Annotated in this window: 50 protein-coding genes and 1 tRNA gene (2 of these 51 running past the window's edge); 32 read left to right on the top strand and 19 right to left on the bottom strand. The window is 43.9% G+C overall.

The window, feature by feature from the left end; translation table 11 throughout:
* Positions 1 to 152: the 3' portion of a ubiquinone biosynthesis regulatory protein kinase UbiB gene (gene ubiB / locus AB1Y31_10230; protein ID MEW4983550.1), read on the top strand. 1,495 nt of this gene lie to the left of the window's left edge; 152 of the gene's 1,647 nt are visible here — the last part of the coding sequence; the start codon falls outside the window, past its left edge; the stop codon is at positions 150 to 152.
* A gap of 8 nt (positions 153 to 160) precedes the next feature.
* Positions 161 to 712, top strand: a complete 552-nt coding sequence (locus tag AB1Y31_10225) for a thioredoxin family protein (GenBank protein ID MEW4983549.1) — start codon at positions 161 to 163, stop codon at positions 710 to 712.
* 71 nt (positions 713 to 783) lie between these two features.
* Here AB1Y31_10225 and AB1Y31_10220 read toward each other — a convergent pair whose 3' ends face one another.
* The gene (locus AB1Y31_10220) at positions 784 to 990 is read right to left on the bottom strand and encodes a cold-shock protein (protein ID MEW4983548.1); all 207 of its coding nucleotides are present in this window, start codon (positions 988 to 990) and stop codon (positions 784 to 786) included.
* A 93-nt stretch (positions 991 to 1,083) separates the two neighbouring features.
* Complete coding sequence (locus tag AB1Y31_10215) at positions 1,084 to 1,251, bottom strand: hypothetical protein (GenBank protein ID MEW4983547.1); 168 nt, start codon at positions 1,249 to 1,251, stop codon at positions 1,084 to 1,086.
* Between the two features lie 530 nt (positions 1,252 to 1,781).
* Between AB1Y31_10215 and tkt the strand changes: the two genes are divergently transcribed.
* The 16 genes from tkt (at position 1,782) to cobB (ending at position 24,081) form a co-directional block, all read left to right on the top strand.
* Positions 1,782 to 3,785 carry a transketolase gene (gene tkt / locus AB1Y31_10210; protein ID MEW4983546.1) on the top strand — a complete coding sequence of 668 codons (2,004 nt, stop codon included), beginning with the start codon at positions 1,782 to 1,784 and terminating at the stop codon, positions 3,783 to 3,785.
* Between the two features lie 42 nt (positions 3,786 to 3,827).
* A complete protein-coding gene (locus tag AB1Y31_10205) occupies positions 3,828 to 5,003 on the top strand; it encodes a phosphoglycerate kinase (protein ID MEW4983545.1) in 1,176 nt (391 codons plus the stop codon).
* Positions 5,004 to 5,198: 195 nt separating this feature from the next.
* A complete protein-coding gene (locus AB1Y31_10200; GenBank protein MEW4983544.1) occupies positions 5,199 to 6,770 on the top strand; it encodes a vWA domain-containing protein in 1,572 nt (523 codons plus the stop codon).
* An 88-nt stretch (positions 6,771 to 6,858) separates the two neighbouring features.
* The gene (locus AB1Y31_10195) at positions 6,859 to 7,839 is read left to right on the top strand and encodes a hypothetical protein (protein ID MEW4983543.1); all 981 of its coding nucleotides are present in this window, start codon (positions 6,859 to 6,861) and stop codon (positions 7,837 to 7,839) included.
* Between the two features lie 76 nt (positions 7,840 to 7,915).
* On the top strand, positions 7,916 to 8,815 hold the full coding sequence (locus AB1Y31_10190) for a cytochrome c peroxidase (protein ID MEW4983542.1): 900 nt from the start codon (positions 7,916 to 7,918) through the stop codon (positions 8,813 to 8,815).
* A complete protein-coding gene (locus tag AB1Y31_10185; GenBank protein MEW4983541.1) occupies positions 8,812 to 11,841 on the top strand; it encodes an EAL domain-containing protein in 3,030 nt (1,009 codons plus the stop codon). Before AB1Y31_10190 ends, AB1Y31_10185 begins: the two co-directional genes overlap by 4 nt.
* 386 nt (positions 11,842 to 12,227) lie before the next feature.
* On the top strand, positions 12,228 to 14,525 hold the full coding sequence (locus AB1Y31_10180; protein ID MEW4983540.1) for an MMPL family transporter: 2,298 nt from the start codon (positions 12,228 to 12,230) through the stop codon (positions 14,523 to 14,525).
* Positions 14,522 to 15,298 (top strand): outer membrane lipoprotein-sorting protein, encoded by a 777-nt coding sequence (locus AB1Y31_10175; protein ID MEW4983539.1) that lies wholly within the window; start codon positions 14,522 to 14,524, stop codon positions 15,296 to 15,298. Before AB1Y31_10180 ends, AB1Y31_10175 begins: the two co-directional genes overlap by 4 nt.
* 12 nt (positions 15,299 to 15,310) lie before the next feature.
* The gene (locus AB1Y31_10170) at positions 15,311 to 16,510 is read left to right on the top strand and encodes a hypothetical protein (protein MEW4983538.1); all 1,200 of its coding nucleotides are present in this window, start codon (positions 15,311 to 15,313) and stop codon (positions 16,508 to 16,510) included.
* A gap of 126 nt (positions 16,511 to 16,636) precedes the next feature.
* On the top strand, positions 16,637 to 16,975 hold the full coding sequence (locus AB1Y31_10165) for a P-II family nitrogen regulator (GenBank protein ID MEW4983537.1): 339 nt from the start codon (positions 16,637 to 16,639) through the stop codon (positions 16,973 to 16,975).
* The gene (locus AB1Y31_10160; GenBank protein MEW4983536.1) at positions 16,976 to 18,268 is read left to right on the top strand and encodes an ammonium transporter; all 1,293 of its coding nucleotides are present in this window, start codon (positions 16,976 to 16,978) and stop codon (positions 18,266 to 18,268) included. It begins immediately after the preceding gene.
* Positions 18,269 to 18,385: 117 nt separating this feature from the next.
* Positions 18,386 to 19,009 (top strand): glutathione S-transferase family protein, encoded by a 624-nt coding sequence (locus AB1Y31_10155; GenBank protein MEW4983535.1) that lies wholly within the window; start codon positions 18,386 to 18,388, stop codon positions 19,007 to 19,009.
* A 131-nt stretch (positions 19,010 to 19,140) separates the two neighbouring features.
* Complete coding sequence (gene fusA / locus AB1Y31_10150) at positions 19,141 to 21,225, top strand: elongation factor G (GenBank protein MEW4983534.1); 2,085 nt, start codon at positions 19,141 to 19,143, stop codon at positions 21,223 to 21,225.
* A gap of 72 nt (positions 21,226 to 21,297) precedes the next feature.
* Positions 21,298 to 22,536: a glycosyltransferase gene (locus AB1Y31_10145; protein ID MEW4983533.1), complete on the top strand. Its 1,239-nt coding sequence runs from the start codon at positions 21,298 to 21,300 to the stop codon at positions 22,534 to 22,536.
* Between the two features lie 2 nt (positions 22,537 to 22,538).
* Positions 22,539 to 23,378, top strand: coding sequence for a sugar nucleotide-binding protein (locus AB1Y31_10140; GenBank protein MEW4983532.1), 840 nt, complete (start codon positions 22,539 to 22,541; stop codon positions 23,376 to 23,378).
* Entirely contained in the window at positions 23,371 to 24,081 is a 711-nt protein-coding gene (gene cobB / locus AB1Y31_10135; protein ID MEW4983531.1) for a Sir2 family NAD+-dependent deacetylase, read from the top strand. Before AB1Y31_10140 ends, cobB begins: the two co-directional genes overlap by 8 nt.
* A gap of 4 nt (positions 24,082 to 24,085) precedes the next feature.
* Here the strand turns inward: cobB and AB1Y31_10130 are convergent, their stop codons facing one another.
* The 4 genes from AB1Y31_10130 to AB1Y31_10115 all read right to left on the bottom strand — a co-directional run bounded on the left by AB1Y31_10130 (position 24,086) and on the right by AB1Y31_10115 (position 28,640).
* The gene (locus AB1Y31_10130; protein MEW4983530.1) at positions 24,086 to 25,594 is read right to left on the bottom strand and encodes an FMN-binding glutamate synthase family protein; all 1,509 of its coding nucleotides are present in this window, start codon (positions 25,592 to 25,594) and stop codon (positions 24,086 to 24,088) included.
* A 6-nt stretch (positions 25,595 to 25,600) separates the two neighbouring features.
* Positions 25,601 to 26,194 (bottom strand): DoxX family protein, encoded by a 594-nt coding sequence (locus tag AB1Y31_10125; protein MEW4983529.1) that lies wholly within the window; start codon positions 26,192 to 26,194, stop codon positions 25,601 to 25,603.
* A gap of 47 nt (positions 26,195 to 26,241) precedes the next feature.
* On the bottom strand, positions 26,242 to 27,192 hold the full coding sequence (locus AB1Y31_10120; protein ID MEW4983528.1) for a bile acid:sodium symporter family protein: 951 nt from the start codon (positions 27,190 to 27,192) through the stop codon (positions 26,242 to 26,244).
* A 185-nt stretch (positions 27,193 to 27,377) separates the two neighbouring features.
* Positions 27,378 to 28,640 (bottom strand): 6-phosphofructokinase, encoded by a 1,263-nt coding sequence (locus AB1Y31_10115; GenBank protein ID MEW4983527.1) that lies wholly within the window; start codon positions 28,638 to 28,640, stop codon positions 27,378 to 27,380.
* Positions 28,641 to 29,075: 435 nt separating this feature from the next.
* On the opposite strand from AB1Y31_10115, the gene AB1Y31_10110 reads away from it, so the two are divergent.
* Both AB1Y31_10110 and AB1Y31_10105 read left to right on the top strand, forming a co-directional pair.
* On the top strand, positions 29,076 to 30,983 hold the full coding sequence (locus tag AB1Y31_10110; GenBank protein MEW4983526.1) for a LapD/MoxY N-terminal periplasmic domain-containing protein: 1,908 nt from the start codon (positions 29,076 to 29,078) through the stop codon (positions 30,981 to 30,983).
* Positions 30,984 to 31,058: 75 nt separating this feature from the next.
* A complete protein-coding gene (locus AB1Y31_10105) occupies positions 31,059 to 31,706 on the top strand; it encodes a transglutaminase-like cysteine peptidase (protein ID MEW4983525.1) in 648 nt (215 codons plus the stop codon).
* 99 nt (positions 31,707 to 31,805) lie between these two features.
* Here AB1Y31_10105 and AB1Y31_10100 read toward each other — a convergent pair whose 3' ends face one another.
* From AB1Y31_10100 to AB1Y31_10085, 4 genes are all read right to left on the bottom strand, one after another.
* On the bottom strand, positions 31,806 to 33,191 hold the full coding sequence (locus AB1Y31_10100) for a TolC family outer membrane protein (GenBank protein MEW4983524.1): 1,386 nt from the start codon (positions 33,189 to 33,191) through the stop codon (positions 31,806 to 31,808).
* A gap of 87 nt (positions 33,192 to 33,278) precedes the next feature.
* Positions 33,279 to 33,908: a response regulator transcription factor gene (locus AB1Y31_10095; GenBank protein ID MEW4983523.1), complete on the bottom strand. Its 630-nt coding sequence runs from the start codon at positions 33,906 to 33,908 to the stop codon at positions 33,279 to 33,281.
* Positions 33,909 to 34,205: 297 nt separating this feature from the next.
* Positions 34,206 to 35,255: an HlyD family type I secretion periplasmic adaptor subunit gene (locus tag AB1Y31_10090; GenBank protein MEW4983522.1), complete on the bottom strand. Its 1,050-nt coding sequence runs from the start codon at positions 35,253 to 35,255 to the stop codon at positions 34,206 to 34,208.
* A 2-nt stretch (positions 35,256 to 35,257) separates the two neighbouring features.
* Complete coding sequence (locus AB1Y31_10085; protein ID MEW4983521.1) at positions 35,258 to 37,420, bottom strand: type I secretion system permease/ATPase; 2,163 nt, start codon at positions 37,418 to 37,420, stop codon at positions 35,258 to 35,260.
* Positions 37,421 to 37,542: 122 nt separating this feature from the next.
* On the opposite strand from AB1Y31_10085, the gene AB1Y31_10080 reads away from it, so the two are divergent.
* The 4 genes from AB1Y31_10080 to AB1Y31_10065 all read left to right on the top strand — a co-directional run bounded on the left by AB1Y31_10080 (position 37,543) and on the right by AB1Y31_10065 (position 42,822).
* A complete protein-coding gene (locus tag AB1Y31_10080; GenBank protein MEW4983520.1) occupies positions 37,543 to 37,881 on the top strand; it encodes a hypothetical protein in 339 nt (112 codons plus the stop codon).
* A gap of 113 nt (positions 37,882 to 37,994) precedes the next feature.
* The gene (locus AB1Y31_10075) at positions 37,995 to 38,399 is read left to right on the top strand and encodes a DNA-binding response regulator (protein MEW4983519.1); all 405 of its coding nucleotides are present in this window, start codon (positions 37,995 to 37,997) and stop codon (positions 38,397 to 38,399) included.
* A gap of 12 nt (positions 38,400 to 38,411) precedes the next feature.
* A complete protein-coding gene (locus AB1Y31_10070) occupies positions 38,412 to 38,648 on the top strand; it encodes a type I secretion C-terminal target domain-containing protein (protein MEW4983518.1) in 237 nt (78 codons plus the stop codon).
* A 100-nt stretch (positions 38,649 to 38,748) separates the two neighbouring features.
* Positions 38,749 to 42,822, top strand: coding sequence for a retention module-containing protein (locus AB1Y31_10065; GenBank protein MEW4983517.1), 4,074 nt, complete (start codon positions 38,749 to 38,751; stop codon positions 42,820 to 42,822).
* Between the two features lie 327 nt (positions 42,823 to 43,149).
* Here AB1Y31_10065 and AB1Y31_10060 read toward each other — a convergent pair.
* Positions 43,150 to 43,226: transfer RNA gene (locus AB1Y31_10060), tRNA-Arg, on the bottom strand.
* 146 nt (positions 43,227 to 43,372) lie between these two features.
* On the opposite strand from AB1Y31_10060, the gene AB1Y31_10055 reads away from it, so the two are divergent.
* Entirely contained in the window at positions 43,373 to 43,852 is a 480-nt protein-coding gene (locus AB1Y31_10055) for a c-type cytochrome (GenBank protein ID MEW4983516.1), read from the top strand.
* Positions 43,853 to 43,854: 2 nt separating this feature from the next.
* Here AB1Y31_10055 and AB1Y31_10050 read toward each other — a convergent pair whose 3' ends face one another.
* Genes AB1Y31_10050 through AB1Y31_10040 form a run of 3 tightly spaced genes read right to left on the bottom strand, consistent with a single transcriptional unit; the run spans position 43,855 to position 47,719 of the window.
* Complete coding sequence (locus AB1Y31_10050) at positions 43,855 to 45,858, bottom strand: UvrD-helicase domain-containing protein (GenBank protein ID MEW4983515.1); 2,004 nt, start codon at positions 45,856 to 45,858, stop codon at positions 43,855 to 43,857.
* Positions 45,859 to 45,907: 49 nt separating this feature from the next.
* Positions 45,908 to 47,422 (bottom strand): YifB family Mg chelatase-like AAA ATPase, encoded by a 1,515-nt coding sequence (locus tag AB1Y31_10045; GenBank protein MEW4983514.1) that lies wholly within the window; start codon positions 47,420 to 47,422, stop codon positions 45,908 to 45,910.
* Positions 47,423 to 47,464: 42 nt separating this feature from the next.
* Positions 47,465 to 47,719 (bottom strand): accessory factor UbiK family protein, encoded by a 255-nt coding sequence (locus AB1Y31_10040; protein ID MEW4983513.1) that lies wholly within the window; start codon positions 47,717 to 47,719, stop codon positions 47,465 to 47,467.
* Positions 47,720 to 47,933: 214 nt separating this feature from the next.
* Here AB1Y31_10040 and AB1Y31_10035 point away from each other — a divergent pair, with 214 nt between their 5' ends.
* The 3 genes from AB1Y31_10035 (at position 47,934) to AB1Y31_10025 (ending at position 50,503) form a co-directional block, all read left to right on the top strand.
* Positions 47,934 to 48,626, top strand: coding sequence for a TorF family putative porin (locus tag AB1Y31_10035; GenBank protein MEW4983512.1), 693 nt, complete (start codon positions 47,934 to 47,936; stop codon positions 48,624 to 48,626).
* Between the two features lie 238 nt (positions 48,627 to 48,864).
* Positions 48,865 to 49,203, top strand: coding sequence for a P-II family nitrogen regulator (glnK, locus tag AB1Y31_10030; protein ID MEW4983511.1), 339 nt, complete (start codon positions 48,865 to 48,867; stop codon positions 49,201 to 49,203).
* 22 nt (positions 49,204 to 49,225) lie between these two features.
* Positions 49,226 to 50,503 carry an ammonium transporter gene (locus AB1Y31_10025; protein ID MEW4983510.1) on the top strand — a complete coding sequence of 426 codons (1,278 nt, stop codon included), beginning with the start codon at positions 49,226 to 49,228 and terminating at the stop codon, positions 50,501 to 50,503.
* A gap of 67 nt (positions 50,504 to 50,570) precedes the next feature.
* Here AB1Y31_10025 and AB1Y31_10020 read toward each other — a convergent pair whose 3' ends face one another.
* Positions 50,571 to 51,461, bottom strand: a complete 891-nt coding sequence (locus AB1Y31_10020) for a phosphoribosylaminoimidazolesuccinocarboxamide synthase (GenBank protein ID MEW4983509.1) — start codon at positions 51,459 to 51,461, stop codon at positions 50,571 to 50,573.
* A gap of 77 nt (positions 51,462 to 51,538) precedes the next feature.
* Here AB1Y31_10020 and djlA point away from each other — a divergent pair, with 77 nt between their 5' ends.
* The 4 genes from djlA to AB1Y31_10000 all read left to right on the top strand — a co-directional run bounded on the left by djlA (position 51,539) and on the right by AB1Y31_10000 (position 54,781).
* Complete coding sequence (gene djlA, locus AB1Y31_10015) at positions 51,539 to 52,315, top strand: co-chaperone DjlA (protein ID MEW4983508.1); 777 nt, start codon at positions 51,539 to 51,541, stop codon at positions 52,313 to 52,315.
* A 241-nt stretch (positions 52,316 to 52,556) separates the two neighbouring features.
* Positions 52,557 to 53,039 carry a YajQ family cyclic di-GMP-binding protein gene (locus AB1Y31_10010; GenBank protein MEW4983507.1) on the top strand — a complete coding sequence of 161 codons (483 nt, stop codon included), beginning with the start codon at positions 52,557 to 52,559 and terminating at the stop codon, positions 53,037 to 53,039.
* Between the two features lie 277 nt (positions 53,040 to 53,316).
* Positions 53,317 to 54,153, top strand: a complete 837-nt coding sequence (locus tag AB1Y31_10005) for a MotA/TolQ/ExbB proton channel family protein (protein ID MEW4983506.1) — start codon at positions 53,317 to 53,319, stop codon at positions 54,151 to 54,153.
* The gene (locus AB1Y31_10000) at positions 54,143 to 54,781 is read left to right on the top strand and encodes an OmpA family protein (protein MEW4983505.1); all 639 of its coding nucleotides are present in this window, start codon (positions 54,143 to 54,145) and stop codon (positions 54,779 to 54,781) included. The genes AB1Y31_10005 and AB1Y31_10000 overlap by 11 nt, the downstream gene beginning before the upstream one ends.
* Here the strand turns inward: AB1Y31_10000 and AB1Y31_09995 are convergent.
* The 4 genes in view from AB1Y31_09995 to AB1Y31_09980 are tightly spaced (at most 53 nt apart) and all read right to left on the bottom strand, a layout consistent with a single transcriptional unit that may run on beyond the window.
* Positions 54,764 to 55,723, bottom strand: a complete 960-nt coding sequence (locus tag AB1Y31_09995) for a hypothetical protein (GenBank protein MEW4983504.1) — start codon at positions 55,721 to 55,723, stop codon at positions 54,764 to 54,766. The genes AB1Y31_10000 and AB1Y31_09995 overlap by 18 nt on opposite strands.
* Positions 55,724 to 55,756: 33 nt before the next feature.
* Positions 55,757 to 56,467, bottom strand: a complete 711-nt coding sequence (locus tag AB1Y31_09990) for a DUF445 domain-containing protein (GenBank protein ID MEW4983503.1) — start codon at positions 56,465 to 56,467, stop codon at positions 55,757 to 55,759.
* Between the two features lie 53 nt (positions 56,468 to 56,520).
* Entirely contained in the window at positions 56,521 to 56,985 is a 465-nt protein-coding gene (locus tag AB1Y31_09985) for a CopD family protein (protein MEW4983502.1), read from the bottom strand.
* 16 nt (positions 56,986 to 57,001) lie between these two features.
* Positions 57,002 to 57,671 carry the 3' portion of a DUF3530 family protein gene (locus tag AB1Y31_09980; GenBank protein MEW4983501.1) on the bottom strand. It continues 131 nt past the right edge of the window, so the window shows 670 of its 801 coding nt (coding positions 132–801); the start codon falls outside the window, past its right edge; it ends in the stop codon at positions 57,002 to 57,004.

Here is a 57,671-nt window from a genome sequence, read left to right as displayed (position 1 = left end):
TTCTCGCTATTTGTGGTGGCAGCATGCTTATTTCAGCTGCCATTATATTGGGCTTGGACGGTTTTTCACCTCTTATGCTAGGCGATGCGCCTGTTGTTACGTGGGCATTGGGTGGTTTGGGCGGGCTTTTTTTGTTTAATGCGCTGGACTGAATAAAAGCATGACGTTGTTGCATACGCCAGTTTGTGACGTTGGCCTCTTAGCGCCAGACTTTAATTTATTAGGGGTTGATGGGAAGCGCTGGACGCGTGATGAGTGCGCCGGTAAAAAGGGTTTACTGGTTATGTTTATCTGTAACCATTGCCCTTACGTCAAAGCTATTCAACAGCGTTTGCTCGAAGATGTGACCGTGTTGCAAGAACAGGGTATTGGCGTAGTAGCGATTATGTCTAATGACCCAAGCGACTACCCAGCAGACTCGTTTGAGAGCATGCAAATAATTGCTAAAGAAAAAGGTTATAACTTCCCTTATTTAATAGATACAACGCAACAAGTAGCAAAAGACTACGGTGCAATTTGTACGCCCGACTTTTTCGGTTATAACAGTCAATCGCAGTTGCAATACCGCGGGCGACTAGATGAAGCGGGCAAAGACTCTAATGTTGGCGATGTAAAAAGAGATTTGCTTGAAGCCATGTTACTTGTCGCTAAAACAGGTAAAGGCCCAGCCGAACAAATACCGAGTATGGGCTGCTCTATTAAGTGGATATAATTCCGAACTAACCTTTAAATCAGCGGCGCAGTTTTATGCGTCCGCTGATTTTTCTGGTTATGTGCTACAACCTAAAGAGGAATAACTTTATTTGCACACGGCCCTTTTTGACCTTGGCCAACTTCATACTCTACTTCTTGCCCATCATTAAGTGTTGCAAAACCGCCACCACTTTGAATTTCTGAATGATGAACAAAAAGATCTTTGCCGCCATCTTCAGGTGTAATAAAACCAAAGCCTTTATCGGCGTTGAACCACTTAACTGTACCTTTACTCATGTTGTTTCCTTTAGTGTTTTGATGAAAGATTATGTATTCACGACTCCAATTCATCGGTTGGGTGTCGAATTTCGATATTCTCAGGTTTTTGTATTAGCTGTCACTATCAATAGGGGTATCCTGGTCACCCGTTAATGGAGGCTGTTCGGCGTGAGCTTCTTCAGAACCTTGGCCCATTTTTTTTAGACGTTTTTCTTCCTTTTTCTTTTTTTTCGCAAGCTCTTTTTGCCGCTTTTCAAAAGTGTAATTTGGCTTTGCCATTAAAATTCTCTTATTTTAATTTAAATATGCTGGTTTTGGAGTAAAACACATAACTAGATGTTATCGGGAATGGTTTTTTCCTGTAATGCCTATACATAGTAGGACTATATTTCCTTGTAATGCGATAATCAAGCCTAACATGGGCATAAACTATTATATCCATACTTGTGTCTTTATGCTGTTTGTAGCTTTGATTTTTAGCATGGGAAAATTGATGGGCAATATAGTAACTAAAAGTGCTTTTAAGTAAGAGTCAGAGGGAAGGCTCTATTCATGTGAAAGAAAACTCCCAAACTCTATAAGATCGGAGTCCGGAAGACTGACCTAGCGGCGGATGTTGCCCTGTGTCTTGGGCGCCTATTTTAACCTACTAGACCGGTGGAAAGTGCAATAAGCGAAAGAGAAGGCGGGAGCAGAAAGTAACGTGGAGGACTAGCGGTTTCTCTTCTTCGCAGTTCAGTGTAAAATTGCGCGTTCACAAATCATTGCCTACGGCGTTGATTTTAAAACCCACTAAATAAGCAACGACCATGAGCCAATTACCTCCTCGCCAAACTCTGGCAAACGCCATTCGTGTCCTTAGTATGGACGCTGTTCAACAAGCTAACTCAGGCCACCCAGGTGCGCCGATGGGTATGGCGGATATCGCAGAAGTATTATGGAACGACTTCTTATCTCACAACCCGGCTAACCCGCATTGGGTAAACCGAGACCGTTTTGTGTTGTCGAACGGCCACGGCTCGATGTTGCTGTATTCCCTATTGCATCTATCCGGTTACGATTTAGATATTGAGGAATTGCGTAATTTCCGTCAACTCCATTCAAAAACACCCGGTCACCCTGAATACGGTTATGCGCCGGGGGTTGAAACCACCACGGGGCCATTAGGCCAAGGCGTCACCAATGCCGTTGGTATGGCGTTGGCAGAAAAGGTGTTAGCGGCGCAATTTAATCAACCTAACTTTGATGTGATTGATCATTACACCTATACCTTTATGGGTGATGGCTGTTTGATGGAAGGCATTTCACACGAGGCTTGTTCGTACGCGGGCACGTTGGGTTTAGGAAAGCTTGTCGCATTTTGGGATGATAATGGTATCTCTATTGATGGCGATGTAGAAGGTTGGTTTACCGATGATACGCCGGCGCGTTTTGAATCTTATGGTTGGCATGTGGTTCGTGGTGTTGACGGACATAATGCCGATGACATTAGACAAGCTATTAAGCAAGCGAAGGCAGAAACAAATAAGCCAACACTGATTTGTTGTAAAACAGTGATTGGCTCTGGTGCGCCGAATAAAGCGGGCACGCACCATGTGCATGGTGCGCCATTAGGTGCAGAGGAAATTGCTGAAACTAGAAAAGCCTTAGGCTGGACTGAGCCGGCGTTTGAAATCCCTAAGGATATTAAAGACGCGTGGGACGCCAATGATAAAGGCGAGCAAGCAGAATCTAAGTGGGAAGAGTTGCTAGAGGCTTATGTGGGAGCACACCCCGAATTGGCGGATGAATTGTTACGCCGTTTGTCTGGCGAGTTGGCCGACGATTGGGAAGAAAGGTCTAACGCATTTGTTGAAGCCGCGCAGCAAGCGGGCGAAACCATTGCGTCGCGTAAAGCATCGCTGAATACGCTTAATAGTTTTGGTCCTTTGCTGCCTGAATTTTTGGGCGGTTCGGCCGATTTAACAGGTTCGAATTTAACTGAGTGGTCAGGTTGTACCGATGTGGACGCTGGTAATGCTAATGGTAATTACTTGCATTACGGCGTGCGTGAATTTGGTATGAGTGCCATCCAAAACGGCATTGCTTTACACGGCGGCTTTATTCCTTATGGTGCGACTTTTTTAACATTCTCCGACTACGCCCGTAACGCGGTTCGTATGGCGGCGTTGATGAAGCTGAAGAATATTTTTGTCTATACACATGATTCGATTGGTTTGGGTGAAGATGGGCCAACACATCAATCTATTGAACATGTTTCAAGTTTACGGCTTATACCAAACTTAGACGTTTGGCGTCCATGTGATGCGGTTGAATCTGCGGTTGCGTGGAAGTGTGCGGTGGAAAGTGAAAACACCCCGTCAGCGCTTATTTTTACGCGTCAAAATGTGCAGCACCAAGATCGTTCATCACAACAGTTAACGGCTATTTCCAAAGGCGGTTATGTCTTAAAAGACTGTGATGGCGAGCCACAACTGATCTTAATTGCTACGGGTTCCGAAGTTGAGCTAGCCACAGCGGCTGCAGAAACATTAACCTCCGATGGTATTAAGGTTCGGGTTGTTTCTATGCCGTGTACGGATATTTTTGATAAACAAGACGCTGCGTATAAAGAATCCGTATTACCGTCGTCAGTAACTGCAAGAGCGGCGATTGAAGCGGGCTCAACTGGCCTTTGGTATAAATATGTCGGCTTGAATGGCGCGGTGATTGGTATGGATTGCTTTGGCGAGTCAGCACCGGCTAAAGATCTGTTTGAACACTTTGGCATCACAGCGAGCAAATTAGCGGCGGCGGCTAAAGCCCTTTTGTAGGACAGTCGTTCTTATCTAAACCTAATAATACAGAGTTCAGTTATGCCTGTTAGCAATATGAAAGACATTAATTTATCGACTAAACGGGTGCTTATTAGGCAGGACCTGAATGTGCCGATAAAAGATGGCAAAGTCACGAGTGACGCGCGAATTCGTGCCAGCCTACCGACTATTCAACAAGCTCATGCCGCTGGTGCGATGGTGATGTTGATGTCGCATATTGGTCGTCCAACAGAAGGTCAATATGATGAGGCATTTAGCTTAAAGCCGGTTGCTGAACATTTATCGGGCTTATTGAACTTACCTGTTCGGCTAGAGAAAGACTGGATTGACGGTATTGAGGGTGAGCCCGGCGATATTATTTTGTGTGAAAACGTGCGTTTTAATGTGGGCGAAAAAAAGGACGACGAAAGCCTTGCTAAGAAGATGGCTGCCTTATGTGACGTGTTTGTCATGGATGCCTTCGGTACTGCGCACCGTGCGCAAGCATCGACTCATGGCGTTGCCAAGTTTGCAGCCACTGCTTGTGCTGGGCCGCTATTAGCCGCCGAGCTAGAGGCGCTAGGCAAAGCTCTGTTTGAGCCTGCTCAACCTATGTTGGCGATTGTTGGTGGGGCAAAGGTTTCAACAAAACTGACGGTTCTTGATTCGATGTTAGACAAAGTCGATCAACTAATTGTTGGTGGCGGCATCGCCAATACATTTATCGCTGCACAGGGTTACTCTGTTGGTAAATCGTTATATGAGCCTGACTTGCTTGATGAAGCAAGAGCACTGATGCTAAAGGCCGAAAAAAATGGTGCGAGCATTCCAGTCCCCGTTGATGTGGTGTGCGCCAAGGCATTTTCAGAAAAGGCAGCGGCAACGGTAAAGCTAGTAAAAGACGTTGAAGAAGATGACTTGATTTTGGACGTGGGTCCGCAGACAGCAAAGCAATATGCAGACATTGTTAAAGCGGCTGGTACGATTGTTTGGAACGGCCCATTAGGTGTTTTCGAGTTTGATCAATTTGCCGAAGGCACAAAAACACTCGCGCAAGCCATTGCGGACAGTGATGGCTTCTCAATAGCAGGTGGTGGCGACACCTTGGCGGCGGTTGATAAATACAATATTGCCGATAAAGTGTCCTATATTTCTACAGGTGGTGGTGCCTTTTTAGAGTTTTTAGAAGGCAAAGCGCTACCGGCAGTGACTGTTTTAGCTACAAGGAACGGCTAAAAGGTTATATTTTGCGTTGCGGCTATCTTCATTAGCCGTATCGTTTTCTTTGAGTTCGACTGTCTTTAAAGTTCATTGGTTTGGGTTAATAAATTCAAAGCGCCCTTTATATTTAAGTTATTCATAACTTAGCCGATATAAAGTTCACGTACATTATTAACCCCATTAGTGCTTGAGATAGCGCCCTAAAGACTCATGAAAAATATTAAGCATTTTTCCCTATCTAGTTTTTTACTCTGTGTGCTGATAATCCCATTTGCGCAGTCTGCTACCTTTAATAAGATTAAAAGTAAATCATTAGACGTTCGTGTGTTGGTTGACGTGTCGGAAAGAATGAAAATTAGTGATCCGGACAATCACCGAGTCGCGGCACTCAAATTATTTATTAAGTTGTTACCAAACAATGCGAATGCAGGTATTTGGATGTTCGACGACACCACAACACAAATAATGAAACCTGGTAAGTCAGGTATCTCATGGAAAAAACAGGCGTTGAAGAAGTTAGATGAAATTCACTCATCAGGTAAAAAGCTGGATCTTGAAAGGGCGTTGGCGGTGGCATCATTGGATTGGGTGGCAAAAGATAAAAATGCACGCCGGCATATTGTCCTGTTAACCGATGGCAAGATAACCTCTGGGAAAACGAAGAAAGGGAATGCCGCATCGAAAGCCCGGGTGTTGAATTACCAAGTAACACGCTTAAAGGCAGCTGGTGTAAGCGTACATACAGTGGCTTTTTCTGAAGATGCGGATATTGAATTTTTGGATACCATTGCGAGTGATACCTTGGGGTGGTTTGACGTAGCAAAAACATCGGCACAACTCGAACGCGCCCTATTACGGGTAAATAAACGCCTCGTTGAGAAAAATAGTATTCCGTTAGTGGCCAATAAATTTACTGTTGATGAAACAGTTCGACAATTTACAGCGGTCGTTTTTAGAAAAAAAGGATTTGGCTCGACCCAGCTTGATGACCCTGATGGGATGGATTTTGGCAGTTCTAGTAATAGAGTTGGTGTGAGTTGGCATCGTGAGAAGAAATATGACATCGTAACAGTCACCAAGCCAATCGAGGGTGAGTGGAGGTTGATAGCACCAGCAGACCCTAGCAATGAAATTTTCATCACAACCAACTTACAGATGGCTGTTGAAGATATGCCAAAAGAGATATTTGCAGAGTCCGGTACTCGGATAAGAATGCTGATGACAGATAAGGGTCGCTTGCTAAGAAATAGCAATATATTGGACGTGATCGACGCTACAGTCGAGATAACAAATAAACGCGGTGATAAAGATATCATTCCGATGGCTCAGGATATGATCACCAACGGTTATTTCTTTGCGGATGTTGGAAAAGAATTAAAAGTGGGTCCGTATGAATTAATTGTTAGAGCGACAGGCAATACTTTTGAGCGGATAGAAGCGTTGTCATTTCACGTCAAACCAAAGCCTAAAATTGACTATGTGGAAATTAACCCAGTTTTCGATAAGGTACTGGCAGATGCCGGTATTGTTTTGCCTGAGGAGGGCGTGACGGAAGAGCGTATTCTTCAATGCCCGGATTTGTCAAAAATTGTGGTCGGCGGGGACGGCCTGCCACCCCCTGAAGAAGTGATGGAAGAAGAAGGCTCTAGTTGGATGTTGATAGGCGGCATCGTGTTACTTATCAACTTATTGTTGGCCGCAGCTGTTTTCTTTGGTCTTAAATTCTATAAAAAGAAAATGGCTGAAGAAGATGCGTTGCTGGTTAAAAAAATAGCAGGATGATTATGGAGTGGATAATTGTAACGCTGTGTACTATTGCATTATTAGCTGAGTTAAGAGCTTTGACGGTAAAAAAACGGAGAGTGTCTAGATGAGTGAAAGTCTTCTAATTATATTGATTGAGCTTGTCCTCGCGCTAATAGCCGGTGGTGGTTTCTTGCTTTTCAAGGCGCATCAGAAAAAAGAGGCGATGAGGAGTCAATTAACGGCCTTATTAAGAAAAGTTGCTAACGAAGCGCAGGATAGAAAAGAAAAATTAGCCGGTACGTTTAAAGCAATGGGGGTTACAGACAGTCAGGCGGAACAAAGTGCCGCGCAGTTAGTTGATGCCGAAACAAGCTGTGTTAAGAAGTTCGCGGCGGTGCAGCTAAATCAGGAGGGCGATGATATTGCCTTCTTTTCTGACGTGGTCTACGAATTGTCGGCAGTACATATGGGTGTCAGCATGTTAAATGCCGAGAGTATGACGCCCGCTGCGCAACCCATCGCGTCAGTCGCAGAATCTGAGCCACAAGTAGAGCAGGAGATTGAACCGGAAGTTGAAATAGGAGTGCTTGGTGATGATGTTGATATTGAGGTGTCGCTTGATCTCGATGATATGGAGGAATTAGCAGAACCAGAGCCAGAGCCAGAGCCAGAGCCAGAGCCAGAACCAGAGCCAGAAGCAGAGCCAGAACCAGAGCCAGAACCAGAGCCAGAACCAGAACCAGAACCAGAACCAGAACCAGAACCAGAACCAGAACCAGAACCAGAACCAGAACCAGAACCAGAACCAGAACCAGAACCAGAACCAGAACCAGAGCCAGAACCAGAACCAGAACCAGAGCCAGAGCCAGAGCCAGAGCCAGAGCCAGAGCCAGAGCCAGAGCCAGAGCCAGAGCCAGAGCCAGAGCCAGAGCCAGAGCCAGAGCCAGAGCCAGAGCCAGGGAAGGAGGCCCTTTCTTTCGATATTGATGATATAGTTGCTTCAGCATTTGCAGAAGTGGAAACCGAGTTAAAAGGAGAGAGCTCTGTAGATGAAGAGAATCCAGATGTGTCATCAGATGATGAAGGGCTGAGCTCGAAAAACTAAAAAGCTGGGGGGAAGGTTGAACAGGAGTTGGCCATTCATAGTGTTTTTTTTTGCTACGGTAGTAGTAGGTTTTCCTGTGGAGGCCTCTAACGTTCGTAACGAACCCATTGACCCTATTCCACGAACTAAAATTCATAATATGGCCACTGTTGAACTAGGCAGTAAGCTGTTTCATGATGCGCGTTTTTCAAGTGACCAAAAAATCTCGTGTGCTAGCTGTCATTCTTTAGCGAAAGGAGGGGCAGATGGCAGGGCTATTTCCTTAGGTGTGGAAAACCGACGTGGCGAAGTCAATGCGCCAACTATTTTTAATAGCAAATTTAATTTCAGGCAGTTTTGGGATGGCCGTGCTGCAAACCTGATGGAGCAAATAGAGGGCCCGTTCAATAACAAGGATGAAATGAACTCAAGCTGGTCGAGGGTTATTTCCGTTATTGAAAGTGACCCGACGTATCTAGCAATGTTTGCTAAAAACTATGAAGATGGTGTGACGGCCCATAATATTAAGACATCTATTGTTGCGTTTGAAAATACATTGACAACACCCAATAGTCGATTTGATCAGTATTTACGGGGTGACAATCATGCCATCTCTAACGAAGAACTTGCTGGTTATAAATTATTTAAATCGTACGGTTGTGTGTCGTGCCATCAAGGTATAAATATAGGCGGAAATTTATACCAAAAATTGGGGGCAGTACATGAATATAAATTTAGCAAAAGCGACCGCTATCTAGGGCGCTTTAATGTTACAAAGAAAGCAGATGATAAGTATGTTTTTAAGGTGCCAAGCTTAAGGAATGTTGCTTTAACAGCGCCTTATTTGCACGATGGTTCGGAGCCAACTTTAAAAGGAGCAGTGTCTAAGATGATGGTGCATCAATTAGGTCGTCTATCTTCCAAAGAAGACGTGAGCCTTGTCGTTGACTTTTTAAAAACGCTGACCGGTGAGTATCAAGGCAAACCTTTGGAATGAGTAATAAAAAGAGCTTTTTTTTAGTCGTTGTATTGCTACTATTTTTAATGCTAGTCTCAAGTTGGATGTATCTAAATTCCCAACTAGACTTTCAAGCACATCACGAGAAAGTTGAGTCGGTAAACAAGCTTCAGCAAGAGTCGGCAAGGTTACTGAATGATATTCTGTTGGTTGAAAGTGGTAATCGAAATAACTTGGATAAAGTGGCATCATCTGAACAGCTCGTTAGTGCGCTATTGTCTGAGCAGGATGTTAATAGTGACAAGAACAAAGCGTTGGTAACAGAAGTTGCGGGTCTGTTGTCTAACATAACTAGAATCAAGTCAAGTTACGCTGTCTTCCTGAATTCGGTCACGTACTTCCCTGAAAGTGTTTCGTTACTGCGCCAAAAATTATTTGAAAAAGACGCTACAAAGCTGATCCAAGAAGTTAATAGTTTGGAACGTATTGTGTTGAGGTATAGCGCCTTTGGCGCAGCTGGCAAGATGGAAAGCGTGTCTAGAATCACCACAAAGATTGAGTCGTTGAAGCGCACTTTCAGTGCAACAGAGCCGAGCATTAGGGAGCCTGCGTTAGCGATGATTCGTCATGCTTATGTGCTGTTGAGTCATGCGGAAAAGTTAAGAAAGTTGAATGATGATGCGCTGAATAACCAAATAGCTGTCGCATCAAAACAGGTTTTAAGCGTGCTGGGTGATGAGCTTAATAAGGCAATAATGCGAACCCAGAATGTAAAAGCGGGGTTTTACATTTCTATTTTCGTTTTGCTTTTCTTGTCTTTTATTTTGTGGAACAGGCAGCGACAGGTGATGCAGTCTTTGGCCGAGAATACAAAGTCGTTAAGTTTGGCACTAAAAACAACAAGACAAAACCAGTTCTCAATTGATGTTGAAAAGCGAGTAATTACCTTAGGCAAGGCTTACATAAAAGAACTGGGTTCTGGTTCAAAAGAATATCATTTGAGTATAGAGGGCTGGATTGCTCAACTTCATCCTGATGAGGAAAAAGAAGTTGCATCTTTACTACAAGCAAGCTTGACGACAGGGGTTGATTTTAATATTGAGTACCGTTGGAAGGGCAGAGATAACAGTTGGATTTGGGTGAGTTCCATTGGCCGAATCATCGAATACGACGGGGGTGGAAAGCCGCTTAAAATGTCGGGCATTAGCACGAATATTACTGAAAGAAAGGCTAATGAGCATGTATTGCGTGTTATTGCCGAAAGTAACCCGGCGAATGCTTCAGCAAAAGATGTATTGGGTACTATTATTAAAGAGTTGGCACTGGCAAAAAACGTAAAATACGCGCTCATTGCAAAAGTGAATGAAGCAGATAGTAGCATGGTTGATACGCTAGCTGTTTGGGCTGGAAATGAGTTTGCCGATAACTTTTCCTACAGTTTGGTCGGAACGCCATGCCAAAACATAGTAGATGATGGGGTTTGTCTGTACCCAGACTCTGTTCAAGAGTTGTTTCCAGATGATCACATTCTCAAAGAGATGGAGGTGGTCAGCTATTTAGGTGTTCCATTAAAGAATAATCATAATAAAGTAGTCGGGCTGCTGGCACTTCTTGATCTAGCGCCAATTGCTGCGAGTACGCAGTGGCAGTCGCTAATGAAGAGTTTGGCTACAAGAATTGCTATGGAAATTGATAGGGCTGAAGCGGACTATCAGCTAATGCAAATGGCGCACTATGATGTGCTTACAGGTTTGCCTAACCGCGCCTTGTTAATGGACAGATTTTCACAGGCGCAGGCGCATGGCGCGCGTAAAGGAACATTGTTGGCGATTTGCTTTGTTGATTTGGATGATTTCAAGCCAGTTAATGATGAATATGGGCATGAAGTGGGTGATGAGTTGCTGAAGGAGGTTGCTAGACGCCTGTTGGACTCTATTCGTCAAGAAGATACGGTGTCTAGGCTGGGTGGTGACGAATTTGTATTGTTGTTGAGTGAGTTATCAGCTGTTGAGGAGTGTCAGTTATCGCTCGATAGAGTGATTCAGACGATCTCTGAGCCTTATCATGTTTTTGGTTTAACACTTCATGTTAGTGCGTCCATTGGTTTCACGCTGTCAGGGGCGCTTGAGGATGAGTTGGACTCTCTAATAAGACAGGCGGATCAAGCCATGTATACAGCTAAAATAAAGGGTAAAAATAGGCATAGTCGTTTTAATGCAGAATTAGACCAGTTAACAACGAAAAAGCATATTGAGTTATCTGAGATTCGTCGAGCGTTGATGAGCGAAGAGTTTTGTTTGTATTATCAGCCAAAAGTGAATATGAAGACGGGAGAGGTTTATGGTGCCGAGGCGTTAATTCGTTGGAACCATCCAGAAAGAGGGCTTATTCCTCCACTTTCATTTCTGCCCATTATTGATGGGGATAAGCTTGAGGTGGCAGTTGGGGATTGGGTGGTAAGTTCTGCTTTGAGGCAAATGGAGGCGTGGAAAGAAGCTGGTATTGAGCTGGAAGTTAGTGTCAATATTTCCCCGTATCACCTGTTATCGAGGGGCTTTATGGATATGTTAAAGTCTCAACTAGAGTGTTATGCGCTCATTAATCCAGGAAAACTGCAGCTGGAGATAGTAGAAAGCAGTGTGATTGGTGACATCCAAAAGGTTAGTAAAATACTTCAATCAGTTAAAGATGAGTTGGGTGTCAAAATTGCCTTGGATGATTTTGGCACGGGCTATTCATCCTTGACACACTTGAGAAAAATACCAGCAGGAACGGTAAAAATTGATCGTGCTTTCATACGAGATATTTTGGCCGACAGCAATGCTCTTACTATTGTTAAGTCAGTAGTTGGATTGGCAGATTCGTTTAGTTTGGATGTGATTGCCGAAGGAGTAGAGTTCGATGAACAAGGGCTGAAACTGCTAGAAATAGGCTGCGTAAATGCTCAGGGCTATGGCATCGCTAAGCCGATGCCAGCAGGCGACCTGCCATCATGGTTAGAGAGTTACCAACCCAATTTAGAGTGGGTGAATTTTAGCTCTTTGTCTCTTATTAGCCGGCTTTAAAATCTTATGGTTCGTTGCTAGAAAATACTAATAACTAGCCTTAATAGATAAGTAAAAAAGGCCCGTTAACGAAAGAAAAGTTTTGAAGCATATTTAGTGTAAAGCAATTTAAAAAGTTGATTATTGACGCTGCCGATAAGCAGTTGAAGACGGTAGCCGAAATTGCAGAACATCTAAGGGTGCCTACGTTAAATCTATATTGATACTTTGGTGTTGTTAACTTATTTTATGCCTATGCTAGGTTAGTTTTTAACAAAACTAAACAATGAGCGATAGATAGTTTTTAATTGGTGATTTTAGTAAAGGGTGCTATTTTGCTGCACGAGTAGCTTATGGGTATTAAGTTTAGCTACAACGTTAATGGATTTTTTTAAAAAGGGAAAAATATGCATCGCTTTGAACGCTACTTTAGTGAGTGGGTTATTAGGTATCGACTACCTATCATTATAATAAACCTGCTAGTTGTTATCGCCGCAGGCAGTGGTTTAAAGCTACTGGGCTTTAATACTGACTACCGAGTTTTTTTTGGAGAGGACAATCCTGACCTGATTGCCTTTAATGCACTGGAAGCGACGTACAGTAAATCTGATAACGTGTTTATCCTTGTGGCGCCCAAAAAGAGTGATATTTTTCAGCCACCGGTGTTATCAATCGTTGAAGAATTAACGGAGTTATCATGGCAAATGCCGTTTTCAAGGCGAGTGGACTCGCTTCAAAATTTCCAAAATACATACGCGGAAGAAGATGATTTAGTTGTTGAAAACCTCTACGAAAATGTGGATGAGTTATCCGTAGCTGACGTAAAAAGAGTTAAAAAAGTAGCGCTGGCAGACCCGTTGTTGTTTAAACGGTTAGTGTCGGAAGAGGGCTTGGTTACAGCGGTTAATGTCACTATTGAATTCCCAGGCGTTGATAGGAAGGCAGAGTTAGGTGCTGTCATTAGTTATTCGCGTGGGATGATTGATGAATTTAAAACTAAGTACCCCGATGTGGATTTTTATGTCACCGGCGTTACCTTTTTAAATAATGCCTTTGTGGAGGCGGGTGAGCGTGATGTAAAGAGCTTAGTTCCGCTAAGCTTTTTGGCGATGATTATCCTATTATTTATATTGTTGAAAAGTGTTAGTGCGGTTTTCGGCGTGATGTTGGTGATTATATTGTCTGTGGTGACGGCCATGGGCATTGGTGGTTATTTGGGTATTGCGTTGACGCCAGCTTCAATCTCATCGGTACAAATGATTATGGTGCTGGCGGTAGCGAGCAGTGTGCATATGCTGGTTTCATTTTTGTTTGGTTTGCAGCATAAGGATACAAAGTTGCACGCTTTATCTGAGAGTTTAAGGGTTAATATTCAGCCGATTGTATTAACTAGTTTGACCACGATGGTCGGCTTTTTAGGAATGAACTTTAGCGAGGTGCCTCCCTTTCATGATCTTGGAAACCTCGTGGCGATGGGGTTGTGTGCCTCCTTATGCTTATCATTAACGTTCCTACCCGCTTTGATGAGCTTTTTGCCGGTTCACGTCAAGGTTGAAGAAGATCCGGGAGTGGGTTACTTGGCAGGTATCGCCGCGTTTGTCATTAAAAGGCAAAATATTGTTTTAGTAGTCATGAGTGGTGTGGTGCTGGTGTCGGCGTATTGTGCAACATTCAATCAGCCAGAAGAGCGTTTCTTGAAATACTTTGATACGTCGATGCAGTTTAGGGTGGATACCGATTTTGCAACTGAGAACTTAGGGGGCTTGTACCAATTAATGTATGCCGTCCCTGCGGGCTCTCCAGGCGGCATTAGTCGGCCTGAGTATCTGAAAAATTTAGATCTATTTAATGATTGGATTAAAAGCCAGCCAGAGGTTATCAATACCTATGTTCTAACCGATACGATGAGGCGGCTTAATAAGAATATGCATGGCGATGAGGAATCTTGGTATGTGTTGCCGGAGAGCAGAGAGCTGGCCGCGCAGTACTTATTGTTGTACGAAATGTCCTTGCCGTATGGTCTTGATTTGAATAACCAAGTTAATGTTGATAAGTCGGAGACGCGTCTAATAGCTACGATGGTTGAATTAAGTAATGTGGAATTACTTAATTTTGAGAAGCGTGTTCAAGCTTGGTATGGCAAAAACATGCCTGAGTTTATGAATACACAGGGCACGGGGACGCTGATGATGTTTGCGCATGTGCCGGATAAGAATATCAAAGGCATGTTATATGGTTCGATTTTGGCGTTGTTTATTATTTCGATGATACTTATTGTGGCGTTACGTTCGCTTAAAGTGGGCTTGATTAGTTTAGCGCCAAACTTGGTGCCGTTAACGATTGGTTTTGGTTTGTGGGGCTTGCTATATGTAGAAGTTAATATGGCTTTGGCGGTCGTTGTTAGTATGACTTTAGGTATCGTAGTGGATGACACCGTACACTTTTTGAGTAAATACTTAAGAGCGAAGCGTGAAAAAGGTTATGACTCCGAACAAGCCATTACGTATGCCTTTACGCACGTTGGTAAGGCCCTAGTGGTTAGCACGGTTGTATTAATGATTGGGTTTGGTGTGTTAATGACGTCACCGTTCGCATTAAATTCTGACATGGCGATGTTGACTACGTGGATCATTTGTTTGGCATTAATTGTCGACTTTTTATTGCTGCCTGTTTTATTACTTAGATTCGATAAGGATGAAAAATGAAAAAATTAGTTTTAATGATGCTGTGCCTATTGCCATTAATGGCAGTGGCTCAGACGTCTGAAGAAAAGGGCTTGGAAATAGCGGTTGAAGCGGACAAGCGGGATATGGGGTTTGGTGACGTATCTTCATCGCTAACGATGACCTTAAAAAATGCTAATGGCAACACCAGTATTAGGAAAATGCGATCTAAAACGCTTGAAGTGCAAGGTGACGGCGATAAAGGCTTAACCATTTTTGATAAGCCAGCAGACGTTAAAGGTACGGCATTTTTGTCATTTACGCATGTGCTAGAGGCGGATGACCAGTGGTTGTACCTTCCTGCGCTAAAGCGCGTTAAACGAATTTCATCGAAAAACAAGTCGGGCCCTTTTATGGGCAGCGAATTTGCATTTGAAGACTTGTCATCGCGTGAAGTTGAAAAGTATAAGTACCTGTATTTAAACGATGACGCCGTTGGCGGTGAAGACGCCTTTGTTATTGAAGTGCGGCCAAATTACAAATACTCGGGGTACACGCGCTCGGTTGTGTGGATTAGTAAAACAACCTATCAGCCGTTAAAAATTAATTATTATGACCGTAAAAATAGTTTGCTTAAAACAATGGTGGCAACGGGTTATAAGCAATATTTGGGTAAATATTGGCGGCCTGACGAAATGAATATGGTTAATCATCAAACAAAAAAAGAAACCTTGTTGGAATTTTCGGATTATAAATTCCAAACGGGCTTGAAATCTCGGGACTTTAGTAAAGCCAGCTTAAAAAGAGCGAGGTAGCGGTTGATTGGTATGGAAGCTCGAAAGAAGGGAGGCGGTTATAGGCGATTGCTGTTGGCTGCGGCGCTTATATGTTCGGGTGCTAAGGCTGGTGAATGGTCGGGGTATGTTGCGGCAGACTATAGCTACTTTCCACAATCGGCATTAAATGCACAGCAATTTGAGCATGGGCGGCTGTCGTTTTCAGCGGAGCCTGAGTTTTATCATAGCTGGGAGAATGATGACAGTTTGACGTTTGTCTCCTTCTTTAGATGGGATGAGCAGGACCCTCAACGCAGTCATATTGATATACGTGAATTGCTTTGGATGCGCGCTCGGGATGACTGGGAATTGCTTGTGGGTATCGGCAAAGTGTTCTGGGGTGTGACAGAGTCTCAGCACTTGGTGGATATTATCAATCAAACTGACTTTGTGGAGAACGTAGACGGTGAAGATAAGCTAGGTCAGCCGATGATCAATGCCACGTTTCTAAGAGAGTGGGGAACGGTGGATCTATTTGTGCTTCCGGGTTTTAGGGAAAGAACATTTGCGGGGAAAGGTGGGCGGTTTCGTCCAAACCCAGAAATAGATGACCATTCGGCTTATCAGTCGGCGGCAAAAGATAAGCACGTAGATTACGCGTTACGCTGGAGCCAAACTTTTGATGATTGGGATGTCGGTGTTTCTCATTTTTATGGTACTAGCCGCGAACCAAGAATTATTCCAACACTGGCCCCGGCCGGTCTTGTGCTGACGCCTTTTTATGACATCATCAATCAAACGGCTGTGGATGTACAAGCAACGCTTGATGAATGGCTCTGGAAAGTTGAGGTTATTCATCGTAGTGGACAAGGTGAGACCTTTAATGCATTGACTGCTGGATTTGAATATACCTTCGTCGGCGTCATGGAATCCTCTGCCGACTTTGGGCTTATCGCTGAATATTTATATGATGATCGTGGTGCAAGTGCGAGCACGGCCTTCGAGGATGATATTTTTATCGGTGGCCGATTAGCGATAAATGATGCAGCATCTAGTGAGCTGCTATTTGGCGTCATTGCTGACTTACATGAAAGCACTCGTTTTTATAGCGTTGAGGCAAGTCGACGGCTTGGAGATGAGTGGGTGCTCAGTCTAGAGGCGCGTTTTATATCATCGGTTGAAAAGCGCGACCCGCTAGCGTCTTTTCGTCATGATGATGTTATTCAACTAGAGTTAGCGCATCACTTTTAAGCTGAAGACAGAATGCTTTGTTGTGAAACTAAAAGTATTTTTGAAGCTCGCACCAAAATAGGTTGATGGCCGCCCCATTTTGATGCAAAATCGAGGGCTTGTGAAATAAGAAGAAGCAGGCTTGATATGAAACTAGTAACAGCTATTATAAAACCGTTTAAATTAGAAGATGTGCGCAGGGCTTTATCTGACGCGGGTTTTGTGGGGATTACGGTCACAGAAGTTAAGGGTTTTGGTCGTCAACGCGGCCATACTGAGCTATATCGTGGTGCTGAGTACGTGGTGGACTTTTTACCTAAGGTTAAGCTTGAAATTGCCGTGGCTGAGGACCAATTAGAGCTTGCGACAGAGTCTATTATTAAAGCAGCGTGTACTGGAAAAATTGGTGACGGCAAAATATTCGTAACGAATTTAGAAAAAGTGATTCGAATTCGTACGGGTGAAGCAGGTCGCGAGGCGCTATAAATGAAGTCGATAAAGTTTAATCTTTTCCTTGGTTTGTTACTCTTGCCCCGCTTTGCATTTGCGGGAGAATTAAACGGCGCTAACACAGCGTGGATTTTAACGTCGACTGCGCTGGTGCTTTTTATGACGATTCCGGGGCTTTCTATGTTCTACGCGGGCTTGGTGCGGAGCAAGAATGTACTGTCTGTGTTTATGCAGTGTTTTGCGATTACCTGCGTGGCCTCAATATTATGGTTTATCATCGGCTACAGTCTTGCGTTTGGTGAAGGTAACGCATGGATTGGCGATTTCTCAAAAGTCATGTTCTCTGGCATTAGTCGCGAATCTCTATCCGGTGATATCCCGGAATCGTTATTCGCAATGTTTCAAATGACGTTTGCGATTATTACGCCTGCATTGATTATTGGTGCATTTGCAGAGCGAATGAAGTTTTCGGCGATGTTATTGTTTAGTGCGATTTGGCTAATTGTTGTTTATGCGCCGGTAACGCATTGGGTCTGGGGCGGTGGTTGGCTCGGTTCAATGGGCGTTTACGATTTTGCTGGCGGTATTGTTGTACATATTACAGCCGGTGTCGCAGCGCTAGTAGCGGCCATGGTAGTAGGCCCGAGAAAAGGCTTCCCTACCACGGCGATGCCTCCTCATAACTTAACCATGACTATTGCTGGTGCGGGGATGCTTTGGGTTGGGTGGTTTGGCTTTAATGGCGGCAGTGCACTAGCCGCTAATGGTGATGCTGCTATGGCCATCATTGTGACGCATATTTCTGCATCAATGGGCGCGTTTACATGGATGGTGATTGAATGGAGGAAGTTTGGTAAACCGAGTGCCTTAGGCGCTGTTACTGGCATGGTGGCAGGTTTAGGCACAATTACTCCAGCATCCGGTTTTGTAGGGCCTGGTGGAGCCTTGGTTATTGGTTTGTTAGCGGGCTTTATCTGTTTTAACGCGACTCAATATGTCAAAAAAGTATTGAAAATCGATGATTCGTTAGACGTTTTCCCGGTCCATGGCGTTGGCGGGATATTAGGTTCTTTAATTGTTGCTGTATTCGCATCAACCCAATTGGGTGTGTTCAGTGGTTACGGCTTTGCCGATGGTATTTCATCTATCGCTGAGCAATTAACTGTTCAAGCAACGGGTGTTGTAGCAACCATCGCTTTTACAAGCGTTGCGACGTACGCTATTTTAAAATTGGTTAGTCTATTAGTGGGTGGGCTACGTGTGGATGAGGAAGAAGAACAGCAAGGGCTGGATGTCGTTTCACACGAAGAGACTGGGTACAATTTGTAAGTGCTCAACATGATTAAAAAACCCAGTTCAGGCTGGGTTTTTTAATGCGTTATATCTATGGGTTTACGGTATAGATAGGGTGTCGTCTATTAAAAGTTACTTAATTGGGAGAATAAAATGATTAAATTGTATGGTTATCCTCGGTCTAGAAGTACGCGCGTGGTTTGGATGCTTGAAGAGCTTGGCGTTGATTACGAATTTATTAAGATCGAGCTGCTAGAAGGGGCCGGTCAGGCTGAGGAATACCTAAAGATTCACGCCGACGGCAAAGTGCCGGCGATTGACGATGGTGGGTTTGTGCTGACTGAGTCGGCGGCTATTGTGGCGTATTTAGGTGATAAATACTCAGCGTCAGGTTTAGTGCCGGAGCCAAGAACGCAGCTCAGAGCCAAGTATGACGAGTGGAGTTTCTTTGTTTTAACGGAGCTAGAGCAACCTTTGTGGACTATTGGGAAGCATACGTTTGTACTGCCAGAAGAAAAACGTGTGCCAGAAATCTTGAGCATAGCGCGTTGGGAGTTTTTGAAGGCTTGTAAGGTGTTAGAAAAGAACTTGGGCGGCAGAGAGTTCGCATTGGGTGATACCTTTTCTGCGATTGATATTTTATTAGCACACACCTTGCGTTGGGCTGATGCCTTTGGTGTTCCTTCGGGGTCTAGCCAGTTAGACGAGTATCGAGACAGAATTAGTGCAAGACCTTCGTTTGATAAAGTTGTTAGTGCAGAAGCTGCGGCGGCTTAATAACATCTAACGGTCTATTCTTTAGCTAGCTTTCAGTGATACAATAGTGAGTTCATTCAAACGAAATGTTTTCGCGTAAGCTGGCGTTTTTGTTTGGGTAACACTTTAATTAACTTAACCATTGTAGACTTATGACTGACTTAACCAAATACAGAAACATTGGTATTTTCGCCCACGTGGATGCTGGTAAAACCACAACAACCGAACGTATCTTAAAATTAACCGGCAAAATTCATAAAACAGGTGAGGTTCACGATGGTGAAGCAACAACCGACTTTATGGAACAAGAAGCCGAACGTGGGATAACCATTCAGTCTGCGGCAGTTTCATGTGAATGGGATGGCCATCGCATGAACATTATTGACACACCGGGACACGTGGATTTCACGATTGAAGTGTATCGCTCATTAAAAGTTCTTGATGGCGGCGTGGGTGTTTTTTGTGGTTCTGGTGGTGTTGAACCTCAATCAGAAACAAACTGGCGTTATGCGAATGAATCTGGCGTAGCGCGGGTCATTTTCGTTAACAAATTAGATCGTATGGGCGCAGATTTTTACCGCGTTACCGATCAAGTTAAAAATGTATTAGATGCAAATCCATTAATTATGGTGTTGCCAATTGGTATAGAAGATGACTTTACAGGTGTTGTTGATTTGTTAACACGTAAATCGTACATCTGGGATGATTCAGGTCTTCCAGAAAACTACACAGTCGGTGATGTGCCTGCTGATATGGTTGATAAAGTGGAAGAGTACCGCGAGCAGCTTATCGAAATGGCTGTAGAGCAAGACGACGATTTGATGGAAATGTACCTTGAAGGCGAAGAGCCTGCAATTGAAGACATTAAGCGTTGTATCCGTAAAGGCACCATCGCACTTGATTTCTTCCCAACATATTGTGGCTCTGCATTTAAAAACAAAGGTATTCAATTAGTGTTGGATGCGGTTGTTGATTACCTACCAAACCCAACAGAAGTTAAGCCTCAGCCTGAAACAGATGATGAAGGCAATGAAACGGGTGAATTTGCGATCGTTGATCCGAATGGCCCATTACGTGCCTTAGCATTTAAAATTATGGATGACCGTTTTGGTGCGTTAACATTTATTCGTATCTACTCAGGGCAGATGAATAAAGGCGATACCGTGTTAAATACATTTACCGGTAAAACGGAACGTATTGGTCGTCTTGTTGAAATGCAAGCTGAAGACCGTATCGAACTAACGAGTTCACAAGCGGGTGATATCATTGCCGTTGTGGGCATGAAAGATGTGCAAACAGGTCATACATTATGTGATCCTAAAAACCCAGCAACCTTAGAACCAATGGTTTTCCCTGATCCTGTTATCTCTATTGCTGTATCACCTAAAGATAAAGGTGGTTCAGAAAAGATGGGTATTGCGATCGGTAAAATGATCAAAGAAGATCCTTCTTTCCGCGTAGAAACAGATGAAGACAGTGGCGAAACTATTCTTAAAGGAATGGGCGAGCTTCACTTAGATATCAAAATTGATATTCTTAAGCGTACACACGGTGTTGATGTAAGCGTTGGTAAACCACAAGTGGCGTACCGCGAAACAATCACTAAAGTATTAGAAGATAGCTACACACATAAGAAGCAATCAGGTGGTTCTGGCCAGTTTGGTAAAATTGACTATATTTTAGAGCCAGCAGAAACAGGCGAAGGCTTTAGCTTTGAATCTAAAGTAACGGGCGGTAACGTTCCTCGTGAGTACTGGCCTGCTGTTGAGAAAGGCTTCAAAAAACGCATGGATAAAGGTGTGCTTGCGGGCTACCCTTGTGTAGACGTTAAAGTAACCTTGCTTGATGGTGGTTTCCATGCGGTTGATTCCTCGGCTGTTGCGTTTGAACTTGCGGCTAATGGCGCTTACCGTCAATCAATGCCTAAAGCTGGCGCGCAATTGATGGAGCCGATCATGAAAGTGGACGTGTTCACACCAGACGATCACGTGGGTGATGTTATTGGTGACCTTAACCGTCGCCGTGGCATGATCAAGTCTCAAGATGCTGGCGCAACAGGTGTACGTATTAAAGCGGAAGTTCCACTAAGTGAAATGTTTGGCTACATTGGTGACTTGCGCACCATGACGTCTGGTCGTGGTCAGTTCTCAATGGAATTTGTTCACTACTTGCCTTGCCCAAGAAACATTGCAGAAGAAGTAATCAAAGAAGCTAAAGAGCGTGAAGCAAACAAGTAATTAATGTTTGCTAGGTAGTTAAAGGGCTGGTTTTCACCAGCCCTTTTTTATGCAATTGTATAAAATAAACTCATGAAATTATTAATCATTGCATCCTTATGGCCGGAGCCGACATCATCTGCTGCGGGAAGGCGGATGGTCGACTTGATAAAACTGTTTCATGCTCAAGGTTGGGCGTTAACGTATGCCTGTACAGCCGCAGCATCAGATCATTGCTACCCATTAGAGTCGTTAAATATTCGGCAACAAACGATAGCTGTTAATGACAGTGCGTTTGACGTATTCATTAGTGAACTATCTCCAGATATTGTTTTATATGATCGTTTTATGGTGGAAGAGCAGTTCTCTTGGCGGGTAGAGAAACACTGCCCAAATGCAATGAGTATGTTGGAAACATCAGACCTGCATTGTTTGCGCCATGGCCGTCAGAAGGCGTTAAAAAAAGATCAGGACTTTAAACACGAAGACTTGATGAACGATGTGGCTTATCGAGAAGTTGCCAGTATTTTGCGCACAGACCTAAGCTTGATTATTTCGACGGCCGAGGTGGAGTTGTTGACCTCGGTGTTTAAAGTGGAAGAGTCACAGATGTATTACTTGCCATTTGTTGTTGACCCTAAGCAGGTGCAACAGAATGCACTCAGTTGGCCCAGTTATAAACAGCGAAGCGGATTTATGTGCATAGGCAACTTTAAACACGAGCCTAATTGGGATTCGGTTCAATACCTTAAACGAGAAATATGGCCGTTGATTAGGCAGCAACTGCCAGCGGCAGAGCTTTTTATATATGGTGCTTATCAACCGCCAAAAGCTACGCAGCTAAACCAGCCAAAAGAAGGCTTTCATATAAAAGGCCGCGCTGAAGATGTCACAGAAGTGATGCAAAAAGCGCGGATTTGTTTAGCGCCTTTACGTTTTGGAGCCGGCTTAAAGGGAAAGTTATTAGAAGCGATGGAAAATGGCACGCCAAGTATTACAACATCGGTTGGTGCCGAGGCAATGCACGGGGATTTGCCTTGGAATGGCAGCGTTGCAGATCGGCCTCAGGCATTTGCAAATGCGGCCGTCTCTTTGTATGAGGATGAGCAGCAGTGGCAAGAAAGTCAGCAAAACGGTCTGGAAATTCTTAAGCAGTGTTATTCAGCCTCAGAGTTTATGCCGTCGCTGCTAGAAAAAATAACCGACATACAAGCCGATTTGGCAACGCATCGTCAGCAGAACTTTTTAGGTGCAATGTTAAAACATCACCTAATGAAGAGTACAAAGTACATGTCCCTTTGGATAGAAGAGAAAAATAAAGTTAAGGAATAACAATGGCGAAAATCCTTATTATTGGCAGCGGTGATATTGGCGGCCAACTTGCGGGCTCATTAGCATCCGAAGGGCATGATGTCAGCGCTCTAAGGAGAACGTCTGTTGCACCGTTAGCTACGGTTAACTACATAAAGGCAGATGTCACCAATCAACAGCAAATGGATGCCTTGAATCTAGATTATGACCAAGTCGTTTATATTCTCTCGCCTAGCGGAAGGGATATAGCTGCGTATAAGGCGGTATTTGATGTAGGCGTAAAGAATGTCTTATCGGTATTTAAGCAAAAATGCCAGAACGCCGCGTTTACCTTTGTTTCCTCAAGTAGAGTTTATGGCCAACAACATGGCGAATGGTTGGATGAAAAGTCAGCAACTGAGCCTACTGATGAGAGAGGCGGCATTATATTGGCAGCGGAAAAGAGCTTCTTAGAGTTTAATAACCAAACGACTATCGTAAGATTTTCTGGTATTTATGGCCGCTCTAATTACTTTCTTAATGCACTCAAGAAAGGTGAAAAAGTCCAGCAGCAGCCGCCCTATTATACCAATAGAATTCACCGAGAAGATTGTGTCGGTGTGTTGGAGTTTCTATTAAATAAGAAGGTAAACGGTGGAAAGTTAGAACGAATTTATCTAGCAACGGATACTGAACCCACCTCAAAGTGGGACGTTGCAAACTATTTGCTCAATAAGTTGGGCTTAAAAGCGTGTAAACCCTTAGTATTGGAAAGCAATGCGGATCAAAATAAGCGCCTGCTGAATAGCCGATTAAAAGAAGCGGGTTACAAATTTAAGTTTGTAAATTACAAAGAAGGCTATCAAGAGAGTATGAATGAATAACGTTAAATCAATCGTTATCTTAACCGGCGCAGGCGTTTCGGCCGAATCAGGCATCAAAACATTCAGAGCCAGCGACGGGCTGTGGGAAAACCACCGAATAGAAGATGTAGCGACGCCAGAAGCGTATGAGCGTGATCCGCATCTTGTGCACACGTTTTACAATATGCGGCGCAAACAGTTATTGGACGAGGGTATAAAACCAAACGCCGCGCATACTGCCATCGCTCAATTAGAGCAAAGTGACCAATTCAACATTTTGGTCGTCACCCAAAACATCGATAATTTACACGAACGAGCTGGCACGAAAAATATCATCCATATGCACGGTGAGGTGCTAAAAAGTTTTTGTACTCGAACGGGTAAGCGTGTTCCAACCAGTGGCGATGTGATGCCAGAGTCTATGTGTGAGTGTTGCAAACAACCTAATAGGCTACGACCGGATATAGTTTGGTTTGGGGAAATGCCTTATCGGATGGATGAGATTTATGACGCGATAAGCCGGTGTGATTTATTTATATCGGTGGGTACCTCGGGCAATGTGTATCCAGCGGCGGGTTTTGTACAAGTGTCAAACCAGTCTGGCGCGCATACAGTTGAGTTAAATTTAGAGCCTTCTTCAGTTGAATCGGAATTCAAAGAAAAGCTTTATGGCCCGGCAACTGAGGTGGTTGTTAATTACTTAGGCCAGTTAGCAGAGCATTAGGTTTTCACATCTTAGGGTAGGGTTGCAACTCGTCTAAAGGAATTGACAGACCGTTTGGTGTGACAATACGGGCGTGCTGTCGGTGCAGGCGTCGTGGTCCAGCAACACCGCATGAGTGAGCAATAATTGATACCTCTTTGACCAAATTCTTTTGATAATTAGCCACACGATTTGCCTTATTTGCGGGGTCTAAGCCGCGTTGGAGATCTGGATTATGCGTGGTTATTCCGGTTGGGCAGGTGTTTTTGTTGCACTGAAGTGCTTGTATACAGCCGAGTGCAAACATAAAGCCACGCGCTGATGTTACAAAGTCTGCACCGGCACATAACGCCCATGCAACTTCAGTTGGGTTAATTCGTTTTCCAGAAGCGATGATGCGAATACGCTGCCGAAGACCGTGTTTAATGAGTACATTTTCTACTGCAGGTAGTGCTTCGGTGAGAGTGAGCCCGACGTTATCAATGAGCGACATGGGTGCTGCGCCCGTGCCGCCATCACCACCGTCTACAGTAATAAAATCAGGCGCAGATTCTTCACCGCGTGAATTAATTAGCCCGCATAGCTCACCTAGCCACTGCCATGAACTCACCACGGTTTTAAAACCAACGGGTTTACCTGTAACGGAACGAATCCGCTGAATTAAATCGAGTAACTCAGCAGGTGAGTTCACATCGAGGTGACGGTTGGGGCTGATAGAGTCTTGTTTTACTGGAATGCCACGAATATGCGAAATTTCTTTAGTAACTTTTAACCCAGGTAAGATGCCTCCTTTTCCTGGTTTAGCGCCTTGGCTGAGCTTAATTTCAAACATTTTAATTTGCTGGTGCTGTGCTACTTGTTTGAGTTTATCGTTACTTAAATTGCCGTGCTTGTCGCGCACTCCGTATTTAGCGGTGCCAATTTGGTAAACCAGATCACAGTCACCTTCTAGGTGATAGGGTGAAAGCCCACCTTCACCGGTGTTGAACCAACAGCCTGCTTTTTTGGCACCGTGGGAAAGCGCTTGTACAGCAGGTTTGGAAATAGCGCCGAAACTCATGCCGGAAATATTAAAAACAGATGATGTTGAATAGGGCTTCTCGCAATAGGGCCCTACCATCATTGGACCTAAGGCTGCATTTTCGTGGTCTAGTTTGGGGAATGGGCAGTTGACGAAAATAATGGCACCGGGTTGCCGCAGATCCTTGGTTGAGCCAAAGGCAATAGTGGAATCTAAATTCTTAGCTGCACGGTATACCCAGTTCCTTTGCGCGCGATTAAAGGGTAGTTCCTCTCGATCCATTGCAAAAAAATATTGCCGAAAGAACTCCCCCATCTTTTCAAATAAAAACCTGAAACGACCTATTAGCGGATAATTCCTCAGGATGGTTGATTCTTTTTGCGTACTGTCTTTTATATAAAGAACAAGAGAATATAAAATAAATGAGCCAACCGTAAAGATAAAGACAGCACTTAATAGTTCAACGGACCTTGACAGGTAAAACGCAACGTCCATTGAAAATAGGCTGTCCATTATGAGCTAATTCTTGAATTGTTTAGCGACCCAAAAATCTAAGCTGAGGTATTTTCCTGAGCCAATAAAAAAGAGTACGAGTAACATAATAAAATAGGTCGCAGAGAACTCGATACCATTATTAAGAATAACAACGCTACCGTTTTCTGTTAACCAGCTGTAATTGCCATGCTCGCGAAGGATATCTTTGGCGGCACTCAAGCGTTCGACCGCGCCAGCAGTACGTTCATTAGCAAAAAAACCACTGTCTTCTGCTATCGCTAACCAACCATTTTGGAGGTGAACGGTAACGGCGGCAACAGCCATGGTGACCATTAGTGGGATAGACACCCAACGAACGGCTAAACCAATGAATAAAAGAACGGCGCCAATAATTTCGACCCAAGTTGCCAGACCGGCCATTAAGTAGGGATATGGAAGGCCAAGTCCATAGTCTGGATTGCCAAACCAATCAACCGTGCTATCAAAAGCAGATAGCTTTTTAGTGCCCGCCATCCAAAAAATCGGAACGAGGTAAAGCCTGAGCGCAAGAGGTGCTAGAAAGTCAATAGAACGGGTGCGGTCGAGCATGGCTTGTAGCCTGTTAATACATTTAATCACGATTTTTCCTTTAGTTTAAGAGTCACACAAACAGACCGTATGTTTAGCTAAGTTCTTTCGAGAAGTTCAAGCTTTTCTTCTGATGAGTGTTTGTATCGTAACCATGCACTCGCACCAGCACCGGTTAATACACACCAAACAGCAAATAATGCACCAGGTAAGGCGGTTTCCGGCGAGAAATGTTTTAGGGCTAAAGCGACGCCCAGTCCTGCGTTTTGCATACCAATTTCAATGGCCATTGTTAGGCGATATTGGTTATTAAAGTTGAACAGTTTGGCTAAGAACCAGCCAAATAAATAGCCGAGAGCATTAACAATGATGATGACGAAAAAAAGATTCATGCTAATGCTATTAAGGCGTTCATGGTTAGCCGCAACGGCATACGCGCAGATAATGATAATGGCTAGTGACGCCATGCTTGGGGCGAACTCAATCAATGGCGCAGCTCGTTCGCGTAGAAGCTTTCGGCACGCCATGCCGACGAATAAGGGGGTTAGTACGGTAAGTAAAATGGTTTGCATCATTGACCAAAATGGTACGGGCAAATAAGCACCGCCTAGCCACTCTACCAATGCCGGGGTAAACAAAGGTGATAAAACAGTCGCAACGGTTGTTAGAGCAATAGAGAAAGCCACGGCGCCACCCGCCAAATAAACAATGACATTGCTCGCCATTGCGCCCGGCGCACAACCCACAATAATGACACCCAAAGCGAGCTCAGGCGGTAAGTTAGCCAGCCACGCAGCGGCAGCGCAGAGCAAGGGCATGACACTGTACTGGGTGCAAACCCCCTGGAAAATGGAACGCGGTGTTTGTAGCGTAGTTTTTAGTTCGTCAGGTTTAAGAACAACACCTAAGGCAAACATGGAGGCGGCGAATAGCCACAAAAAATAAGCTTTAAAAACCAGAAAAATAGCCGGCTGGTAAAAAGCAATAAGTGCACAGACCAAGGTAAGCGGTGCCATGCCACGTGAAATGAGTTGAGATAGTGTTTTCATGCCGTAAAGCATAAAACGATTGGCCTAAAAAGACATCAAATAAATAAATAGATAGAAAGAAATTTTAGGACGAGCCACAGCCTTTATCTTCCATTTTATTAGGAGGGTAAAGGGTTGTGGCAGATGAACAAAAATAAAACAAGCTGAAGAAGCTGACTTTAGCTGAAAGCCATGCCTCTAGTTGATCACACGTCAAACGGTTCGTTAAGGATTTTTTTAACCGGTAAGTTTTTCAACTGAACATAGTTGGGTAGGCCGTTAACATACGGCGGGTAATCTTCTCCCATGATCAAGGGGCGCAGATATTCCTCGCAGTCAGGGGTAATACCAAAACCATCAGCCGTTATATAGTGGGCTGGAAGCTTTTGTTCTACGTTGGCGACGTCTTTTAATTCGCCTGTGCCAATTTCCCATTGGTACGGGTCGTTGCTGGTACGAACGATTGTTGGCATCACGGCTGTTTTTCCAGCGATAGCGAGTTCAACAGCAGCTTTACCCATGGCGTAGGCCTGCTCTACGTCAGTTTTAGAAGCGATATGACGCGCCGCGCGTTGTAAATAATCGGCCACAGCCCAATGATATTTATAACCATGAGCGGCTTTAATCATCTCTGCGACGACGGGGGCAACGCCACCCAATTGGGCGTGACCAAAGGCATCGCGGGTGCCCGCTTCGGCTAAAAATTGGCCGTCAGGGTTTTTAACACCCTCGGATACGACGATGCAGCAAAAGCCATACTTTTTTACTGTCACGTCCACTTTAGCGAGAAATTTTTGCTGCTCAAAAGTGACTTCGGGGAATAAAATAATGTGCGGTGAGTCGCCTTCATTTTCTGCTGCCAGACCGCCGGCCGCTGCAATCCAACCCGCGTGTCGCCCCATCACTTCCAGTACAAATACTTTGGTTGAGCTACGAGCCATTGAGGCAACGTCAAAGCCTGCTTCACGAATTGAAACAGCTACGTATTTAGCGACTGAGCCAAACCCTGGGCAGTTATCGGTGATGGGTAAATCATTATCAACGGTTTTAGGAATACCAATGCAGCGGAGGTCGTGTCCTAATGTGTGACTTAATTCTGAAAGTTTATTGGTGGTATCTTGTGAGTCGCCGCCGCCATTATAGAAAAAGTAACCGATGTTATGTGCTTTGAAAACGGCAATTAAGCGCTCGTATTCTGCACGATTTTCTTCAAAACTTTTGAGCTTGTAGCGACAAGAACCAAATGCACCTGATGGGGTGTGGCGTAATGCGGAGATATCATCAGCGGTTTCAAGACTGGTATCAATTAAGTCCTCGGTTAACGCGCCAATAATGCCGTTACGTCCCGCATAAACCTTACCGATTGTGTCGCTATGTTGGCGGGCGGTTTCAATTAAGCCACAAGCACTGGCGTTGATAACGGCGGTAACACCGCCAGATTGGGCATAAAAAGCATTTTTGGTAGTCATAATTCACGGATTAAATATAAAGTTGCCCGCATTATAAAGCCGAATTAAATGAATGACATTCATTTCCATGAGACTTATGCCCTTTGGGTATAAAGCCGAATTAAATGAATGACATTCATTTCCATGAGACTTATGCCCTTTGGGTGTAAAGCCGAATTAAATGAATGACATTCATTTCCATGAGACTTATGCCCTTTGGGTGTAAAGCCGAATTAAATGAATGACATTCATTTCCATGAGACTTGTGTTCTTTGGGTATAAAGGGCGAATATGCAGAATGCGTAGTGGTTCTTTGGCGTAGCTCACAAATTAGCAGGTATGCGGTCAAGATTAGTTGTGGATATACGCTATAGTTAAGGTCGTATAGCATGGAAAAAGCTATGTATGTTAGGGCGTTGCAATCGGTAACCAAAATATCCCATAAGGTATAAAAGTATGTCTTTATCAAAACAATTATTAATTCTTATATCGGCGTTATTTCTGATGATTTTCAGCCTGAATTTTATGCTGAGTGTAAATAATATTAGAAGTTACTTGGAAGGTGAGTCACTCATTCACGCTCAAGATACGGCAACATCGCTTGGCTTGTCGCTAAGTCCTCATATGACAGACGATAAGGATCCAGTGCTTGAAACAATGATGAATGCGATATTTGATCGTGGATATTATAAAGAAATTAGCTTAGTTAACTTCTCAGGGGAAAAGTTAGTCACGTTGACGAATGAGCAAGAAGTTGGCTTAGTGCCAGAATGGTTTATTAGCAATTTACCGATGCAAACGGCGGTTGCTCAAAGCGAGATTAGCTCGGGTTGGAACATTAGTGGGGCAGTGACCGTGGTAATAAACCCAGGCTATGCCTACTCTAAACTGTATGGACAGGTTCAGACCAGCTTTTATTACTCGTTAACGGCATTTGCAGCGTCTGTTATTTTGTTGTTGCTCGTGCTGCAAATCACACTGTCTTCCTTGAAAAGAATAGGTGAAATGGCGGAAACCATCTCACAGGGAAGTTTCGATCTTATCGAGCAGTTGCCGTGGACAACTGAGGTACGAAAGGTCGCATCTTCGATGAACGTTATGTCCAGAAAATTAGAAAAAGTTATTAGAAATCTGAATAAAAAACTGGAAAGCATTGGTAAGAAATTGCAACTAGATGAACTGACAGGGTTGAGTAAAAAAAGTACTTTTGAAATAGATATGAAAGAGGTGCTTGCTTCACATGAAGATGCCTTTGTTTTCATGATTAAGATTGATGCGCTAACTAGCTTAGTTAAAGAGCTAGGCAATGACTCCATTGATCAATTTATTAAAGATTTTGCCGGCATATTGAAGTCCGAGGCTGGGAATAAGGGCTTAGGAGAGGTGAGTGCTTATCGATTTTTTGGCTCAGAGTTTGTCTTGTTAACTCGCGCTACGAGTGCAGAAAAAGTGGAAACGTTAGCAAAGTCATTGAGCGTATCGTTCACTGAATTGGGCGAAAAATATAGTAAAGCTGATATTGCGCATATTGGTGTGGCTGCAGTGGATCCATTCAGTTCAACCGATACGACTTTATTAGGCTCGAATGAGGCTTATGAGCAAGCTCAGCTCATTGGCACGAATAGCTACTATCTGCGCAAAGGAAAAGACAGGGCAAAGGATATGGCTGAGTGGAAAGAATTAGTGTTCGATATCGTCGATAGGAATGACTATAAGGTGTCATATATCGGTGAAACTGACAACCTTCAAACCACAGGTGGCGTGCTAATGAAAGATGCGTTTTCTGAAGCATTGGATAAAAATGGAGATGCACTTTCGATTGGTACGTTTGTCTCAATTGCTGAAAAATTTGTGAAAATTGTAGACCTCGACAAAGGTGTGACGTCACGTGTGATTGACTATATCAAAAGTGACAATATTTCTCATGAAATAGCGATTAACCTGTCCAATAGAACGGTAAAGAATAGTGATTTTAGAACGTGGCTGGCAGCTTTATTGGTGGAAAACTCATTCTTGGCTAGTCAACTAGTGTTTAGTTTTTCAGCGTATGCGGTTGCAAAAGAGGTCGATACATATAAGGAGTTTATTAGCTTTGTGCGTCAGTTAAACGCGAAAGTAATGGTTAAGCGGTTTGAAGCGCAGTCGATGTCACCAGAAAGGCTCAAAGAGCTTAAACCGGACTATATTCGCCTAGCGCGTGATATTGGTAATGGTGTTCAGCAAGATACAGAGAAATACGAATTCGCAAAAACAATCGTAGAGATTGGTGATTTGTTAGATATTCACGTGTTGGCGGAAAATGTTCAGGTTGACGAAGATTTTATTAGCTTAAAAGAAATTGGGGTCGCTGGGGCTAGCCGTTAGTGTAAAACAGCTAATTTGCTAATGGACGTAAGCATACAAAAGTTCTTTAAATTCCACGCGATGAGGATTCTTCGCATGGCTGGATTGAAATTCTTTGTCGTGTCGGTTTGCTTAATGGTCGCTGCTGTAGCACCTGCAGCACTAGACTTTAGTGCGGAGCTTATTTTAAAAGTAAAAGCGAAGTATGGTGAACAAGCAGCGGATAGGGTTTTAAGCTGGCAAGCACTCGTTAAGTCGGCACAGAGCCTACCAGAGAAAGAAAAATTGAAGCGGGTTAATGATTTTTTCAATCAACAGGTTGAGTTTGTTGATGATAGCTATTTATGGGGCGCGGTCGACTATTGGGCGACGCCCCTAGAAGTATTAGCAAAAGGGGCGGGTGATTGCGAAGATTACTCGATTGCTAAGTACTTCACGCTCAGAGAGTTAGGGGTTTCTGATAGCAAAATGCGAATTACCTACGTTAAAGCGATAGAACTAAATCAAGCGCATATGGTGCTAACGTACTTTGAGAAACCTGGCGTTGTGCCAATGGTCTTGGATAATCTAAACCCGATTATTAAACTGGCTTCAAAGCGGCGTGATTTATTACCAGTTTATAGCTTTAATGGTTCTGGTTTGTGGTTAGCAAAGTTACGCGGGGCAGGTAAAAAAATTGGTGGCTCTGAACGGCTTAGCAAATGGGATGGGTTGAAAAGCCGGATGTTAAGTAAAGAGTTTTAAACCTTAAAGAACTCATTACAAGTGGGGCAGTGGCTTTTATTGCTTGCAATAAAAAGGCTATCAACTGAGTTGATAGCCTTTTTAATATATTGTTATTACTTACTTAGAGGCAGGTGCATATGTAGGAGTCAATTTTCCTCTTTGTGAGCCACCAATCCAAGGCTCAACCTCAGGTAAGATCGCTGTCTCTTCAGGCAAGGTAACATTCAAATAATTTGTCAACGAACCACCACTAGCAAGAATTCTGAACTGAGAAAATAGTTCGTCATAGCTTGCATTAGTGTAAGCACTTTTTGCAACAAACATCTCATTGGCTGAATCAAGTAGATCTAGCAAAGAGCGTCGGCCAATGTTGAATTGCTTTTGGTACGCCTCGTTACTTTTGATGCTTGAGTCTCTATGACCTTCAAAGAATGCCATTTGGTTTTTAACGGTTTGATGGGCAATCCATGATAAGCGCATACTCTCAACAGCTTGTCTGTAGGTATTGTCTCTAATGCTTTTTGCTTGGTTAACTAGTTGTGCGGTTTCTTTACGACGGGCAGTATCTTTGCCGCCGTTATAAAGGTTATAACGCAAACGAACCATGGCAGAAGCGTCTTCATTAACTTCTTCAATACCGTCAATATCTTTATTATGTGAGGCACTTAGTTCAAGGTCTACACGCGGTAAAAAGGCTGTTTTCGAAGTTGCATGTTGAGCGATAGCAGACTTGATGTCCGAGTTTGCAGACTTTAATATCGGGTGGTTTGCAATTGCGCCATCAACAGCTTGATCAAAAGTAGCGGGTAATGCCTCGCTTGGTGAACTAACAGTTTCTAACTCATATGGGAGCCTACCAACTACTCTTAAATAGGCTGTTTGAGCATCTTTTAAATTCCCGATTTCTGACAGGACATTCTTTTGCGCTAATGATAACCTACCTGTAGATTGCTCAACGTCTGCTCTACGACCAACGCCACGATTGCTTCGTGATTTAATTTGATCGTTTGTGCTTTGATGAATCGTTAAGTTTTCTTCAGACAATGCGAGCAGCTCTTCACGGCGAAGCACGTTGATGTAAGCTTCAACAGCATTTAGAGCAGTGATTTCTGCTTGACCAAAAACGGTATAAGCACGTGAATTTGTTCTAGCAGTTTGACGGTTAACTTCACTAGCAGTTGCAAAGCCATCGTAAATCATTTGTCTAATTTGAATAGACGCTTCATCTCTGCCAAGGGATTTAGATTCAGAACCATCCGCTTTGGTTGAAGAATTGAAAGAGCGTTCCCAACCAGCGCCAACGGAAATATCAACAGTAGGGAAATAGCCTGCTTTTACTTGGCTAATTTCTTGTTCAACGGCTAAGCGCTCAGATTTAGCAGATTGAATTTCTGGGTTTTCGTTAACGGTATATTGGATTGCATCCTGCAGTGTTTCGGCCGTTGCCGCGCCTAGGCTCAATGCCAAAATGCCACTCACAGCTATTTTTAATTTAAGACTCATAGTTCCCTCTTGCTTTTGTTTTATTATGTAAGTAAATCAGGTAATTAGACTGAATTAGTGTAAATCTAACGTAACTGCACAACTAGGTCAACCATATTCTTTTAGATACAAAGCAAGATGGAGCCTGTCAGAAAGATCTAGTTTTTTGAAAATAGACGTTACATGTGCTTTAACGGTGCGTTCTGAAATTTCCAAAGCACTGGCGATAGCCTTGTTGTTTTCACCATCACGAACCATATTAGCAACGTCACTTTCACGTGAAGATAGCGTAGCTAATAAGGTTGATGACTCGATCGATTTATGGCTGTCAATTGTTTGAGTGCGCTCGGGTTTCATTTTGACTAAGGTGCCGATAACGCGGGGGACAAGGTGGCGCTGAATCCAAATATCGCCCTTTAATACGCTAGTCACGGCTTGTAGTAAAAGTTTAGGCGGTTCGGATTCGCCGCAATAACCGGCTGCACCATGTACCAATGCATTAATTTGTTTATTTTCTGACCAATCTTTGCCTACCACGAGAAAGCGTGCGGAGGTGGAGGAAAACATGGCCGCTAAATCGGTATTTGTGTCGACTTTGTGCGAATCGATGATAACAACCGATGCTTTGACTAGTTCTTGCTTGCTTACGGCTGTGAATATATCAAAATGACTAACCAGTGCGTGAGACCAAAGCTTCACGATAGCGGGGGTGTCAGAAAAAATAGCGACACGACGCATCAAGACGGCTCTTTGCGGTAAAAGCTAGCGTGTGTTTTTTGCTTAAAGCAAAGATGGTGGGTTGATAAAGTCATGTTAGCGTTCCTTGAGCGTGCGCTCTCTTGCTTTTAAAATAGGCTTAAGCAAGTAATCTAACACAGTTTTTTTACCCGTTAAAATATCAACGTCGGCAGTCATGCCGGCAATAATGTTTAATTTTTCGCCGTTTTTCTCGAGATAATTTTTATTGGTACGAAGGCGAATTATGTAATAGTTTTCGCCGTCGTCCTCATTGGTGATGCTATCAGCACTAATATGCTAGAGTTCTGCTTCAAGTCCGCCGTAAATTGAAAAGTCATAGGCGGTGAGCTTTACCATTGCTTTTTGACCAGGGTGAAGAAATGCAATATCGGCGGGCCGAATCTGTGCTTCAATTAAAAGTTGATCTTCAAGAGGAACGATCTCAACTAAGTCCATGCCAGGTTGAATAACACCACCAATAGTGGCGACTTTAAGCTGCTTGATGATGCCTTTAACGGGAGAAGTGACGCGGGTTCTTGTTACTCGATCTTCCAATGCCAGTGTAGACTGGCTGGTTCTATCTAGCTCGGCTTTGACTTGGTTTAATTCTTCCAATGCCTTGGTTTGAAAGCGCACTTTTGTTTCATGGAGTTTATTTTTGGCTTCAGTCAATTGGCCTCTTAAATCATTAACTTCTCGTTTAATGCGTAGCAACTCAACTTTGGACATGGCGCCTTCATCTACTAATGGTGCCGACATTTCCATTTCTTCTTTCAGAAATGCGTAACTTATTGCTCGTTGCTTGATTTGTTCAGACAAAAATTTAGTGCTGGCATTTAACTCGTTACGGCGTGAGTCGAATAGTTGCTTTGCATTGCTTGCGATTTCTGGCGCGTTTTCTGATACTTGAACAGGAATACGGAGAGGTTTGTTATCAACTTCTGCCGATAATCGTGCTGTTGCGGCGAGCAGTTCGAAATATTTCAGCTTGGTCTCATTTAAAGAGGATGAAAAGCGTACAGCATCGAGCTGTAGTAGTGCTTGTCCTTTCTCAACGGTTTCACCTTCTTTAACCAAGATTTCAGATAAAATTCCTCCTTCCAAGTTCTGTATGATTTGAATATGACTGGAAGGTGTTGTTTTGCCAGAGCCGCGAGTAACTTCATCAAGTTCAGCAAAATCAGCCCAAATAAGGGCGACAACGATGAAACTAAAGGACATCCATAAGATGATGTGGCTTTGGATGGATGCGCCGTACAAGCTGGCCGCGTTAACATCTGTTATATAGGGCTGGTCTTCAGCGTGTAGCTTGTATTTCTTGTTAGCGTTGAAAATCTTATTTAACATAATTAGTTTGAAACCTTGATTTGTCCTTTTTTCAACGCTTCAAGCACTTTGTCTTTAGGGCCGTCGGCCATAATTTTAGAGCCATCCATCACAATGAGTCGGTCAACCAGAGTTAATAACGATGCTCGGTGGGTGACCAAAATTAACGTTTGCTTGTTTAGCTGCTCCGATAATTTTTCTTTAAATCGCGCTTCAGTGCTGTTATCCATTGAGTTGCTTGGCTCATCCATAATAAAAATAGGCGGAGAAAGCAGTAAAGAGCGGGCAACAGCCACGCTTTGGCGTTGACCGCCAGAGAGCGAAGAGCCGCGCTCGCCAACAGGCATATCAAAACCCTCGGGGTGCCGGTTGACAAATTGGGTAACACCGGCGACTTCAGCGGCATGCAAAATGGATGCGTCATCTGCATATCGGGAGCCTAAAGTAATGTTGTCTTTAACGCTGCCAAACATCAGTGAAATATCTTGTGGTACATAGCCAATCTGTCGACGAAGGTCAGAGGGGTCAACTTGTCGAATATCAGTTCCATCAACCAAAATCGAGCCTTCTTGTGGTTCGTACATGCCAAGCATCAGCTTCTCGATGGTGCTTTTTCCTGAGCCAATACGGCCAATAAAAGCAATTCGTTCGCCAGCTTTAATCTTAAAAGAAATATTATCCAGTGCCTTAATAGGTTGCTCTGGGTAGCTAAACGAAATATTTTTGAATTCAATGTCGCCTTTAAACGTTGGCCGGTGTAAGTATTTTTTACCGGGTTCGCGTTCAACCGGTAGAGACATCATATTGGTTAATGTATCTAAGGAAGCTCGCGCCTGATGGTAACGTGTTAGTAACGAAGCCACTTGGCCAATAGGGGCTAGTGCGCGGCCGGTTAAAATGGTGCAGGCAATTAAAGCACCCATGGTGAGCTCGCCTTCAGAAATTTTATATACACCGAAAACAACCACGGAAATTGACGCCATTTGCGTTAAAAATGCGGTCAAGTTGGTGGCAATAGACGAGTAAAAACGTGATTTAAGACTTAAGCGAGAGATTTGTCCAATGTTTTGTTCCCACTTACCTTGGATTTGGCCTTCGGCTCCTGCGCTCTTAATGGAATCCAAGTTGTTAAGTGACTCAATCAGCGTTGCATTTTTTTGTGCCGAGTACTTAAAGAGTTCGTTAATTGTATTTTTAAGGGGTTTTTGTACAGCGAGTGCTCCTAGTATAGCCAAGGGTAAAACCGCTAAAGGCACTAAGGCTAAGTTGCCGCCCAGCATGTATATAACGGCAATAAAAATAAATAGAAAGGGTAGGTCGATTAAGGTCGTTAGTGTTGCAGACGTTAAAAAATCGCGAAAAGACTCAAACTCACTTAAGTTACTGGCAAATGCGCCCACAGATTTTGGGCGGTTTTCCATCTTAATGCCCATGACCTTTTCAAAAATGGTGGCGGATAGGATAATGTCCGAACGTTTGCCTGCGACATCAATAAAGTAACCACGTAGCCCCTTCATAACAAAGTCAAAGGTAAACACAATTGTTACGCCAATGGCTAGCACCCAAAGCGTTTCAAGCGCGTGGTTGGGCACTACGCGATCGTACACGTTCATTATGAAGAGTGGCGATGCTAAGGCGAACAAGTTAATTAATAAGGATGCTGCAAGGGCTTCACTGTAGATAGGCCAAGACTTATAAATAACGTCCCAAAACCAATGCTTTGCTTTGGGTATAACAGAGTCGGCTGTTCTATCGTCGAAGGTATGGTTTAGTTGAATAAAGAAGGCCGAACCACTGTATATTTCATCTAGTACGTTTAAATGAACGGCTTTTTCACCGCTATCTGTTTCCGGCAGAATAATGGTGCATGTCTCATCTTTTTTGGAAATGAGAACACAGGTCTTTCCATCTTCAAGTAGTAAAACAGCCGGTAAAACCAAATTAGATATTTCAGCCAGTGGGCGGCGAACCAATCCCGTTGAAAACCCTGCGCGTTGCGCTGCTCTAACAAAAAGAGATGCGGTGAGTTTGTTGTCAACTAAGGGTAAGCCAGCAGTTAAAGAATCTGCGGAGTGCGGGCTGTTGAGCAACTTACACACCGATAACAATGCTAGCAATAAGGGGTCATCTTGAGAGGTCATGCTCGAGATGTTGTCTATCGGTTTGCTTAGGACTGCTTCTGCCATTTTTTATCCGTTAAATTACGAAACAAAGCGCAAACATTCTTGTCGTGCGCGGTAAGTTTGATTATTGTTTTTTATTTGGTGATACTAGAACAAATTTAAAAAAATGCAAATGGAGCCGCAATATGCCTTATATTCAGCGTAATCAGCAAGGTGAAGTTATTAAGTTATTGGATACACCGTTCGGTGACGAGAGTCAATGGCTGGAGCTTGACCACCCCGATGTGGCTGGCTTTTTACAGCAACCAAGCAATGGAAGTGAATTAAAAAAATCACTGCTCAGCTCTGATAGTGAAATGGTACGGGTCGTAGAAGACTTGGTTGATTTGCTGATGGAAAAGCAAGTCTTTGTCTTTACCGAGTTGCCAGAAGCGGTGCAAGCCAAACTCAATGCGCGAAAGAAATTAAGGCATGACGTCAATGCTATCAGCAACTTGATTGGCGAGGATGACAATATTCTGTGAAGCACTGCCTCGCTCAAAAACCTCAAGAATTAGTACCTTAGTACAATAGCCAAATGCTAAGGCCCCATCTAGACTGCTTTTATTCGGCAAAAACACACTTTAAAGCTTAAACAATGATAGATGTACTGGTAATTGATAAAACCGATCAAGTAAAGTCCGAACTATCAGCAGTTCAAGCCAATGTGAGTTGTGTTGATGATGAAGTGAAAGCGTTAAATGTACTTGAGCAATCTTCGTCGGTCGTGGTTCTGCTGAACTTTAATATGATGCAAGAACAAACAGCAGAGTATATAAAAGTGTTAGTAAAGGCTAACTCAGCATGCAGCATCGTCGTTATAGCAGATGAGTTGACCGAAAAAGAGATATTGAATTGCTTGTTAGCGGGAGCAAAAGGCTACCAGAAATTAAGCCAGCTAAAGGAATATTCCAATAGATTGGTAACGGTCATGGATGCAGGCGAGGCATGGATAACACGACGGATGACCGCCACCCTGCTTGACTCATTGCGTCAGCGTTAAGAGGATAAAACGATGGTAAAAGAAACAGAAAACAACGAGCAAAAAGCCCTAGATCTACAAGACCTGTTAGTAGATGAAAGCAATGATGTGCTGAGTGACTACTTGTCTATCTCAATAGAGACTCTGGGCGAAGGCACCAAAGTCAGCGTTACAACCGTAGAAGACCAGCCGGCAACGTATTCATCAGTGCTCACGGGCGTCACATTAATCGATTTACATTGTTTAATCGATGTGCCGACAGAGTCGTAAAAATAAGAAAGATTAGTACCTTAGTACAATAGGAAAAACACGTTTTACAAGCAATACTTACAAAAAATTAACGAAATAACCAACGGATCGGAGAAATATCATGGCTAACGTAGGCACAGTACAATCAGTAACAGGGGTTGTAAAAGCAATCGCAGAAGACGGAACGGAGCGCATATTAAGCGTAGGCGATAGCGTTGCAGAAAACGAAAAAATAATCACAGGTGATGGCGTTATCGTTATCGCTTTCACTGATGGCACAGTTTTAGACTTAGGCAGCAACTCAAGCATCGTATTAAATGACGATTTGCTCAATCAAGCAGGTGAGCAAACCGCGCAAAGCCGAGCTGATGCAGAAGATGAAGTGGCTGCTTTACAGCAGGCTTTAGCGGATCCAAATTTTGACCCAACGGCCAACTTGCCAGCAACAGCAGCCGGCACAGCAGCCGGTGGAACAGGCAACAATGGCCATACCATTGTAAGTGTGGACTATTTAAACCCAGATGCACCTGTAGAATCAGGGCACGAAACGGCCGGTATTAACGCGGAGTTTTTACAGTCGGATGAGGAATTGCCGCCGGTTATAGAGGATGGGCCAGTTGTCAGCGTGTCTGTTGAAGTGGAGGTGGAAATTGATCCTGAGAACCCAGGCGGTACGCCTCCAACAGATGGTATTCCTACCGGTGATTTTCCGGTAGTTGTTAGCGGTAATGGTGCTAGCGTATTAGAGGGAACAAGCGAAGGCACCAAGCCTGTTGTGTTTATTTTAAGCCTAGATAAAGTGTTTGATGTCGATGTGCAGGTGACTTATGAACTAAGACCGCTTTCGGCAGATAACCCCCAAGATTGGTTTAATGGCGACCCAATTCAAACAGTCACGATACCTGCAGGTTCAACAACATTTGAAGTAACCGTTAATGTAGTTGAAGACCATGTTGATGAAGGGAATGAAACGTTTGACATTATGTTGATTGGTGCAGAAGGTGCAACAATCAACCCAGAAGCGGACTCAGCAACAATTACTATTTATGACGACGATACAACGCCAGTAGCAAACCCAGATACAAACTGGGTTCAAGTTGACCCTATTTCTGAAATATATGAGCAGTCATCAGATGAGGGTGATTCTTATGGCGAGCTCTCAAGCGTTAGCGGCAATGTTCTGAATAATGTTGATCATGAATTTGACCCTGATGCCGAAGTTGAAGGTGATGAAATACCATTCCAAGATGTTGCAGATACAGATGCAGATGGTGACTCTTTAACCGTTACAGGAGTTGTCGCTCATGGCGATGACGGCGTACTAGGTGGCGGTGATGATACAGTTGGTTCAATTGGTTCGCCAATAGCAGGGGTATACGGCATATTAACGTTACAAGCTGATGGAGGTTATGTTTATGAGGCAGGTCCTGAAACGTCCGAGCTTACCTTCGGTGAAGAAGTAACAGACCAATTTAGCTACACCGTAACAGATGGTTATAACGATCCGCAAACAACAACATTAACCATCACCATCTTTGGTGGAGATAGTGGTGTTGAAATTCGTGATTTAACACCTGCAATTGAAGGTGGGGATGTTATGGTCGATGAAGATGACCTACTAAATGGTTCGGATGGATCTCAGTCTACGACTCAAGAGGGTACATTCGGTATTAGTGCGCCAGATGGTGTCGGGAGTCTAGTAATTGATGGGGTGACCGTTATCAATATTGCCGGCTTGACTGGCAATACGGTAACAACGGGTTTAGGCAATGAAATTGTTGTTACTGGATATGACGACTTAACAGGTCTTGTTACTTATGAGTATGAGCTAAAAGATAATGAGGACCATGGGGGTGTTGATGATGGTGAAAACAACATATTCGAAAACTTGGTGGTTGAACTAACAGATACAGATGGTGATTTCACTTCAGATATATTAAGTATTCAAATTGTTGACGACGTACCGACAGCCGTTGATGATGAAGCGACACAAGGCGATGAAGACAGTGATGTTGTTTACAATGTGATGAGCAATGGAGATGGCACGAGCGATACAGAAGGCGCGGATGGTGCAACGTTAACTGGAGCAACGGTTAATACAGGTGCAGGTAGTGTCTCGTTCTTATCGAATGGTCAAGTGACGTATAACCCAGTTGATGGTGAAACGGGTACGGTTATTATTGATTACACCATCACAGATGGAGATAACGACACCGCAGATGCGACCTTAACGATTAACTTAGGTGAAGATTCAAAGCCGACAGTGAGCGTGACGGATGGAACAGTTGACGAAGCGGCGTTATCAGACGGTAGCAACTCAGGCAGTACAGCTGAAACAGACACCGGAACTTTCACGATTGGAACAGGTGATGATAGTCTTCAAACGCTAACAGTAGGTGGCGTAGATGTCACGGCAGGTGGCGTAGTGAATGGCGAGTACGGTGACTTAACGGTGACCAATACAGGCGGTGTTTACACGTGGTCTTATACATTAAGTGATAACACGACCGATCATACAACCCAAGGTACAAGCACCGACGGAATTAAAGATGACTTTAGCGTTGTTGTAACAGACTCTGATGACAGTGTTTCATCAGCTGATACCTTAACGGTAACGGTGCAAGACGACGTACCGACAGCCGTTGATGATGAAGCGACACAAGGCGATGAAGACAGTGATGTTGTTTACAATGTGATGAGCAATGGAGATGGCACGAGCGATACAGAAGGCGCGGATGGTGCAACGTTAACTGGAGCAACGGTTAATACAGGTGCAGGTAGTGTCTCGTTCTTATCGAATGGTCAAGTGACGTATAACTCAGTTGATGGTGAAACGGGTACGGTTATTATTGATTACACCATCACAGATGGAGATAACGACACCGCAGATGCGACCTTAACGATTAACTTAGGTGAAGATTCAAAGCCGACAGTGAGCGTTAGTAACGCGGCGGTGGATGAAACCAATGGTAAAACTTCAATAGACGGAACGTTAGACGTTGATTTTGGTAATGACTTAGCTGGAGCAACAGTTGAGCTATCGGCTACAGGCGCAACATGGGATGGTACCGATACATTAAATGCTGATGATGGTAGTTGGAAAATTGTTAATAACGCTAATGGTACATATACTTTTACCCAGCTTCTTATCATGACGCACTCAGGTGCTGAAGACGCTGAAATTGTTTTGAATATTGGTGTCACAGCTACAGATAGCGATAACTCTGTTGATAACGCATCATCGTTCACAGTTACTGTTTATGACGATGGCCCAGTAGTCACTGATAAAGATGGCGTCATTAATCTTTCAGCTGGCGATAGTCTAGAAGTGCTAGCTTATGATTTAGGTGAGGATGCTTTAGGTGGCGTGGTCTTTAGTTTGGACAGTTCATCAGTGCCCTTAACCTCAGGCGATCAAGCTATTTTGACGGAATCTATTGATACCGGAAATGGCTTAGAGTCTTTTGTAGGCTATATTGATCTAGATACTGATGGTATTTATGACGTTGGTGAAGAAGTGTTCACGATAACTCCAACAAATTCTAATGCAGACGGAACTTATGAAATCACCTTATCAGCAGATAACGTTCTTGATTTGCCAACGTCTAAAGTAGAATTATCCTTTACTGGGATTAGTGCTGGTGGGCCAACGGAATCAGTCGATGTGGGCTCTGATTTGACTATTTCTATAGTAGATGCCGGAACAACAGTTAATACAAGTAACGGCTTTATTGGAATTAACAATAATGTGATGAACGACAATGGTGGTGGTGAGACGATTCTCTACACCTTTAATAATGGATTGTTAATTAATGATTTACAGTTAGATATTAAAGATGTTGGTGGGTCTGGTGACACATTAACGTGGACGGTATATAACAGTGTTGATAATACAACTGAGTCAGGACCGTTAACAATTAACGGAAATGGTTTAAGTGATCCAATAAGCCCAACAATTGATTTTGATAGCGTTGAGTTATTCGTCACAAGTGGTGACTTTAAAATTGGTGGCATTACCTATACTGATTTAGGTGACCCTCAAGATGTGATGATGCAGTTTGGGTATGATGCAACAGACGCGGATGGGGATGTTGTCAGTGGTAGCATTGATGTAACAGTATCGGCATCAACAGGAACGAATATAACGGGTAGTGACCTATTGACTCACTCAGATGCAAATATTGATGTAAGCTGATTAATTGCCTGATGTTAAAAAAAAGGCACTTTCGAGTGCCTTTTTTTGTATTTGATAGTTAGAGAAACAGGGAGTTAAGGCCACGGGTTAGTCAGCTTGACAATTAGTGGCGCAGTGAATTCATATTCTAAGTATAGGGTTTAAAAACGAATAGAGCCTACTGTGCGTGAACTAGTTTTGGAAATTGGTAAGCCAGAGTTTTTATGGGGAGTCCTTAGCGGTTATTGGCCGCAAAGAATTGATGATGGAAGCTGTAGTTCGTACGTGGTTAAGAATGAGAGGGTCGCGACCGGTGGCATGTCGGTACCTCTATTGTTTGACAATAAATGGCGCGCTCGGCGGGAGTCGAACCCACGACCTTCGCCTTCGGAGGGCGACACTCTATCCAGCTGAGCTACGAGCGCATTGAGAATTTACTGCGGTATTATAGCGTGATATACGGATGAAATATTGATTCTGAGCTATGTAAATAATATTGCGTGGTTTTATTTCGAGTTTATAAGCTTAGGGTTTATAATCGGCTCAAAATACCACTAAATGGAGCCAGTACGTGAGTGAAGATAAGAAGGTTTTAAACGACTTAGGCGTGACAATAGCTGTGCTAGTTGCTATCGCAATTGTCATTTCTATTATTGCGATTAATTTGGTTGGTGATAAACCTACCTCAGAGTGGGAAGAGCAGAAGGTTCTTAATAGAATTAAACCATTGGGTGAGTTGGCAACGACACTAGAAGAGGCTAGAAAAGCAAGTCCTATTGTAGAAGCGCCTGTGGTGGTTGCTACTGAACCAATGACGGCGGAACAAATTTATAACACTGCTTGTATGGCTTGCCACACAACGGGTGTAGCTGGCGCGCCAAAAATGGGTGATGTTGCTGCGTGGGCGCCACGTATTGCTCAAGGTGATGACGTGTTATTTGAGCATGCAACTAAAGGTTTTAAAGGCATGCCGCCTCGTGGAGGGTCATCTCAATTGACGGATGAAGACGTTTCTGCCGCGATTGGTTTTATGGTTGTGAATAGCCAATAAAATCAGCTTAATAAACTTTTCATAAGGGCCAAGCTTTCTTGGCCCTTTTTCTTTTGTTCTTCAGGGTCGGCGTTACCTAAGGCGGCCCAGTCTAAGTCTTCGCTTGGTAGTTCGGTTAAGAAGCGGCTAGGCTCGGTCGGTGTGATGTCGCCATATTTTGTGCGGTGTGAGCAGTAGCTGAAAGTGAGTTGTTTTTTGGCGCGCGTAATGCCAACGTACGCAAGCCGGCGCTCCTCTTCAATTTGCTCGCTATCTATGCTGTTCTGGTGAGGTAATATGCCTTCTTCCATACCTATTAAATAGACATAAGGAAACTCTAGCCCCTTTGCTGCGTGCAAGGTCATCAGCTTTATTTGATCGGTTTTTTCTTCTTCCTCATTTCGTTCAAGGCTGTCCAATAGCATCATGCGAGACACAATGTCGCCTAAACTGCGCTCTTGTTGAGATTTTTTAGCACTGTTTTCAATCCACTTGATCAGTTCAAGCACATTGTTAATTTTCCGCTCTGCTTGTTTGTCGCTGCTGGCGTGTGCTTTTATCCAATCGTAATAATCGATGTGTTGAATCATTTCATGAAGGATGGGAATGGGTTCTTCTTGTTGGGACCTATCTGATAGCCGCACAATCCAATCACAAAATGAACGAAGCTTGTGATAAGTGCGTTCGTTTAGTTGATGTTCGAGCCCCATTTCAAAACAAGCATCGAATAAGCTGATGTGGCGTTCGTTAGCGTAAAGCGCAAGTTTTTCAACCGTTGATGTGCCTATTTCTCGGCGTGGGGTGTTAATGACGCGTAGGAAGGCGCTGTTATCATCGGGGTTGATCAGTAGCTTGATGTAACATAAAACGTCTTTGATTTCTGTGTGTGAGAAAAAAGAAGTGCCGCCGCTAATCGCGTAAGGTAGCGATAATTCGCGTAGGCTTTTTTCTAATAAGCGGGCTTGGTGGTTGCTTCGATAAAGAATGGCAAAATCAGCATTACTGGCGCGGTGCTTGAATTTTGCACGTGATATTTCGGCGGCAATTTGCTGAGATTCGGCGAATTCATTTTTGCATTTTAAAACGATTATTTTTTCGTTTCCTTGAATGTTACTCCAAAGGTTCTTCTCGTATAAATGCGGGTTATTGCTAATAAGCTGATTAGCGGCTTTTAAAATGCGTTGGCTAGAACGGTAGTTTTGTTCCAACTTAATAATGTCTAAGCGAGGAAAATCATTTTTTAAGGTAAAGAGGTTTTCAGGGTTAGCACCACGCCATGCGTATATAGACTGGTCGTCGTCACCCACAACGGTGAACTGCCCAACGGAGCCGACGAGGTGTTTAAAAAACTCATATTGCGTTGTGTTGGTGTCTTGGTATTCGTCGAGCAATAGGTAGCGCGTACTGTTTTGCCACTTTTCTAACACTTCTGGGTGTTCTTTAAATAACAGTAACGGTGTCAGGATCAAGTCATCAAAGTCAACGGCGTTACAGACGCGGTTGTATTGCTGATATTGTTCGTACAACGCCGCGGCAAATTGCTGCTGAGTGTCTTCGGCGGCAGACATGGCCTGTGCCGGTAACATGGCTTGGTTTTTCCAATCGGATATTTGCCACGATAAGGGGGATATTTGGCTTCTATCCAGTTTGTGTTGGCTGTTTTCTAAGATGTCCTGAAGGGTTTTAAATTTGTCCTGCTCGTCGAGAATACTAATGTTTTTTTTAAACCCAAGGGCTTGATGCTCTTTGCGGATAATATCGAGTCCGAGGGAGTGAAAGGTGGAAATTCGGATGCCTTTCGTTTTTTTGGCCGAGCATAATTTTTCAACCCGTGAGCGCATTTCCCGTGCGGCTTTATTGGTAAAGGTAACGGCGGTAATGTGCTTAGCCTCAACGCCGTTACTGATTAAATGCGAGATTTTCTCGGTAATAACGCGTGTTTTTCCGCTGCCTGCCCCCGCAATAACCAATAGAGGGGTATCTGTTGTTGAAACGGCTTTTTGTTGTTCAGGATTGAGTTCGTGCACAGCAGGTAGTTTGGCTGGAAAGGGGAATGAATTCTACAGTATTTGGGGGTTATGTAATGCGTTTATCCATACGTCGATAACTGAGCGCTTCGGTAAGGTGCTGGCGTTGGATGTTGGTTTGTCCATCCATGTCGGCGATGGTTCTTGATACCTTCAAAATACGATGATACGCACGGTGCGACAGCCCAAGTTTTTCGATTGCGCTTTCTAATAATACGTGATCATCGTCGCTGATTTGGCAGTGCTGTTTGATTAGTGACGTGGATAAGAGGTGATTAGCTTGGCCTTGCCGATTGAGCGCAAGTTGTTGTGATTGGTGCACGCGTTTTGCAATTGTAGCGCTACTCTCTTCACCATCGGCGGTACCTTTTCGAAGCATCTCAGTTGAAATACGAGGAACTTCAATATGCATGTCAATTCTGTCGAGCAAAGGGCCGGATATCTTATTGCGGTAACGAGTCACTTGAGCAACCGTGCATTGGCAGCGTTGAGATGCGTCACCAAGGTAGCCGCAAGGGCATGGATTCATTGCGGCGATAAGTTGAAAACGCGCTGGAAACTCAGTTTGATGGCTGGCACGTGAGATGGATATTTTTCCGTTTTCTATCGGCTCGCGCAGAACCTCTAATACCTTGCGGTCAAACTCAGGCAGTTCATCAAGAAACAGCACGCCATTATGCGCAAGCGAAACCTCGCCAGGTTTTGGTTGGCTACCACCGCCGACTAGGGCAACGGCAGAAGCAGTGTGATGGGGCGATCTAAACGGCGGTATTTTCCACTGTGTAGTATCAACCGTGTGTTGGCTTATTGAATAGATAGAAGCTGTTTCAACGGCTTCTTGTTCATTAAGGAGGGGTAAGACGCTGGGTAAACGTGCGGCAAGCATGGATTTGCCTGTACCGGGCGGGCCGAGCATGAGTAGGCTGTGGCGGCCAACGGCAGCAATTTCTAATGCGCGTTTTGTATGCTGTTGCCCGTGAACATCGGAAAAATCGGCGGTGGATGCCGTGCTTTTTCTCAAGCTTGCAGTTGGGGTGTAACTTGGAAGTGCTTGCTGTCCATGAATATGTGCGCAGACAGCTAATAAGTGTGGCGCACCTAAAATGTTAATGTCAGCGATAAGTGATGCCTCGTGTTGGTTTTGAGTGGGCAGGCAAAGGGTCCGTTTAGACGTTTGGCAGGCAATGGCGGACGGTAATGCGCCTTGAATGGCCCGCAGTTCACCACTTAATGATAACTCCCCAAGAAACTCATAGTCTGCAAGTGAATTGTTGGGGATTTGGCCAGAAGCGGCGAGAATGCTAAGTGCGATGGGTAAATCAAAGCGTCCGCCTTCTTTAGGGAGGTCGGCAGGAGCAAGGTTGATAGTGATTCGTTTGGCGGGGAATTCAAACTGGCAGTTGATGATAGCGCTTCGTACGCGATCTTTGCTCTCTTTAACAGCGGCTTCAGGAAGGCCGACAATGCTTAAGCTGGGTAAGCCATTGGCAAGGTGCGCTTCGACGGTCACCAAGGGGGCATTAATGCCGGATGAGCTGCGGGTAAAGGTAGTAGCAAGTGACATGATGGAATCCTTTCCTTGTCGTCATCACCTGAAAGTGATGGGTTATTTTTCGTCTTTAATGGCAGTGCTTAGGTCGAGTATGGTTTTTTCAAGTTCTTCGAGTTTATCACGTGTTCTTGTGAGGACGGCGCTTTGAGTGTCAAACTCTTCGCGCGTTACTAAATCCAACTTAGAAAATTGTTGTTGTAAGACGGATTTAAAGTTTTTCTCTACTTCATCTTTAATGGAAGTAAGCCCAGTGGGGAGCTGGTCACTGAGTGATTTTGCGAGGTTTTCAATGGCGTTGATATCAAACATAGTAATAGTTAATTATAAATTAAAGGGGTTTGTTTTTGCACCAACCAGGAGCAATGAAGAGCTGTAAAGACTGCTAATGGTGCGGACCTGTTGTTTTTTTGCAAATATTAGGCTGTTAAACCCCATGGATTGTGTTAATCTAGCAACATGAAAGTTACAGTTTCGTGACATAAACGCGGACAATATCATAATTTAACAACAATAAGGGACGAAAATGAAATTATTACAAACGACTGCAATTGCTGGTTTATTAGTAGCATCAGGTGCAGCAAGCGCATTAGAGCTTAGCGGTAATGTTGCTTTAACAACAGACTACGTATGGCGTGGCATTTCTCAAACTGACGGTTCACCAGCAATTCAAGGTGGATTTGATGCGGACTTAGGAAATGGCCTATATGCTGGCGTTTGGGGTTCAAACGTTGATTTTGGCGATGATGATGTAGGTGGCGACGATAGTTCTGCTAACGTTGAAATTGACCTTTATGCTGGTTGGGCTGGTGAGTTCAATGGCGTTGGTGTTGATGTTGGTGTTTTACACTACGCATACCCAACTTCAGGTTCTGATACTGACTTTACTGAGGTTTATGTAGGTCTTTCAATGGGCCCTGCTTCAATAACTCAATACTTTGGTGTTGATGCTGGAAGTGATGATATTGGTGATGCAGATTACGGTAACTATACTGACATCGCTCTTGACCTTGGTGAATATGCAGGTATTGCTCTAGCTGCACACGTTGGTTACTACGATCTAAATAGTGATAATGGTGACTATTGGGATTGGAAGTTGGCTGCATCAACAAGCTATTTAGGTGTTGATTGGGAAGTGGCATATTCAGATGTTGATAATGCAGATGTAGTTAATAACGACGACCCTAACTTAGTATTGACAGTTTCTAAGTCTCTATAAGTTAAAACGTTTAATCGTTTCAAAAACGCCCCTCTTTATGAGGGGCGTTTTTTTATGTGTGGAATAAATAGAGTGGGCGTGCTGATGCGCACCAGCATGGTGCGGTCGTAACATTAGAATAAGCTTTTCTTTACAATGATTTCAATAACCATTTGATTTTAATGGATTAATATAAGATGGCATGTTGTATGCTATATTTAAAAGGTCAATAAGACATTTCTGAAAAAGAGGAAGAATAATGAAACTAGTAACCGCTGTATTAAAGCCGTTCAAATTAGATGATGTGCGTGAAGCGCTATCTGATATTGGCGTATCTGGCATTACCGTCACTGAAGTAAAAGGTTTCGGTCGCCAAAAGGGACATACTGAACTTTATCGTGGTTCTGAGTATGTTGTGGATTTTTTGCCTAAAGTAAAAGTTGAAATCGCACTGTCTGACGATCAAGTTGAGCAAGCGGTGGATTCAATTATTAAAGCGGCAAACACGGGGAAGATTGGGGATGGCAAAATTTTTGTCACGGAGCTTGAAAAAGTAGTTCGTATCCGTACCGGTGAAACTGGCGCAGAAGCGCTTTAATTAAAATAAGGGGGGTATAAACGTGGATCAAATACTAGAATTACAATACGCGGTTGATACATTTTATTTCTTAATGTGCGGCGCGCTTGTTATGTGGATGGCAGCTGGCTTCTCGATGTTAGAAGCAGGCCTTGTTCGTTCAAAAAATACGGCCGAGATTTTAACTAAAAACGTTGCGCTGTTTGCGGTTTCTTGCATTATGTATTTAGTGTACGGCTATGAAATCATGTACGGCGGCGGTGCGATGTTAAGTGGCATAGAGCTTGACGGTGCAGCAACGGCAGATGCGTTAACGGCTACTGTGTTGGCTGAGTCTAGAGAGGCTGGCTTTGACGGCGGTTCTGTTTATTCAAATGCATCAGACTTCTTCTTCCAAGTTGTATTCGTAGCAACAGCGATGTCTATTGTTTCAGGTGCGGTTGCTGAGCGTATGAAGCTTTGGGCTTTCTTGGCGTTTGCTGTTGTGATGACAGGCGTTATCTATCCAATGGAAGGTGCTTGGACATGGAATGGCGAGGATGTATTCGGCTTGTATAACTTGGGCGACCTTGGTTTCTCTGATTTTGCGGGTTCAGGTATCGTGCATATGGCCGGTGCAGCAGCGGCGTTAGCCGGTGTATTATTACTGGGTTCTCGTAAAGGCAAATATGGCCCGAACGGTGAAATTCACCCCATTCCAGGTGCTAACTTACCATTAGCCACATTAGGTACATTCATTCTATGGATGGGCTGGTTTGGCTTTAACGGTGGTTCTGTGCTTAAACTGGGTGATATCGCCAGTGCAAACACAGTTGCGATGGTTTTCTTAAACACAAATGCTGCAGCAGCTGGTGGTGCAATGGCCTCGCTGATTGTTGCCCGTCTGTTGTTTGGCAAAGCTGATTTAACGATGTTATTGAACGGCGCGTTAGCGGGTCTTGTCGCTATTACAGCTGAACCGTCAACACCAACAGCGCTACAAGCAACCCTATTTGGTGCTGCCGGTGGTGTATTGGTTGTACTTTCAATCGTGACATTAGACAAGTTGAAAATTGATGACCCTGTTGGTGCGATCTCAGTACACGGTACATGTGGTTTGTTAGGTCTTTTATTAGTCCCATTAACAAATGACGGTGTTAGCTTCTCAGGTCAATTGATCGGTGCTGGAACTATCTTTGGATGGGTTTTTGTAACGAGTCTAGTGGTTTGGGGTGTTCTGAAAGCTGTTATGGGTATTCGTGTATCAGCTGAAGAAGAGTACGAAGGTGTTGATTTAAGTGAATGTGGTCTGGAAGCATATCCAGAGTTTACTAACAAATAAACTGATACTTTTAAGAGGTACTAAAAAAGGGCGCTTAAGCGCCCTTTTTTATGCGTTGTTGAAAAGCTTACTCAGTTAATAAGGCTTGAACTTCACGGTATTTACCGGCGGTTTTGTCAGCAATTTCTTTGGGTAGAGTAGGACCAGGACTTGTTTTATCCCAATCGAGTGTTTCTAAATAATCGCGAACGATTTGTTTATCGAAACTCGCAGGGCTTGTGCCCACTTTGTATTCTTTGGCATCCCAAAAGCGTGAAGAATCAGGCGTTAGCACTTCATCAATCAGGTGCAAAACACCGTCGTTATCAAGTCCAAATTCAAACTTGGTGTCGGCAATAATAATATTGCGTTCTAAGGCGTATTTAGCCGCTGTTGTGTAAAGCGTTAAGCTGATGTCGCGCACTTGCTTGGCTAGCTCTTCACCGAGTAGCTCAATGGTTTGTTCGTATGAAATATTCTCATCGTGATCGCCTACCGCAGCTTTGGTAGAAGGGGTGAAAATAGCTTCAGGCAATTGAGAGGCTTGTTGCAAATTCTCAGGTAACTGGATACCGCACACCTGCCCCGATTTTTGGTAGTCTTTCCAGCCAGAGCCAATTAAATAGCCGCGGACGATAGCTTCAATAGGAAGCGGTTTAAGTTTTTTTACAATAATGCCGCGTTTTTCAAGTCGCTGACAATCTTGCTCGTTATCTAAAACTTGGTTAAGCGTTATGTTTGATAATTGGTTGGGAATTAAATGAGATAACTTTTCAAACCAAAAATTAGACACTTCATTTAGCACAATGCCCTTGCCTGGAATAGGATCGGGTAGAATAACGTCAAAGGCAGACAGGCGATCAGTGGTAACAATAAGCATGTGTTTGTCATCAATATCATAAATGTCACGCACCTTTCCCTTATGGAGGAGTGGTAGGCTATTTAGATTGGCATCAAGAAGAGAAGCTGGAATAGTCATTTGATTATTTTGGAAGTTAAAAAAGCTGCTAATCATCTAATTTTATTAACAATTTTGCAAGTAAAAGGTGTGAAACGATGAGGTGGACAGGGAAATTATTGGGCGGGGTTTTTGGTTATATGACGTTCGGCGCGCTCGGTGCGTTATTGGGAGTCTATATTGGCCATAAATTTGACACTGGCATGGCTCAAAATCCATTTGACCCTGAACGCCAGCAACGGATTAAAAAAATGTTCTTCAGGTCGACGTTTGCCATTATGGGGCATATCGCAAAAGCGGACGGGCAGGTTTCAAAGGAAGAAATTCAAATGGCGCAACGTGTGATGGCTCAAATGGAGTTATCGGCGGAGATGAAGAAAGAAGCGGTTGCCGAGTTTAACCGTGGTAAAGAGCTGGATTTTAATCTAGACGCAGAACTGGATGATTTCAAACAAGCCTGCCAACATCAAAAGAATTTAGTACGTATGTTTATTGAAGTACAGCTTCAAGCGGCGTTTGCCGATGGCGTATTAGACGAGGCAGAAGATGAAATTCTAGTACACATTTGTGGCCGACTGGGTATTCCACAGTTTGCCTACGAGCAGCTAAAACGTATGTTGGGTGCAAGCCAGCGGCGAGGTACGCACCAGCAAAGTAGGTCCACACCGGAAGAGGCGTATGCCATTTTAGGTGTGAGTGAATCAGCTAGTGATGCAGAAGTTAAGAAAGCGTATCGACGCTTAATTAGTCAGCATCACCCAGATAAACTGGTATCTAAAGGCTTGCCGGATGAAATGATGAAAATTGCAAAAGAGAAGACGCAGGAAATTACAGAAGCCTACGACACGATTCGTGACCTGCGGAAAAAAGTGTAACCGTTATTTAAGTGGGCTTGGCAGGCAGTAGCTTGGTCATCTGTCGGTGCTGAGCAGGGACATGCCCAGCAAGGGCAACTCAAAAACCCTGTGGTTTACGGCGACTGTATCGGCGTGATGGGCGAGCTTTAACTTAAGGTTTACTCCCTTGAGGTTTTTATGCTTTAGGCTGAAGGGGAGGCTTTGTTTTTTTACATAGCTCGATAAAATAAGTTTATTTTACAAATAATTAGGAGGCGTTATGCCATCGTTTGATGTGGTTTCAGAAGTTGATATGCACGAATTAACCAATGCGGTTGATCAGGCAAATAAAGAAGTTGGTACGCGGTTTGACTTTAAAGGAACTGATGCCAATTTTGAATTGGCGCAGCACGATGTGACGTTAACGGGTGAATCTAAATTTCAGGTAGGGCAAATGCTTGATATTTTCCGCATTAAATTGTCTCGCCGTGGGGTCGATGTTGATTGTATGGATGTTCAACAAGCTGAAGAGTCTGGCTTAAAGGTTCGGCAAAAAGTGGTCATTAAAGAAGGCCTCGATAGCGAATCCGCTAAAAAAATCACCAAGGTGATAAAAGAAAAAAAGCTGAAGGTTCAGGCGCAAATTCAAAAAGAGCAAGTTCGCGTTACCGGTAAAAAACGAGATGACTTACAGGCAGTGATGGCTATGTTGAAAGCAGAAGGCCTAGGTATTCCCTTACAGTTTAAAAACTTTCGCGACTAACTTATAACTTACCCAGCATGTATATTGCGTAGTGTTGTATTCATTTTGAAGCGTGTTGCGTGAACACGTCGTTTATTAGACTGGGAGCTTAGCTATCGCATCAGTTCCCTTATTATTTAGCCTAGGCAGAAGATTGCCGTTAGCGGGGTTAAAGCGGAAATTTTGAGCGACACCTTAGGAAATATTTTTTATAAGTTCTTGTTTCTAATGAACAAGTGATTTTCGGCATATCAATTGCTTTAAGTCTATTATTGTTAATAGATAAAGGTGGTTGGTAATGCGCTTCTTAACGGTTTTTAATCTAACGTTATTGATGTTGTTGGGTTCGGTGGTGGTGTTAATTTCACCAAGTCACTTGCTTGCGTTGATTAATATCCCAGGCTTGATGGTGGTGTTAGGCGGAACCTTGTGCGCGGTCATGTTGAGTAAGCCACAGCACAAAGTATTACAGTTATTGCGTGAGCTGCCCGATATTCTGAAGGGGCAGGGTGTGGATTTTCACGGCCGTGCAGAATTCAAGCAATTACTTCGTTGCGCCCACCTCTATCGTTCGTCAAAAGTGCGGGTGCTTGAGCAAGAAATTCAACTGGCGCAGCAACCTTTATTACGAAAGGGCGTTCAACTTATTCTTGACCGTTGTTCCTTAGATGATGTGAATAACATCTTGCGTAAAGAACGGGCTCGCCTGTTAGTGGTCAATCAAGAAAAAGCCCAAATTCTGCGTTTGATGTCCAGTTACGCGCCGGCCTTTGGCATGCTTGGAACATTACTGGGCATGATTCATATGCTATATGGCTTAGGCGATGTGGGTTTGGATGAAGTGGGCGTGACGATGGGCTTTGCATTACTGACAACGTTGTACGGCCTTGTTGTGGCAAATTTAATGTGTAAGCCGTTAGCGATTAAACTGGAAAAAAGAACGGCCGAGCACGCGGCACACCTTAATGTGCTGTTAGAAGGCTTGGCGATGATGTACGAGAAGACGCATCCGTTGGTTATTCGGGATATGTTGGAAGCACATGGTATTCCTGTTGATCAAAGTTCAGTGCCGAAAAAAGTTAGCAAAAGTAGGCTTTCTAAATTATTACCTTTAGCTGCATCCCATGTCGATTGAGCGTCGGTCAAGTGTCAGCTTGCACGATGATAGCTTACCGCACGAGGAAGATAACGAGTCATGGGCAGTGAGTTATATCGACCTTTTGTTGCTCATGGTGACGCTATTTGTTTTATTGCTGAGCTATCAGCAACAGCAAATTAAGCAAGTGACAGAGCAAGAGTTACATGCGGTGCATATCGAGAGCAAGCCGGACAATAAAGCCTTTTTAGATCAGATCTACCTGAGTCACTTACAGGACCGCGTTAGCGTGGTAGAAGAGCAAAACACCATCAAATTAGCGATGAGCGATAGTATTTTGTTCTTTCCTGCCGATGCAACCTTAAGCCGATCAGGCGAGCAGGTGCTGGATGAAATTGCAGTGATGTTACAACAGCGCCCTTGGCATATTCTGGTGGAAGGTCATACCGATAATCAGTCGATCTCGACACCACGGTACTTGTCTAATTGGGAATTATCATCGGCTAGGGCCACTAGCGTTACGCGTTATCTGATTGGTCGCGGCATTTCGCCACAGCGTTTGAGCGCCATTGGCTATGCACAAACACGTCCGATCGCTAGTAATGACGATGCGGAGGGGCGAAGTAAAAATAGGCGCGTGGCGTTGGTGTTAAGGGTTGCGGACTGATGCTTTTTCTATTTGATGATCAGCACCCAATTGAATAATTAAATCGGCGATACTCGGCATGTCGTCAAGTTGCTGTAGCGTCAGCCGTTCGTAGTGGGCGATGAAGCGTTCGAGGGAGGCTTGCGATGTCATTAAGTGTTGCTCATGTTGCTGCTTGTTGACGAGCTTTTGCTCTTGCAGGCCACGCCATTTTAAGACGCAATCAAAACTGGGTATTTGTAAAAAGATCAAGCAGTCTAATAAGTTAAACAAGAGCTTGTAGTCGGTTTGCAGGTGCTTGTTAACAGACCGTCGCCAAGTCAGGTTTTTATCTTCAGTTAACTCCAGCAAATTAACGCTTTGCGTTAATGCTTGGTCGGCTTGCGCTTGCGCGCCCACGCACCAACCTTCAAAAATTAGAATATCGATGGGGCCGCGACATTGAGGCCAAGTTGATTGTGCTTGTCGATCATCATTGCCTTTATCGAAGCGAGGGTAGGATAGAGTTTCTTCTTGCTTTAACGCCTTTATTTGTTGAATAAGCTCAATCCCCATCGCTGTATCGTGAGTTCCAGGCGCGCCACGTGTGTTGAACAAAGGGTGGATGGATTCAGCCATTTGTTTACGTTGCTGTCGTGTTTTGTAGATATCGTCGATAGAGATAATGACCGTCCGCAGCCCAAAGCCATGTTGCAAAACATCCGCAACTAATTGCGACATCGTTGACTTTCCGCTGCCCTGAGCGCCGTTAATGCCAACCACAAGAGTGGTGCTGGTATTAAGCGCTTTTTGATGTAACCAAGCAGCGAAGGGTATGTAAAAAGGTGTTAAATACGTGGATAGCTGTTTGTTAATAGCCAGCTCTTCGAGGCGGTGCTCAAAGGGCGTAATAGTTTTCGCGTAAAGCTCATCCAGCTCGCTAGGCGTGAGTTGTTCGAGTTCAGCAGGCCATATGTTAGTCATGCGAGTATCAGCTGGCCGCAATGAACAAACATGTTAAATAAGGCTAAATCCAAGACCAATGAGGCCACCAAAAACACCACCCCAAACAACAAGCCAACCCAAGTGCTGTTTAATCATTCGTTGAATAATGTCCTTGACCATATCAGGGGTCAATTCATCGAGCCTTTTCTCAACAATAGCTTCAATGTCCTTGATTAAGTCACCGCTGATTTGTTGGGCGTTAATGCCCTCATGAATAGCCTCAATGAAGGCTGGGCTTTCGGTCATTTCGGTTAGGGTTAAGCGAATTTTTTTACAAACAGGGTCTTTCAGCGGTTCCAGCGCAGCCACTCCACCGACCATAGCCAGCATGCTGCCAAATGAAGACTCAGCAATGGCATCGACCAAGCCTTGGAATAGTTTGTCGTAATCAAGCCGGTCTAGCAGAGGGTCTACATTGAATAATTTTTGTGCCGAATCTTCTTCACGTTGCAAAAAACGTTCAATGTTTTCTTGGGTGAAAAACTGCCGCATGATGAGGTCTTGGATGCCGCGTTTAAATTCTTCAAAATGAGCAGGGATAACGCCTGAACCATATAAAAATGGCACCCGTTCGAATAGCATATGAATAGCAATCCAATTTGTTATAGCGCCAGACAAGGCGAAAACACCAATCGCTTTGATGTTTATGGCGTATAGCGGAGCAAAAAAACTAGCGATAATAATGCCGATAGCGACGAGGTTAGTTACTAAGCTTTTGTTCACAGTAGACGACGTTTGTTCAGGGTTCATGGTTGTTTAAATAAATTAGGTGTTGGTTAGGTAAATAAGTAACGGCCGGCTGTTGCAACGACCACGACGCTTATCCCGATGATGAGGTTAACACCTATTAATAGGCGAATTTGGGCTAGGTTTTTGCCAGCCTCTTGCCAGTTATGTTCGGTTACGGCTCGGGTTAATTTACGTGAAGGTGCAAAAAAGATATGTAAAAATATCAGCGTCATGATGATACCCATGCTCATCATGATATGAATGTGCACGGCCACATTTTTCATGCCACCAAACTTATTGGAAATAAGCCAAAAGCCAGTACCAAGGAGCAGCACGGCACAAGCCCAAACCCAAGGGAAAAATTTAGAAAAAACGTTGGACCACAGAGTGAGTCGCTGAGGAGCTTCGAATTGCACGGCGGCAATGGGGCGTAACACTAAGTAGGCGAAAAACATTCCGCCCACCCAAATAACGGCGGATAGAACGTGCAAACTGATGGCTAGAGGGATCATAGGTTTCCTTTTTTAATTATTGAGAGGGTTGTTTAAACGTATGCGTCAGCCAGCTATGAATTGAGCGTGCGAGGGTTTCGTTTAAACCATTAAAAGCATGGTCAGCACCTGATATTTCAACCTGACGGTTAAGCGGATTGTTTTTCATCAGCGCTAATCTCCGTACTGACGCAGTTTTTATCACATTATCCAAATCTTGGCTGCCATAAATATCGAGAGTCGGGATGGTTATTTTTTTCAACTGTTCACTTGATTGTGCTTCAGGCAGCTCAGAGGCCAATGTAGGTAAGCCAATTAACACGAGGGCATCGCAAGCGAGTTTTTCTTGGCTCGCTAGAAAATGAGTGGCCATAACAGCGCCCAGACTATGGGCGACGAGCACGCAAGGTTTATTCTGAAAGTTCTCATGCATGTAGTTTAAGGTGGATTGAATCCTCGGGCCGCTTTCCTTTATTAGTGCTAGGTTGTCGCTTATGGAAGCCCCTTGTGCGGCAATAGGCAACTGAATTGACGCGGTAACCCAGCCGAGTTCGGCTAATTGGCTACGAAGCGGCTGAACGATTTGTGGTGCGTTGGGGTTTGAACCCATGCCGTGCAAAATGATGACGCTGCCATGTAGGTTTTCAGGTTCTTCGTTATTAATTAAGCCGATAAACTCAACGCTGCCCGCTCTTAAATTCACTACA

This window comes from Cycloclasticus sp. (assembly GCA_040743155.1).
Classification (GTDB): Bacteria; Pseudomonadota; Gammaproteobacteria; order Methylococcales; family Cycloclasticaceae; genus Cycloclasticus.
The sequence above is the reverse complement of the archived record's forward strand: the minus strand, read 5'-3'. Positions and strand labels throughout refer to the sequence as shown.

Excerpts from the sequence above, each read along its gene's own strand:
- AB1Y31_10225 (MEW4983549.1), top strand. The coding sequence starts at position 161 with ATGACGTTGTTGCATACGCCAGTTTGTGACGTTGGCCTCTTAGCGCCA.
- AB1Y31_10220 (MEW4983548.1), bottom strand. The coding sequence starts at position 990 with ATGAGTAAAGGTACAGTTAAGTGGTTCAACGCCGATAAAGGCTTTGGT.
- AB1Y31_10215 (MEW4983547.1), bottom strand. The coding sequence starts at position 1,251 with ATGGCAAAGCCAAATTACACTTTTGAAAAGCGGCAAAAAGAGCTTGCG.
- tkt (MEW4983546.1), top strand. The coding sequence starts at position 1,782 with ATGAGCCAATTACCTCCTCGCCAAACTCTGGCAAACGCCATTCGTGTC.
- AB1Y31_10205 (MEW4983545.1), top strand. The coding sequence starts at position 3,828 with ATGCCTGTTAGCAATATGAAAGACATTAATTTATCGACTAAACGGGTG.
- AB1Y31_10200 (MEW4983544.1), top strand. The coding sequence starts at position 5,199 with ATGAAAAATATTAAGCATTTTTCCCTATCTAGTTTTTTACTCTGTGTG.
- AB1Y31_10195 (MEW4983543.1), top strand. The coding sequence starts at position 6,859 with ATGAGTGAAAGTCTTCTAATTATATTGATTGAGCTTGTCCTCGCGCTA.
- AB1Y31_10185 (MEW4983541.1), top strand. The coding sequence starts at position 8,812 with ATGAGTAATAAAAAGAGCTTTTTTTTAGTCGTTGTATTGCTACTATTT.
- AB1Y31_10180 (MEW4983540.1), top strand. The coding sequence starts at position 12,228 with ATGCATCGCTTTGAACGCTACTTTAGTGAGTGGGTTATTAGGTATCGA.
- AB1Y31_10175 (MEW4983539.1), top strand. The coding sequence starts at position 14,522 with ATGAAAAAATTAGTTTTAATGATGCTGTGCCTATTGCCATTAATGGCA.
- AB1Y31_10170 (MEW4983538.1), top strand. The coding sequence starts at position 15,311 with ATGGAAGCTCGAAAGAAGGGAGGCGGTTATAGGCGATTGCTGTTGGCT.
- AB1Y31_10165 (MEW4983537.1), top strand. The coding sequence starts at position 16,637 with ATGAAACTAGTAACAGCTATTATAAAACCGTTTAAATTAGAAGATGTG.
- AB1Y31_10160 (MEW4983536.1), top strand. The coding sequence starts at position 16,976 with ATGAAGTCGATAAAGTTTAATCTTTTCCTTGGTTTGTTACTCTTGCCC.
- AB1Y31_10155 (MEW4983535.1), top strand. The coding sequence starts at position 18,386 with ATGATTAAATTGTATGGTTATCCTCGGTCTAGAAGTACGCGCGTGGTT.
- fusA (MEW4983534.1), top strand. The coding sequence starts at position 19,141 with ATGACTGACTTAACCAAATACAGAAACATTGGTATTTTCGCCCACGTG.
- AB1Y31_10145 (MEW4983533.1), top strand. The coding sequence starts at position 21,298 with ATGAAATTATTAATCATTGCATCCTTATGGCCGGAGCCGACATCATCT.
- AB1Y31_10140 (MEW4983532.1), top strand. The coding sequence starts at position 22,539 with ATGGCGAAAATCCTTATTATTGGCAGCGGTGATATTGGCGGCCAACTT.
- cobB (MEW4983531.1), top strand. The coding sequence starts at position 23,371 with ATGAATAACGTTAAATCAATCGTTATCTTAACCGGCGCAGGCGTTTCG.
- AB1Y31_10130 (MEW4983530.1), bottom strand. The coding sequence starts at position 25,594 with ATGGACAGCCTATTTTCAATGGACGTTGCGTTTTACCTGTCAAGGTCC.
- AB1Y31_10120 (MEW4983528.1), bottom strand. The coding sequence starts at position 27,192 with ATGAAAACACTATCTCAACTCATTTCACGTGGCATGGCACCGCTTACC.
- AB1Y31_10115 (MEW4983527.1), bottom strand. The coding sequence starts at position 28,640 with ATGACTACCAAAAATGCTTTTTATGCCCAATCTGGCGGTGTTACCGCC.
- AB1Y31_10110 (MEW4983526.1), top strand. The coding sequence starts at position 29,076 with ATGTCTTTATCAAAACAATTATTAATTCTTATATCGGCGTTATTTCTG.
- AB1Y31_10105 (MEW4983525.1), top strand. The coding sequence starts at position 31,059 with ATGGCTGGATTGAAATTCTTTGTCGTGTCGGTTTGCTTAATGGTCGCT.
- AB1Y31_10100 (MEW4983524.1), bottom strand. The coding sequence starts at position 33,191 with ATGAGTCTTAAATTAAAAATAGCTGTGAGTGGCATTTTGGCATTGAGC.
- AB1Y31_10095 (MEW4983523.1), bottom strand. The coding sequence starts at position 33,908 with ATGCGTCGTGTCGCTATTTTTTCTGACACCCCCGCTATCGTGAAGCTT.
- AB1Y31_10090 (MEW4983522.1), bottom strand. The coding sequence starts at position 35,255 with ATGTTAAATAAGATTTTCAACGCTAACAAGAAATACAAGCTACACGCT.
- AB1Y31_10085 (MEW4983521.1), bottom strand. The coding sequence starts at position 37,420 with ATGGCAGAAGCAGTCCTAAGCAAACCGATAGACAACATCTCGAGCATG.
- AB1Y31_10080 (MEW4983520.1), top strand. The coding sequence starts at position 37,543 with ATGCCTTATATTCAGCGTAATCAGCAAGGTGAAGTTATTAAGTTATTG.
- AB1Y31_10075 (MEW4983519.1), top strand. The coding sequence starts at position 37,995 with ATGATAGATGTACTGGTAATTGATAAAACCGATCAAGTAAAGTCCGAA.
- AB1Y31_10070 (MEW4983518.1), top strand. The coding sequence starts at position 38,412 with ATGGTAAAAGAAACAGAAAACAACGAGCAAAAAGCCCTAGATCTACAA.
- AB1Y31_10065 (MEW4983517.1), top strand. The coding sequence starts at position 38,749 with ATGGCTAACGTAGGCACAGTACAATCAGTAACAGGGGTTGTAAAAGCA.
- AB1Y31_10045 (MEW4983514.1), bottom strand. The coding sequence starts at position 47,422 with ATGTCACTTGCTACTACCTTTACCCGCAGCTCATCCGGCATTAATGCC.
- AB1Y31_10040 (MEW4983513.1), bottom strand. The coding sequence starts at position 47,719 with ATGTTTGATATCAACGCCATTGAAAACCTCGCAAAATCACTCAGTGAC.
- AB1Y31_10035 (MEW4983512.1), top strand. The coding sequence starts at position 47,934 with ATGAAATTATTACAAACGACTGCAATTGCTGGTTTATTAGTAGCATCA.
- glnK (MEW4983511.1), top strand. The coding sequence starts at position 48,865 with ATGAAACTAGTAACCGCTGTATTAAAGCCGTTCAAATTAGATGATGTG.
- AB1Y31_10020 (MEW4983509.1), bottom strand. The coding sequence starts at position 51,461 with ATGACTATTCCAGCTTCTCTTCTTGATGCCAATCTAAATAGCCTACCA.
- djlA (MEW4983508.1), top strand. The coding sequence starts at position 51,539 with ATGAGGTGGACAGGGAAATTATTGGGCGGGGTTTTTGGTTATATGACG.
- AB1Y31_10010 (MEW4983507.1), top strand. The coding sequence starts at position 52,557 with ATGCCATCGTTTGATGTGGTTTCAGAAGTTGATATGCACGAATTAACC.
- AB1Y31_10005 (MEW4983506.1), top strand. The coding sequence starts at position 53,317 with ATGCGCTTCTTAACGGTTTTTAATCTAACGTTATTGATGTTGTTGGGT.
- AB1Y31_10000 (MEW4983505.1), top strand. The coding sequence starts at position 54,143 with ATGTCGATTGAGCGTCGGTCAAGTGTCAGCTTGCACGATGATAGCTTA.
- AB1Y31_09995 (MEW4983504.1), bottom strand. The coding sequence starts at position 55,723 with ATGACTAACATATGGCCTGCTGAACTCGAACAACTCACGCCTAGCGAG.
- AB1Y31_09985 (MEW4983502.1), bottom strand. The coding sequence starts at position 56,985 with ATGATCCCTCTAGCCATCAGTTTGCACGTTCTATCCGCCGTTATTTGG.